The sequence below is a fragment of the Xanthomonas sp. Leaf148 genome (assembly GCF_001423585.1).
GTDB lineage: Bacteria > Pseudomonadota > Gammaproteobacteria > Xanthomonadales > Xanthomonadaceae > Xanthomonas.
Genome location: NZ_LMOP01000008.1, coordinates 1496275 through 1551423, shown reverse-complemented (window position 1 = coordinate 1551423; position 55149 = coordinate 1496275). Strand labels below are relative to the sequence as shown.

60 protein-coding genes, 1 other RNA gene and 1 pseudogene (2 of these 62 cut by a window edge) are annotated in these 55149 nt (G+C 64.8%); 48 read left to right on the top strand and 14 right to left on the bottom strand.

Annotation, left to right across the window (positions count from 1 at the left end):
• The 3 genes from ASF90_RS11070 to ASF90_RS11060 all read right to left on the bottom strand — a co-directional run.
• On the bottom strand, positions 1-359 hold the 5' portion of the coding sequence (locus ASF90_RS11070) for a YitT family protein (RefSeq protein WP_055849681.1). It extends 316 nt beyond the left edge of the window; only the first 359 of its 675 coding nucleotides appear in the window; its start codon is at positions 357-359; its stop codon lies off the left edge, out of view.
• A gap of 272 nt (positions 360-631) precedes the next feature.
• Positions 632-1762 (bottom strand): PilT/PilU family type 4a pilus ATPase, encoded by a 1131-nt coding sequence (locus ASF90_RS11065; RefSeq protein WP_055849678.1) that lies wholly within the window; start codon positions 1760-1762, stop codon positions 632-634.
• A gap of 127 nt (positions 1763-1889) precedes the next feature.
• Positions 1890-2927 carry a type IV pilus twitching motility protein PilT gene (locus ASF90_RS11060; RefSeq protein WP_003489919.1) on the bottom strand — a complete coding sequence of 346 codons (1038 nt, stop codon included), beginning with the start codon at positions 2925-2927 and terminating at the stop codon, positions 1890-1892.
• Between the two features lie 332 nt (positions 2928-3259).
• Here ASF90_RS11060 and ASF90_RS11055 point away from each other — a divergent pair, with 332 nt between their 5' ends.
• The 7 genes from ASF90_RS11055 (at position 3260) to ASF90_RS11025 (ending at position 8190) form a co-directional block, all read left to right on the top strand.
• Complete coding sequence (locus ASF90_RS11055; RefSeq protein ID WP_055849675.1) at positions 3260-3946, top strand: YggS family pyridoxal phosphate-dependent enzyme; 687 nt, start codon at positions 3260-3262, stop codon at positions 3944-3946.
• A 48-nt stretch (positions 3947-3994) separates the two neighbouring features.
• Positions 3995-4849 (top strand): pyrroline-5-carboxylate reductase, encoded by an 855-nt coding sequence (gene proC, locus ASF90_RS11050; protein ID WP_055849673.1) that lies wholly within the window; start codon positions 3995-3997, stop codon positions 4847-4849.
• Between the two features lie 540 nt (positions 4850-5389).
• Complete coding sequence (locus ASF90_RS11045; RefSeq protein WP_055849670.1) at positions 5390-5812, top strand: HU family DNA-binding protein; 423 nt, start codon at positions 5390-5392, stop codon at positions 5810-5812.
• Positions 5813-5963: 151 nt separating this feature from the next.
• On the top strand, positions 5964-6545 hold the full coding sequence (locus tag ASF90_RS11040; RefSeq protein WP_055849669.1) for a M23 family metallopeptidase: 582 nt from the start codon (positions 5964-5966) through the stop codon (positions 6543-6545).
• Positions 6546-6636: 91 nt separating this feature from the next.
• Entirely contained in the window at positions 6637-6939 is a 303-nt protein-coding gene (locus ASF90_RS11035; protein WP_055849666.1) for a DUF3861 family protein, read from the top strand.
• A 209-nt stretch (positions 6940-7148) separates the two neighbouring features.
• Positions 7149-7538, top strand: a complete 390-nt coding sequence (locus ASF90_RS11030) for a hypothetical protein (RefSeq protein WP_082473491.1) — start codon at positions 7149-7151, stop codon at positions 7536-7538.
• A gap of 55 nt (positions 7539-7593) precedes the next feature.
• On the top strand, positions 7594-8190 hold the full coding sequence (locus ASF90_RS11025) for a DUF1439 domain-containing protein (protein WP_055849660.1): 597 nt from the start codon (positions 7594-7596) through the stop codon (positions 8188-8190).
• A gap of 143 nt (positions 8191-8333) precedes the next feature.
• Here ASF90_RS11025 and ASF90_RS11020 read toward each other — a convergent pair whose 3' ends face one another.
• Entirely contained in the window at positions 8334-8876 is a 543-nt protein-coding gene (locus ASF90_RS11020) for a type 1 glutamine amidotransferase domain-containing protein (protein ID WP_055849659.1), read from the bottom strand.
• A gap of 104 nt (positions 8877-8980) precedes the next feature.
• A complete protein-coding gene (locus ASF90_RS11015) occupies positions 8981-9448 on the bottom strand; it encodes an SET domain-containing protein-lysine N-methyltransferase (protein ID WP_055849656.1) in 468 nt (155 codons plus the stop codon).
• Between the two features lie 173 nt (positions 9449-9621).
• Here ASF90_RS11015 and ASF90_RS11010 point away from each other — a divergent pair, with 173 nt between their 5' ends.
• From ASF90_RS11010 to ASF90_RS10940, 15 genes are all read left to right on the top strand, one after another.
• The gene (locus tag ASF90_RS11010; protein WP_055849653.1) at positions 9622-10080 is read left to right on the top strand and encodes an SUF system Fe-S cluster assembly regulator; all 459 of its coding nucleotides are present in this window, start codon (positions 9622-9624) and stop codon (positions 10078-10080) included.
• 15 nt (positions 10081-10095) lie between these two features.
• Positions 10096-11553 (top strand): Fe-S cluster assembly protein SufB, encoded by a 1458-nt coding sequence (sufB, locus tag ASF90_RS11005; protein ID WP_055849652.1) that lies wholly within the window; start codon positions 10096-10098, stop codon positions 11551-11553.
• A 268-nt stretch (positions 11554-11821) separates the two neighbouring features.
• Positions 11822-12586, top strand: coding sequence for a Fe-S cluster assembly ATPase SufC (gene sufC / locus ASF90_RS11000; RefSeq protein WP_055849649.1), 765 nt, complete (start codon positions 11822-11824; stop codon positions 12584-12586).
• Positions 12586-13848, top strand: a complete 1263-nt coding sequence (gene sufD / locus ASF90_RS10995; protein WP_055849647.1) for a Fe-S cluster assembly protein SufD — start codon at positions 12586-12588, stop codon at positions 13846-13848. Before sufC ends, sufD begins: the two co-directional genes overlap by 1 nt.
• Positions 13845-15089: a cysteine desulfurase gene (locus ASF90_RS10990; RefSeq protein WP_055849644.1), complete on the top strand. Its 1245-nt coding sequence runs from the start codon at positions 13845-13847 to the stop codon at positions 15087-15089. The genes sufD and ASF90_RS10990 overlap by 4 nt, the downstream gene beginning before the upstream one ends.
• Positions 15090-15250: 161 nt before the next feature.
• Positions 15251-15790, top strand: coding sequence for a GNAT family N-acetyltransferase (locus ASF90_RS10985; RefSeq protein ID WP_055849641.1), 540 nt, complete (start codon positions 15251-15253; stop codon positions 15788-15790).
• Complete coding sequence (locus tag ASF90_RS10980) at positions 15787-16116, top strand: non-heme iron oxygenase ferredoxin subunit (RefSeq protein WP_055849639.1); 330 nt, start codon at positions 15787-15789, stop codon at positions 16114-16116. Before ASF90_RS10985 ends, ASF90_RS10980 begins: the two co-directional genes overlap by 4 nt.
• Before the next feature lie 337 nt (positions 16117-16453).
• Complete coding sequence (locus ASF90_RS10975) at positions 16454-18772, top strand: TonB-dependent siderophore receptor (protein ID WP_055849636.1); 2319 nt, start codon at positions 16454-16456, stop codon at positions 18770-18772.
• A gap of 48 nt (positions 18773-18820) precedes the next feature.
• Entirely contained in the window at positions 18821-19507 is a 687-nt protein-coding gene (locus ASF90_RS10970; protein ID WP_055849635.1) for a Fe2+-dependent dioxygenase, read from the top strand.
• The gene (locus ASF90_RS10965; RefSeq protein ID WP_055849632.1) at positions 19500-20258 is read left to right on the top strand and encodes a tetratricopeptide repeat protein; all 759 of its coding nucleotides are present in this window, start codon (positions 19500-19502) and stop codon (positions 20256-20258) included. The genes ASF90_RS10970 and ASF90_RS10965 overlap by 8 nt, the downstream gene beginning before the upstream one ends.
• Before the next feature lie 6 nt (positions 20259-20264).
• Entirely contained in the window at positions 20265-20903 is a 639-nt protein-coding gene (locus tag ASF90_RS10960) for a PepSY-associated TM helix domain-containing protein (protein WP_055849629.1), read from the top strand.
• A gap of 21 nt (positions 20904-20924) precedes the next feature.
• The gene (locus ASF90_RS10955; RefSeq protein WP_055849625.1) at positions 20925-21440 is read left to right on the top strand and encodes a DUF2271 domain-containing protein; all 516 of its coding nucleotides are present in this window, start codon (positions 20925-20927) and stop codon (positions 21438-21440) included.
• Positions 21441-21597: 157 nt separating this feature from the next.
• Positions 21598-22401 (top strand): DUF4198 domain-containing protein, encoded by an 804-nt coding sequence (locus ASF90_RS10950; RefSeq protein ID WP_055849621.1) that lies wholly within the window; start codon positions 21598-21600, stop codon positions 22399-22401.
• A 229-nt stretch (positions 22402-22630) separates the two neighbouring features.
• Positions 22631-23605, top strand: coding sequence for an FAD:protein FMN transferase (locus ASF90_RS10945; protein ID WP_055850390.1), 975 nt, complete (start codon positions 22631-22633; stop codon positions 23603-23605).
• A complete protein-coding gene (locus tag ASF90_RS10940; protein ID WP_055849619.1) occupies positions 23602-25218 on the top strand; it encodes a flavodoxin domain-containing protein in 1617 nt (538 codons plus the stop codon). The genes ASF90_RS10945 and ASF90_RS10940 overlap by 4 nt, the downstream gene beginning before the upstream one ends.
• A 456-nt stretch (positions 25219-25674) precedes the next feature.
• Here the strand turns inward: ASF90_RS10940 and ASF90_RS10935 are convergent, their stop codons facing one another.
• Both ASF90_RS10935 and ASF90_RS10930 read right to left on the bottom strand, forming a co-directional pair.
• Positions 25675-26379, bottom strand: coding sequence for a HutD family protein (locus ASF90_RS10935; RefSeq protein ID WP_055849616.1), 705 nt, complete (start codon positions 26377-26379; stop codon positions 25675-25677).
• A 472-nt stretch (positions 26380-26851) separates the two neighbouring features.
• Positions 26852-27226: a helix-hairpin-helix domain-containing protein gene (locus tag ASF90_RS10930; protein ID WP_005993268.1), complete on the bottom strand. Its 375-nt coding sequence runs from the start codon at positions 27224-27226 to the stop codon at positions 26852-26854.
• A 157-nt stretch (positions 27227-27383) separates the two neighbouring features.
• Between ASF90_RS10930 and ASF90_RS10925 the strand changes: the two genes are divergently transcribed.
• From ASF90_RS10925 to murU, 4 genes are all read left to right on the top strand, one after another.
• On the top strand, positions 27384-28877 hold the full coding sequence (locus ASF90_RS10925) for a M20 family metallopeptidase (RefSeq protein ID WP_055849613.1): 1494 nt from the start codon (positions 27384-27386) through the stop codon (positions 28875-28877).
• Positions 28878-29201: 324 nt separating this feature from the next.
• A complete protein-coding gene (locus ASF90_RS10920) occupies positions 29202-29474 on the top strand; it encodes a GlsB/YeaQ/YmgE family stress response membrane protein (RefSeq protein ID WP_005993264.1) in 273 nt (90 codons plus the stop codon).
• A gap of 48 nt (positions 29475-29522) precedes the next feature.
• Positions 29523-30542: a phosphotransferase gene (locus ASF90_RS10915; RefSeq protein ID WP_055849610.1), complete on the top strand. Its 1020-nt coding sequence runs from the start codon at positions 29523-29525 to the stop codon at positions 30540-30542.
• Complete coding sequence (gene murU / locus ASF90_RS10910; RefSeq protein WP_055849608.1) at positions 30539-31249, top strand: N-acetylmuramate alpha-1-phosphate uridylyltransferase MurU; 711 nt, start codon at positions 30539-30541, stop codon at positions 31247-31249. The genes ASF90_RS10915 and murU overlap by 4 nt, the downstream gene beginning before the upstream one ends.
• Before the next feature lie 349 nt (positions 31250-31598).
• Here murU and ASF90_RS24505 read toward each other — a convergent pair.
• From ASF90_RS24505 to ASF90_RS10895, 4 genes and pseudogenes are all read right to left on the bottom strand, one after another.
• Positions 31599-31824: pseudogene (locus ASF90_RS24505) on the bottom strand (hypothetical protein); the annotation flags it as partial.
• Positions 31825-31938: 114 nt separating this feature from the next.
• A complete protein-coding gene (hda, locus tag ASF90_RS10905) occupies positions 31939-32640 on the bottom strand; it encodes a DnaA regulatory inactivator Hda (RefSeq protein WP_055849606.1) in 702 nt (233 codons plus the stop codon).
• A complete protein-coding gene (locus tag ASF90_RS10900; protein WP_055849604.1) occupies positions 32637-33806 on the bottom strand; it encodes an AI-2E family transporter in 1170 nt (389 codons plus the stop codon). Before ASF90_RS10900 ends, hda begins: the two co-directional genes overlap by 4 nt.
• A complete protein-coding gene (locus ASF90_RS10895; RefSeq protein ID WP_055849603.1) occupies positions 33803-34915 on the bottom strand; it encodes a DUF2066 domain-containing protein in 1113 nt (370 codons plus the stop codon). Before ASF90_RS10895 ends, ASF90_RS10900 begins: the two co-directional genes overlap by 4 nt.
• A gap of 22 nt (positions 34916-34937) precedes the next feature.
• Here ASF90_RS10895 and purM point away from each other — a divergent pair, with 22 nt between their 5' ends.
• From purM to ASF90_RS10865, 6 genes are all read left to right on the top strand, one after another.
• The gene (gene purM, locus ASF90_RS10890) at positions 34938-36071 is read left to right on the top strand and encodes a phosphoribosylformylglycinamidine cyclo-ligase (RefSeq protein ID WP_193552603.1); all 1134 of its coding nucleotides are present in this window, start codon (positions 34938-34940) and stop codon (positions 36069-36071) included.
• Positions 36072-36086: 15 nt separating this feature from the next.
• Positions 36087-36545, top strand: a complete 459-nt coding sequence (locus ASF90_RS10885; RefSeq protein ID WP_055849598.1) for a hypothetical protein — start codon at positions 36087-36089, stop codon at positions 36543-36545.
• A 22-nt stretch (positions 36546-36567) separates the two neighbouring features.
• Positions 36568-37185 (top strand): DUF2238 domain-containing protein, encoded by a 618-nt coding sequence (locus tag ASF90_RS10880; RefSeq protein ID WP_055850388.1) that lies wholly within the window; start codon positions 36568-36570, stop codon positions 37183-37185.
• Entirely contained in the window at positions 37172-37840 is a 669-nt protein-coding gene (gene purN, locus ASF90_RS10875) for a phosphoribosylglycinamide formyltransferase (protein ID WP_055849595.1), read from the top strand. Before ASF90_RS10880 ends, purN begins: the two co-directional genes overlap by 14 nt.
• 65 nt (positions 37841-37905) lie before the next feature.
• Positions 37906-38724: a DUF3108 domain-containing protein gene (locus ASF90_RS10870; RefSeq protein ID WP_055849592.1), complete on the top strand. Its 819-nt coding sequence runs from the start codon at positions 37906-37908 to the stop codon at positions 38722-38724.
• A 2-nt stretch (positions 38725-38726) separates the two neighbouring features.
• Positions 38727-39410: a DUF3108 domain-containing protein gene (locus ASF90_RS10865; protein WP_055849588.1), complete on the top strand. Its 684-nt coding sequence runs from the start codon at positions 38727-38729 to the stop codon at positions 39408-39410.
• Positions 39411-40277: 867 nt separating this feature from the next.
• On the opposite strand, the gene ASF90_RS10860 is transcribed toward ASF90_RS10865, so the two are convergent.
• The 3 genes from ASF90_RS10860 to ASF90_RS10850 form a co-directional block, all read right to left on the bottom strand.
• Entirely contained in the window at positions 40278-40601 is a 324-nt protein-coding gene (locus ASF90_RS10860) for a hypothetical protein (RefSeq protein ID WP_055849585.1), read from the bottom strand.
• Positions 40598-41872, bottom strand: coding sequence for a UDP-N-acetylglucosamine 1-carboxyvinyltransferase (gene murA, locus ASF90_RS10855; RefSeq protein ID WP_055849581.1), 1275 nt, complete (start codon positions 41870-41872; stop codon positions 40598-40600). The genes ASF90_RS10860 and murA overlap by 4 nt, the downstream gene beginning before the upstream one ends.
• Positions 41873-42003: 131 nt before the next feature.
• The gene (locus ASF90_RS10850; RefSeq protein WP_017157709.1) at positions 42004-42231 is read right to left on the bottom strand and encodes a BolA family protein; all 228 of its coding nucleotides are present in this window, start codon (positions 42229-42231) and stop codon (positions 42004-42006) included.
• 53 nt (positions 42232-42284) lie between these two features.
• Between ASF90_RS10850 and ASF90_RS10845 the strand changes: the two genes are divergently transcribed.
• The 16 genes from ASF90_RS10845 to ASF90_RS10775 form a co-directional block, all read left to right on the top strand.
• A complete protein-coding gene (locus tag ASF90_RS10845; protein WP_055849578.1) occupies positions 42285-43286 on the top strand; it encodes a KpsF/GutQ family sugar-phosphate isomerase in 1002 nt (333 codons plus the stop codon).
• Positions 43287-43334: 48 nt separating this feature from the next.
• Complete coding sequence (locus tag ASF90_RS10840; protein WP_055849574.1) at positions 43335-43883, top strand: HAD family hydrolase; 549 nt, start codon at positions 43335-43337, stop codon at positions 43881-43883.
• Positions 43880-44455 (top strand): LPS export ABC transporter periplasmic protein LptC, encoded by a 576-nt coding sequence (lptC, locus tag ASF90_RS10835; protein ID WP_055849571.1) that lies wholly within the window; start codon positions 43880-43882, stop codon positions 44453-44455. Before ASF90_RS10840 ends, lptC begins: the two co-directional genes overlap by 4 nt.
• Positions 44433-44987, top strand: a complete 555-nt coding sequence (gene lptA, locus ASF90_RS10830) for a lipopolysaccharide transport periplasmic protein LptA (RefSeq protein ID WP_115513511.1) — start codon at positions 44433-44435, stop codon at positions 44985-44987. Before lptC ends, lptA begins: the two co-directional genes overlap by 23 nt.
• Positions 44987-45706, top strand: coding sequence for an LPS export ABC transporter ATP-binding protein (gene lptB, locus ASF90_RS10825; protein WP_055849562.1), 720 nt, complete (start codon positions 44987-44989; stop codon positions 45704-45706). The genes lptA and lptB overlap by 1 nt, the downstream gene beginning before the upstream one ends.
• Before the next feature lie 40 nt (positions 45707-45746).
• The gene (locus tag ASF90_RS10820; RefSeq protein ID WP_055849558.1) at positions 45747-47186 is read left to right on the top strand and encodes an RNA polymerase factor sigma-54; all 1440 of its coding nucleotides are present in this window, start codon (positions 45747-45749) and stop codon (positions 47184-47186) included.
• An 87-nt stretch (positions 47187-47273) separates the two neighbouring features.
• Positions 47274-47591, top strand: coding sequence for a ribosome-associated translation inhibitor RaiA (gene raiA / locus ASF90_RS10815; RefSeq protein WP_011037930.1), 318 nt, complete (start codon positions 47274-47276; stop codon positions 47589-47591).
• A gap of 21 nt (positions 47592-47612) precedes the next feature.
• On the top strand, positions 47613-48071 hold the full coding sequence (locus ASF90_RS10810) for a PTS sugar transporter subunit IIA (protein ID WP_055849555.1): 459 nt from the start codon (positions 47613-47615) through the stop codon (positions 48069-48071).
• Positions 48068-49018, top strand: coding sequence for an HPr(Ser) kinase/phosphatase (gene hprK / locus ASF90_RS10805; RefSeq protein ID WP_055849551.1), 951 nt, complete (start codon positions 48068-48070; stop codon positions 49016-49018). Before ASF90_RS10810 ends, hprK begins: the two co-directional genes overlap by 4 nt.
• Positions 49015-49887, top strand: coding sequence for an RNase adapter RapZ (gene rapZ, locus ASF90_RS10800; protein WP_055849548.1), 873 nt, complete (start codon positions 49015-49017; stop codon positions 49885-49887). Before hprK ends, rapZ begins: the two co-directional genes overlap by 4 nt.
• Positions 49888-50380: 493 nt before the next feature.
• Positions 50381-50773, top strand: a complete 393-nt coding sequence (locus ASF90_RS10795) for a PTS fructose IIA subunit family protein (RefSeq protein WP_055849544.1) — start codon at positions 50381-50383, stop codon at positions 50771-50773.
• Positions 50766-51035, top strand: coding sequence for an HPr family phosphocarrier protein (locus ASF90_RS10790; protein WP_005913389.1), 270 nt, complete (start codon positions 50766-50768; stop codon positions 51033-51035). The genes ASF90_RS10795 and ASF90_RS10790 overlap by 8 nt, the downstream gene beginning before the upstream one ends.
• Before the next feature lie 58 nt (positions 51036-51093).
• On the top strand, positions 51094-52824 hold the full coding sequence (ptsP, locus tag ASF90_RS10785; protein WP_055849541.1) for a phosphoenolpyruvate--protein phosphotransferase: 1731 nt from the start codon (positions 51094-51096) through the stop codon (positions 52822-52824).
• Positions 52825-52901: 77 nt separating this feature from the next.
• Positions 52902-52976: non-coding RNA, sX9 sRNA (locus ASF90_RS22110), on the top strand.
• A gap of 270 nt (positions 52977-53246) precedes the next feature.
• Complete coding sequence (gene mgtE, locus ASF90_RS10780; RefSeq protein WP_055849537.1) at positions 53247-54608, top strand: magnesium transporter; 1362 nt, start codon at positions 53247-53249, stop codon at positions 54606-54608.
• A gap of 97 nt (positions 54609-54705) precedes the next feature.
• Positions 54706-55149, top strand: partial view of a prolyl oligopeptidase family serine peptidase gene (locus ASF90_RS10775; protein ID WP_193552604.1) — the 5' portion only. The gene runs 396 nt beyond the window's last position; the window shows 444 of its 840 coding nt (coding positions 1-444); the start codon lies at positions 54706-54708; the stop codon falls past the right edge of the window.

The window sequence follows — 55149 nt, the reverse complement described above, 5'->3', positions numbered from 1 at the left end:
AGCAGATCGGTCAAGGCGCCGCAAGCACCGACCGCAGCGAAGGTCTTCAATGTGAATTCCCAGCCCATGCGGCGCACGCTCAGCCAGTAAAACGGCAGATTGACCAGCACGAACACCAGGCCAAAATTCCAATGCAACGCGTAGTGCAGCAGGAAGGCGACACCGGCCATGCCGCCGATCATCAGCCCGCCCTTGGCGAAGATCGCCAGGCCGAGCGAGGCCACCAGCGTGGCCAGCACCATGCCCTGCACGTCCTCGGCCACCGAATGGTGGTACGCGTGGTCGTCGGCCGTGGTTCCCGCCGAATCCGGCGGTGGCGTCAACGGCCCGGAGGTGACCACGGTGCCGTCGTCGGGCAACGGTTCTTGCTCCGGACGGAGATCGGAATCGGGAAGGCTCACGGGTTTGGGCACTGCAGTGGGGTGCGATATTAGACACTATCGGCCACCCTGGTTACATCTGAAACAGCAGCGATGCCGCCTCTCCAGTGCGGGACGCGTGCATTACCACAGGGGAATCGCGTCTACAAAAAAGGCGCCCGATGCGGGGCGCCATTTTGATCCACCACTACAAACCACCGAGCCAGACGCTGGCCGCAGCCAGCGCAAGCTCTGCGGCAACAGACGACGCATTACCGAACTTCGGCAATCTCCACGCCATCCATCCCCTGCGACAGGGTCTTGGCATCGCCGCCCTGCGAGAGCTTGATGCGCAGGCGCACTTCGTTCTGCGAGTCGGCGTGGCGCAGCGCGTCTTCGTAGCTGATTTCGCCGGCCTGATACAGCTCGAACAGGCTCTGGTCGAAGGTGCGCATGCCCAGGTTGGTGGACTCCTTCATGATCTCCTTGAGCTTGTGGATCTCGCCGTCGCGGATGTAGTCCTGCACCAGTGGCGTGCCGAGCATGATCTCCATCGCCACACGGCGGCTGCGCCCATCCGGAGTCGGAATCAGTTGCTGCGCCACCACACCCTTGAGGTTTAGCGACAGATCCATCAGCAGCTGATTGCGGCGGTCTTCCGGGAAGAAGTTGATGATGCGGTCCATCGCCTGGTTGGCATTGTTGGCGTGCAGCGTGCACAGCACCAGGTGGCCGGTTTCGGCGAAGGCGATCGCGTGGTCCATGCCCTCGCGGGTACGCACCTCGCCAATCATGATCACGTCCGGCGCCTGGCGCAGGGTGTTTTTCAGCGCATTTTCCCAGCTATCGGTATCGATGCCGACTTCGCGCTGGGTGATGATGCAGCCTTCGTGCTTGTGCACGAATTCGATCGGGTCTTCGATGGTGATGATGTGCCCGGTGGAATTCTGGTTGCGGTAACCGATCATTGCCGCCAACGAAGTCGACTTACCGGTACCGGTGGCGCCCACGAAAATGATGATACCGCGCTTGGTCATCGCCAGCGTCTTGATCACCGGCGGCAGGCTCAGCTCTTCCACGGTGGGAATGCGCGTCTCGATCCGACGCAGCACCATGCCCACTTGATTGCGCTGATAGAAGCAGCTCACACGGAAGCGCCCGACCCCGGACACGCCGATGGCGAAGTTGCACTCGTGGGTCTTTTCGAACTCTTCGCGCTGCGACGGCGTCATTACGTTCAACACCAGATCGCGGCTCTGCTGCGCGGTCAACGGCGTCTGCGTGATCGGGCTGATCTTGCCGTGCACCTTGATCGCCGGCGGCATGCCGGAGGTGATGAACAGATCCGACGCCTTCTGATGCGCCATCAGCTTGAGGAAGGAGGTGAAGTCGATGGTGCTCATGGCGTGCTCCCTTGGAGCCGGGAATTGGGAATCGAGAATCGGGAATTGGAAAATCTGCAAGCCAGGAGCCGGAACCAGTCAGGGGCGCGCTCGTGCGATTCCCCCTTCCCGATTCCCGATTCCCGAATCACTCGAATATCCGCTTGTCCTTGGCGTATTCGCGGGCCTGGTTGCGCGTGATCAGGCTGCGCTTGACCAGGTCCTGCAGATGCTGATCCAGCGTCTGCATGCCGTACTGCTGGCCGGTCTGGATCGACGAATACATCTGCGCCACCTTGTCCTCGCGGATCAGGTTACGGATCGCCGGGGTGCCGACCATGATTTCCCAGGCTGCGGTACGCCCGCCGCCCACTTTCTTGAGCAATGCCTGCGAAATCACCGCGCGCAAGGATTCGGACAGCATCGAGCGCACCATGGGCTTTTCGCCGGCCGGGAACACGTCGATGATGCGGTCGATGGTCTTGGCCGCCGAGCTGGTGTGCAGGGTGCCGAACACCAAGTGGCCGGTTTCCGCAGCGGTGAGCGCCAGGCGAATGGTTTCCAGGTCGCGCAACTCGCCGACCAGGATGATGTCCGGGTCTTCGCGCAATGCCGAGCGCAACGCTTCGTTGAAGCCGTGCGTATCGCGGTGCACTTCGCGCTGATTGATCAGGCACTTCTGCGAGGTGTGCACGAATTCGATCGGATCCTCGACGGTGAGGATGTGGCCGTATTCGTTCTTGTTGATGTAGTCGATCATGCCGGCCAGCGTGGTCGACTTGCCCGAACCGGTCGGGCCGGTGACCAGGATCAGGCCCTGCGGCTGGTCGATCAGCTGGCGGAAGATCGGCGGGCAGCCCAGGTCTTCCAGCGTCAGCACTTCGGACGGAATGGTGCGGAACACCGCGCCGGCGCCACGATTCTGATTGAACGCGTTGACGCGGAAGCGCGCCAGCGAGGGAATCTCGAACGAGAAGTCGACCTCGAGGAATTCTTCGTAATCGCGCCGCTGCTTGTCCGACATGATGTCGTACACCAGCGCGTGCACCTGCTTATGGTCCAACGCCGGAATATTGATGCGACGGACATCGCCATCGACACGGATCATCGGCGGCAGCCCTGCAGACAGGTGCAGGTCCGATGCCTTGTTCTTGACAGAAAACGCCAATAGTTCAGCGATATCCATGCGCTGCTTTTCCCCTAGGCTGCGATTGGAAGGTACTCCCCGGCTGGCAGTATAGCGTTCTGGCTGCTGGCGGGAAGCGGCCTGGCGCCGGTTCAGGTCGGCAGTGTCGTATGCGGCTGAAGGCGTTGTTTTTCGGGCATGCCCAGGCACGGCGCTTGCCTGCGTCCGGCCCAACCAGGCGGGATTGTGCACCCAGCGGCTGCGCCCGCAGCCCGCAGCGACGCCGATGCCGGTGCGCGCTGCCGCCGTCAACCCAGCAAAAGCGCGCGGCGTGCTGGAAGGAAGCCAGCGGCGGCGGCACACTAGCGCTCCCGCTTGTTCTGGATTGCCACGTGCCGGCTTCGTCGCTGCAGCAGATTCTCGATGCCATCCATGCCGCAGCAGCCACGCATGCGCGTGCCGACGTTCGGTTGCTGGCGGTGTCCAAGACCAAACCGGCCGATGCCGTCGCCGTATTGGCCGCCCAGGGCCAGCGCGCATTCGGCGAAAACTACGTGCAGGAAGCGCAAGCCAAGATCGCCGCGCTGCGCGAGCTGGGGCTGGAATGGCATCTGATCGGCCACCTGCAGTCCAACAAGGCCGACGTCGCCAGCCAATGTTTCGACTGGGTGCAGACCGTGGACCGCGCTAAGTTGATTCCGCTGCTGGCGCGATACCGCCCGGACGACCGCATGCCGTTGAATGTGCTGATCCAGGTCAATATCGACGATGAGGACAGCAAATACGGATGCGCGCCGGACGCCATCGACGGCCTGGCCGACGCCATCGCACTACAACCGCGACTGCAACTGCGCGGCTTGATGGCGATCCCTGCGCCGTTCCCGGACCAGGCACGACGCGCTGCGGCGTTCGCGCGCATGCAGGACTTGTTCGCGCACCTGCAGCAGCGCCATCGGCAGGTGGACACCTTGTCGATGGGCATGAGCGCGGACTTCGCCGAAGCGATCGCGGCCGGTGCCACCATGGTCCGCGTGGGCACGGCGCTATTCGGCGCGCGCGCGCCCTCGCCCTCCGTCTGATCTGCCTCGCACATCGCGCCATCCATTCCTATTACTAGAGGTACCGCAATGACTCTGCCCACGCCGCCTGCGCCGTTATCCGTCACCGCCGGGCGCATCGCGTTTATCGGCGGCGGCAACATGGCGCGCAGCTTGATCGCCGGGCTGATCCGGCAAGGCGTGCCGGCTGCGAGCCTGCGCGTCGCCGAGCCGGTAGAAGAGTTGCGCACCGGGTTGTCGCGCGACTTTGGCGTACAGGCCGTCGCAGACGCGCGCGACGCGGCCGATGGCGCAGCCACCTGGGTGCTGGCGGTCAAACCGCAGGTCATGCCAAGCGTGTGCGCGCAATTGGCTACGCTTGCACAAGCGCAACAGCCGCTGTTGCTGTCGATTGCAGCCGGCATCACCGCAACGCAGTTGCAGCGTTGGTGCGGCGGCGATACGGCGGTGGTCCGCGCGATGCCCAACACCCCCGCGCTGCTCGGCGCCGGCGTGACCGGGCTGTATGCCACTGCACGCGTCTCCGATGCGCAGCGCATGCAGGCAACCCAATTGCTGGAAAGCGCCGGGGTGACGGTGTGGATCGACGACGAAGCGCAGATGGATGCGGTGACTGCCGTTTCCGGTAGCGGGCCGGCGTACGTGTTTTTACTGGCCGAAGCGATGGAAGCGGCAGCACAGGCGCAGGGACTGCCGGCCGATACCGCGCGCACGCTGGTCCTGCAAACCCTGCTGGGCGCATCGCGCATGCTTACCGAATCGGGCGAAGCACCGCAGGTCCTGCGCGGTCGCGTGACCTCGCCCAACGGCACCACGCAAGCGGCCATCGAAACATTCCAGGCTGGCGGATTCGAAGCGCTGACAGCGCGGGCAATCGCTGCTGCGACCGAACGCGGCCGCAGCTTGTCGGCTGCCAACGACTAACGCGCCGCGGTTCGCCCCAACGCGTTGCTGGCTGCATGGGGCAATCAGCGACGCGTCGCGGTGATCGCCCCCCCCCACGCAGCCTGCATCGCAACACGTCGCTACGCGATTTCCCAATACCCAGCGCCAGGCATCAAGCGACCTTCCCACGCAACGTCGCGCGCTTTGCAATCGATGCCAATACGCGCCAATCAGGCGATCGCACGCGACTTGTTCGACATCTCGCGGCGATGCATCCGTCGTTGGCAGCAGAGCGGATGGCGCAGTGCAGAGTCTTTTGGCATGCGCATTACCACCGCAGCCTTGCGCAACGACCTGCTGCTCTGCGTCAGATACGGCACATGCCTGCGCGCTGCACGCGTTCCGCACTGTTTTTTACGCGCATTTTGCGCCGCTGGTGAACGAATCCCCGTCGAAAGACGCTTTTTTGTGTTGTTTCATCGTTTGCCTATTGGCGGCGCGCAGCAGTTGCCCTACATTTCGCGTTGCCGACTGGGTCGGCAGACCCAACACCACCAACGAATACGGAACGAATACCTCATGGCAAAAACCGCCGCTAAGAAGGCTGCCCCCAAGAAGGCAGTGAAAAAGGTCGCCGCTACCAAGACCGCAAAGCCGGCCAAGGCCGCGACCAAGACCGCCGCACCGAAGCCGATCAAGGAAGCCCTGAGCAAGACCGGCCTGGTCGCGCACATCGCCGAATCCACCCAGCTGGCTCCGAAGGACGTCCGCGCCGTGCTGGCGTCGCTGGAAGCCACCGCACACTCCTCGCTCAACAAGAAGGGCGCTGGCTCGTTCACTCTTCCGGGCATGTTGAAGCTGACCGCTGTGCACGTGCCGGCCAAGCCGAAGCGTAAGGGGATCAACCCTTTCACCAAGGAAGAGCAGACCTTCCCCGCCAAGCCCGCCAGCCTCAAGGTCAAGGCACGCTTGCTGAAGAAGCTGAAGGACGCCGCGCTCTAATCGAGCACGCATCCGGTGTCATCGAGACGGCCTTCGGGCCGTCTTTTTTTTGCGCTTTTCCCGCGTCTTGTTGGCGATGCGTGTCGACACACCACATCGCGGTCATGGCAGCCCGCCTACCCTGTTGGTGAGTTCGCAACAGAGAGTGCCCATGACCGCGCCATCAACCCGCAGCCCCGCCCGACGTGTGCGTCGCCTGCTGGTTTCGATTGTCCTGCTGTGCGCGTTGGGCGTGGCCGCGCGCTGGGCCTGGCAGTCGCCGATGGGCGAACGTCTGCGCACCACCTGGGAGCTGTCACGAATGCCGCCGCCGCAGACCCTGCAGATTCCAGTGAAAAACGTCCGTGCCCGCCAGATCGCCGACACCTTCGGTGCACCACGCGGACGCGACCGCAGCCATGCCGGGGTAGATATTTTCGCGCCACGCGGTACGCCTGTGGTTGCCGCCACCCGCGGCGTGGTCAGTGCCATTCGCGACGCCGGGCTGGGTGGAAAACAGGTTTGGGTGCTCGGGCCGGCGATGGAGCGGCACTACTATGCGCACCTGGACGACTGGGCACCGGGACTGGCCGTTGGCGATGTCGTCGAGCCCGGTACCGCACTGGGCATGGTCGGTACCACCGGCAACGCGCGCGGCACGCCGCCACACCTGCACTATGGTGTCTATGGGCGCAACGGTGCGTACGATCCGCTGCCGCTGCTGCGTAAAACCACGCCACCGCCTGCCGACTGAGCATGCTGGAACACTGCGTCATGGCCTGCGCTATCGAGCGCGCGGCAGCCTACCCCTATGGTGGAGGTAGCCCAGGAGTGACGCGACCACCATGCCCCGAAAACGCTATCGCATTACGGTCACGCCCATCGAGAACGACGGGCGACCGTGCGACGACCGCTGCACCATCGAGTTCGAACAGCGCTCCCGCGCCGACTGGATGCGTCTGCTCGAAGAGTTGCACCTGCGCCGCGATCTGAGCAGCGACGAATGCGCCGCACTGACCGTCGGCTCGCAATTGCTGGAAGACCTGGCCGCCCGTCCACGCGCGCAACCCAGCGATGCGCTGGATGCATTGCGGCCCAAGCTGCAACTACTGCTCGATCGCCTGCAACGCGTCCAACCCGGCGCCTGAGCGCTGCTCCGCACCGCATACGCCCGCTACACTGCGCGCCTCGGGGATGGAGAGCCGCCATGCGTTGGATCGTCATTGCTTTATCAGTAGCCGCACTCGCAGGCTGCAGCTGTCATCGCAGTACAGATCAGCAAGCTGTTGCGACCACAAGCTCGCCTAAAGCCACTGCGGCGACAGACTCCGCTGCGGTGACTGCCCAAAGCGTACCCATGTCGCCGGCGTCCGAAGCCCCCGACGATGCGCAAACGCGCGCCGACCTGGCCGAAGCAAGCGCCACCGTGCAGCGTTATCTGGGTGCACTGCCCGGTGCCGCGCGGGCCGATGCCGATGCGCTGTGGACCGGCGGACGTCCATCGCCGGTGCCGGACGACGCGGCGCTGCGCGGTATCGGTGATATCCGCTCGATGCGCATCAACAACGAGCCGCCGGTGCCGCTGGATCAGGAACATCCGCCGCGACGCATCGAAGTGCCGGTGCGCATCGTCGTACGCACGGGTGCGGGCACGCAGCAGCTGGTCGGCGCCTATCGCTTGCAACCGCGCGCCGGCAGCGACAGCTGGGAAATCTACTCCGCCACGCTGCAACCGGTACTGCGCTAACCCGTGGTTCACCAGTGCTGACTAAGGTTGTGTCACCTATTGCCGGAGTCACCCGATGAAACTGCGTTCGCTTGCAGGATCCGTGCTTGCCCTCGCCTTGGCGCTCCCCGTTGGCAGCGCCTGGGCGGCGCCGCAGATCCAGGGACATCAGATCAGCGTGCAGGCCAGCGACCTGCAGCAGTATCTGGGCGGTCGCTTCCCGCAAACGCACGACACGCTCGGCGGCTTGATCGCAATGACGGTCAGCAACCCCGCGCTGTCGCTGCCGCCGGGCGACCGACTCAAGATGGCGTTCGATCTGGCCGTGGCCACTGCCGGCGGTGCGCCGGCTCCGGTGGGCAATGTAACCCTGACCAGCGCGCTGCGTTACGACGTCGCCAAACAAGGCTTCTATCTCGACCAGCCCAGCATCGACGATTTCCGCCCGGCCAATTCCGGCGCAAAGCTCGACCACAGCACCCGTCAGCTGCTCAACACCTGGCTGGCCGACTACGCGCGCAAGGAACCCATCTATCGCATCGACCCGTCGATTGCCGCAGTGATGGGCGCGGTGCAGGTGGAGTCGGTGGGCATCCAGAACGGTCGCGTGGCGGTCAACTTCAATCAGAACATCGAGCAGATGGTGCCGGCGGCGGCGCTGTCGGGGAAGTAAGTCCGCACCGTTATCTTCACCCAGGGCGAAAACAGTCCGCGCAAGGTGGGTACGACGCGCACAACGACCATCATGCAACGGCCCGACGCAACAGCGCCGGGCCGTGTTTACTGAAACAAGTGACAGATAACGGCTAACGCGCCTTACGCAGACAGGGCCTTGGCCACCGCAGCACTGAATGCCGGAATGTCGTCGGGCTTGCGGCTGGTGATCAACGCACCATCGACCACCACCTCGGCGTCCTGCCAGCGCGCGCCGGCGTTGGTCAGATCGGTTTTGACCGACGGCCACGAGGTGACGTTGCGGCCGCGCACCAGATCGCTCTCCAGCAACAACCACGGCCCATGGCAGATTGCCGCCACCGGCTTGTGCGCCGTGGCGAATGCACGAATGAAGGCAATCGCCTGCTGATCCGTGCGCAGCGTGTCGGGATTGAGCACGCCACCGGGCAGCACCAGCGCATCGTAGGTTTCAGGCGTTGCTTGCTCAAGATGCCGGTCGACCGCAACCGAATCGCCCCAATCGGTGTGATTCCAGGCGCGGATCGCTGCGCCATCGCCAGGCGCGACCACATCGACCGTGGCGCCCCACGATTCCAGCAAGCGCTTGGGTTCTGTCAGTTCGGATTGCTCGAAGCCATCGGTGGCCAGGACCGCAATGGTCTTGCCGGAGAGCGAATACGCCATGTGGGGCTCCTCGATAAAAGAAGCCCGCACCGTAGGCAGCGCACTGTTGCGCACCCGTGAACCGATGTGTGCGTCGCGTCAGCGCGCAGTGCGCTTCGCCAGGCTCAGCGCTTGGGCTGCAGCATCGTGCCCGTGCAGTTCTTGGAGCCGCAGCGGCATTCCCAGATCTTCTTCAGACGCGGCGTGTGGCGCTCGCTCAGGGTGATGCCGTAGTTGTAGGTGAGCTCGGCGCCGGCCTTGATGGCGCGCTTGGCCTCGATGAAGATCTTGTCCTTGCTGCGGTCGTCGCCTTCGGCTTCTTCGATCACCGCTTCGCAATTGGGATTGCAGCTGTGGTTGATCCAGCGCGCGACATTGCCTTCGTAATTGGCATCCAGCACGTAATCGTCGCTGAGCGTAAACAGGAAGGTGTGGCCGCTTTCCACGTCGCCGGTGTCATCGGCGTCTACCTCGGCGTGCGTGCGCAGGCGCCCCTTGTACTGAATGATGCGCTCGCCCTTGCGGAGCGGGGCGAGGGCGAACATGCCATTGCCGTGGATACGTGACTTGCGGGCGGCAACTTTGCGCGACATGTAAGGGTCCAGTGATGGGGCCGCTCATTGTGACCGCAGCGCGTCCGTGCGCCAAGCACAAGCGCTCCACCGCCTGCAACGCCCTGCGCTTGCCGGCGGCTGAACCGGGCGGTTGGCCCCGCCCTGCCGGAAAGAGTACAATTTCGGTCCGCTTTAAGGTTTTCTGCTCGCCCATGTTGCGCGTCACCAAACTCACCGATTACGCCACCGTCGTGCTGACCGTGCTTGCCGCGCGCAGCGGTGAAGTGCTCAGCGCCAGCGAACTGGCCGAACAGGCGGGCCTGGAAACGCCGACCGTGAGCAAGATCCTCAAGCCGTTGTCGCAAGCCGGGCTGGTGGAAGGCCTGCGCGGTGTGCACGGCGGTTACCGGCTTGCGCGCGACGCCAGCCAGATCACCCTGGTGGAGATCGTCGAGGCAATGGAAGGCCCGCTGGCGATCACCGAATGCAGCCAGGACCACAGCCAGTGCGGCATCGCGCAGACATGCGGCGTGCGCTCCAACTGGCGCCTGATCAACGACGTGGTCGGCGACGCATTGCGTCGGGTCACGCTTGCGCAGATGTTGCAGCCCCTCTCTCTCCCTGGCGACAGCCGTCGGCGTTCCATCGCCGCACGCGTCGCGACCACCTGACCTGTAGGCAGCCCGATGGCCACCGAACTTGCTCCTCCGCAGAATGCGCAGATCCTCGAACGGCTGGGCCGACGCTACGACGCCGGCTTCATCACCGAGATCGAATCCGATTCGCTCCCGCCCGGTCTGGACGAAGACACCATCCGTGCGTTGTCGGCCAAGAAAGACGAGCCGCAATGGATGACCGACTGGCGTCTTGAGGCCTACCGCCATTGGCTGAAAATGCCGATGCCCGAATGGGCCAAGCTCAAGATCGCGCCGATCGATTTCCAGGCATTGAGCTACTACTCCGCGCCCAAGGGCCCGAAGTACGCCTCGCTGGACGATGTGCCCAAGGAACTGCTGGACACCTACGACAAGCTCGGCGTGCCGTTGCACGAGCGCGCGCGGCTGGCCGGCGTTGCGGTGGATGCGGTGTTCGATTCGGTCTCGGTCGGCACCACCTTCCGCAAGGAACTGGCCGAAAAGGGCGTGATCTTCTGCTCGATGTCCGAGGCGATCAAAGAGCATCCGGAGATCGTCAAGCAATACCTGGGCAGCGTGGTGCCCGTGGGCGACAACTATTTCGCCGCGCTCAACTCGGCGGTGTTCTCCGATGGCAGCTTCGTGTTCATTCCCAAGGGCGTGCGTTGCCCGATGGAATTGAGCACCTATTTTCGCATCAATGCCGGTCATACCGGCCAGTTCGAGCGCACCTTGATCGTGTGCGAAGACAAGGCCTATGTGTCGTATCTGGAAGGCTGCACCGCGCCGATGCGCGATGAAAACCAGCTGCATGCCGCGGTGGTGGAACTGGTGACGCTGGAAGACGCCGAGATCAAGTACTCGACGGTGCAGAACTGGTACCCGGGCGATGAAAACGGCGTTGGCGGCATCTACAACTTCGTCACCAAGCGTGCCGAATGCCGTGGCGACCGCAGCAAGGTGACCTGGACCCAGGTCGAAACCGGCTCGGCGATCACCTGGAAGTATCCGTCGTGCGTGCTGCTCGGCGACGATTCAGTGGGTGAGTTTCACTCGGTGGCACTCACCCATCATCGTCAGCAGGCCGACACCGGCACCAAGATGATCCACATCGGCAAGCGCACCAAGAGCAAGATCGTCAGCAAGGGCATCAGTGCCGGGCGTGGGCAAAACACCTATCGCGGCCTGGTCAAGGTGGATCGCAATGCCGATGGCGCGCGCAATTACACCCAGTGCGATTCGCTATTGATCGGCAAGCAATGCGGCGCGCACACCTTCCCCTATATCGAGGTGAAGAATCCCGGCGCCACCGTCGAGCACGAGGCCACCACCTCCAAGATCAGCGACGACCAGCTGTTCTATTGCCGCGCGCGTGGCATCAGCCAGGAAGATGCGGTGTCGCTGATCGTCGACGGTTTCTGTAAGCAGGTGTTCCGCGAGCTGCCGATGGAGTTCGCCGTGGAAGCCAAGAAGCTGCTGGAAGTCTCGCTGGAAGGCAGCGTCGGCTGACACCCTTTCCCTTCTCCCTTAGGGAGAAGGTGGCGCGCAGCGCCGGATGATGGGCGCCAGGAGGATCTCGAAAAGATTGGCTATGACGAACGCGTCGCCACGCGCCAGTCAAGGTAAATACTCGAAGAGCTCCCGGATGCTCACTTCAATGGCGCGCGGCGACGCATTCATTAGTCGCTGACGCCTTCAAGTTGTTTGCGCCGACCCTCACCCCAACCCCTCTCCCGGCGGGAGAGGGGCTACATAAGAATTCTGACGGACCATCAGCATGCTCAACATTAAAAACCTCCACGCCAGCATCGCCGGCAAAGACATTCTCAAAGGCCTGTCGCTGGACATCCAGCCCGGCCAGGTGCACGCCCTCATGGGGCCCAATGGCGCGGGCAAGTCCACGCTGGGCAACGTGCTGGCCGGCCGCGATGGCTACGAAGTCAACGAAGGCAGCGTGCAGTTCGAAGGCAAGAACCTGCTCGACCTGCCGCCAGAAGAACGCGCCGCCGCCGGCCTGTTCCTGGCGTTCCAGTACCCGGTGGAAATCCCCGGCGTCAACAACACCTATTTCCTGCGCGCCGCGCTCAATGCCCAGCGTAAGGCGCGTGGCGAAGAGGAGCTGGATTCGATGCAGTTCCTCAAGCTGGTGCGGCAGAAGCTGGCCGTGCTGCATTTGAAGGACGAGCTGCTGCATCGCGGCGTCAACGAGGGTTTTTCCGGCGGCGAGAAGAAGCGCAACGAGATCTTCCAGCTGGCCGTGCTCGAACCCAAGCTCGCCATCCTGGATGAAACCGACTCCGGCCTGGATATCGATGCGCTCAAGAGCGTGGCCGACGGCGTCAACACGCTGCGTTCGCCGGAGCGTTCGTTCCTGGTGATCACCCACTACCAGCGCCTGCTCGACTACATCAAGCCGGACGTGGTGCATGTGCTGTCCGAAGGACGCATCGTGCAGAGCGGCGGCCCGGAACTGGCGCTGGAGCTGGAAAAACACGGTTACCACTTCCTGAAGGATCGTGTGGTGCCCGAGGTTGCTGCCTGATGAGCGCCCTGCTCGACTCCCTGGCCCGCGGCTTCAGTGGCGACGATGCGCGCCGCGCCGAGCTCGACGCAGCGCTGCAGACCGGCCTGCCCGGTCCGCGCGCCGAAGCGTGGAAATACACCTCGTTGCGTCAGCTGGAACGGCGCAGTTTTCAGCCGGCACCGCTGGTGCCGACGCTGCTCGATGCCGCCGTACTGGACGAGATCCCCGCGCCGCGGCTGGTGTTCGTCAACGGGCGCCCTTCCGCAGCGCTGAGCGATGTCTCGACGTTGCCGGACGGCGTGCAGCTGGACACCTTGTCGGCCGCACTGGCCGCAGGCGATGACGCAAAGCACTTGCTCGGCCGCCGTTTCGACGGCAGCGACGAGATCTTTGCCCGCCTTAATGCCGCGCTGGCCGACGAAGGCGTGCTGGTGCGCGTGCAAGACAGCGCGCAGATCGAGCTGCCACTGCATATCGTCTTCGTCAGCGTGGCCAGCGAGCACGATCTGTCCTGGCATTACCGGCATCTGATCGAAGTCCGTGCCGGCGCTGCGCTCAATGTGGTCGAGCATCATCTGCATGTCGGCGATGCGGCGCATCTGGACAACAGCGTGATGCATGTCCATCTGGCGCAGGACGCGGTGTTGTCGCATGCGCGCTTGCAGGCCGATAGCGCGCACGCCACCGCACTGCTGCGCACCGATGCCGTGTTGGCACGCAATGCGCGCTACCAGCGCGTGGATCTGGAACTGGGCGCCGGCTTGTCGCGGCACGAACTCAACGTGCGCCTGGAAGGCAGCAACGCCCAGCTCACTGCCAATGGCGTGCTGTTGGGCAATGGTCGCCGCCATGTCGATACGCGCCTGGGCATCGAACATATTGCCCGCGACACCGCCTGCGAGTTGGTCTGGCGCGGTGTGGGTGCCGACCGCAGCCGCGTGGTGTTCCATGGCGGCATCCATATCCGTCAGGGCGCTGATGGCACCGACGCGCGGTTGTCCAACAAGAATCTGCTGCTCTCTTCCAATGCCGAAATCGATACCCAGCCGGTGCTGGTGATCGATGCCGACGAAGTGCAGGCAGCGCATGGCGCCACTGTCGGTCAGCTCGATGACAACGCCTTGTTCTATCTGCGCTCGCGCGGCCTGCCGCAAGCGGAGGCGCAGCGTCTGTTGAGTGCGGCGTTCTGCCACGAGCCGTTGCGGGTCCTGCCGGCTGCGTTGAGTGCCGTGCTGGCCCTACAGCTGGACCGCGCGCTGAATTCGGCGGGCGTGGCATGAATGCACCTGCCGTCACTCAGGGCAACGCTCCGGATTGGGAACGCGTCCGTTCGGATTTCCCGCTGCTGATGCGGCAGGTGCATGGCAAGCCGCTGATCTATTTCGACAACGCCAACACCGGGCAGAAGCCGCTGCAGGTGATTGCCGCGACCGACGAGTTCTATCGGCGCCAGAACGCCAATGTCAGCCGCGCAGTGCATGCGCTGGGCAGCGAAGCCACGGATGCCTTCGAAGGCGCACGCAGCAAACTCGCGCGCTTTCTCAATGTGCGCGCCGACGAGTTGGTGCTGTGCAGCGGCACCACCTTTGCGATCAATCTGGTGGCGTATTCGTGGGCATTGCCGCGTCTGGGACCCGGCGATGTCATCCTGATCACGCGCATGGAGCACCACGCCAACATCGTGCCGTGGCAGCTGGTGGCCCAGCGCACCGGTGCCAGCATCCGCGTAGCCGAGATCACCCCCGAGGGCGCGCTGGATCTGGATGCCTTGCGCAAGGCGATGACGCCGGACGTCAAACTGCTGGCGATCACCCATGTGTCCAACGTGCTGGGCACGGTCAACCCGGTGCGCGAGATCTGCCGCGACGCGCGCAGGCGCGGCATCGTCACCATGGTGGACGGCTCGCAGGCCGCACCGCATCGGCGCATCGACGTGGCCGCGATCGGCTGCGATTTCTACGCCATCACCGGCCACAAGATGTGCGGCCCCACCGGCACCGGCGCGCTGTGGGCGCGTCGCGAGCATCTGCAGTCCATGCCGCCGTTTCTGGGCGGTGGCGAAATGATCAAGGAAGTCAGCTTCGAAGGCACTGTTTACAACGATGCCCCGCACAAGTTCGAAGCCGGCACGCCCAACATCGCCGGCTTCATTGGCCTGGGCGCGGCGGTGGATTATCTGGAGTCGATCGGCCTGGAGCACGTGGAAGCGCGCGAAGCCGAGCTGCTGGCGCACTTCACCGAAGAGCTGCAGCAGATCGATGGCCTGCGCATTTTCGGCACCACGCCCGACAAAGCCGCGGTGGTGTCGTTCCTGATCGACGGTGCGCATTCGCACGATCTTGCCACCCTGCTCGATCTGGAAGGCGTGGCGGTGCGCTCCGGCCAGCACTGCGCGCACCCGCTGCTGCAGTTCTACGGCGTTGCCGCAACCTGTCGTGCATCGCTGGCGTTCTACAACACGCATGACGAGATCGAGCGTTTTGTTGCCGCGTTGGTGAAGGTGCGTCGCCTACTGGGCTGATTGGAATCGGGAATCGGGAATCGGGAATCGGGAATCGCAAAAGCATGTCACCGAGGGGTGCCGGACTTCCATCGCCCTAATATTCACGCGGGAATTCAAAAGCGCCAAACTTCGCTACGCTGTTACGAATCCCCAATCCCCACTCCCAAATCCCCGCCCTCATGCAGACCACCACGTTCCGCACTGCCACCGTCGATGACATCGACGCCCTTGTCCAGTTGGTGACCTCGGCTTATCGCGGTGACAGCAGTCGCGTGGGGTGGACGACCGAGGCCGACATTCTCGACGGTGCCCGCATCGACCCGGCCGTGCTGCGTCAGGACATCCTGCGCGAGCGCAGCCTGGTGTTGCTGGTCGAACAGGATGGGCGCCTGCTGGCGTGCGCGCATATCGCCGACGACGACGGCGCAGGGTATTTCGGTATGTTTGCGGTGGACCCATTGCTGCAAGGCAGCGGCATCGGCAAGACGCTGCTGGCCGAAGCCGAACGCATCGTGGACGCCGAATGGAAGCTGCCGGTGATGCGCATGACCGTGATCGATGTGCGCAACGAACTCATCGCCTTCTACGAACGGCGCGGCTATCGCCGCACTGGCCTCCTCAAGCCGTTCCCGTATGGCGACGAACGCTTCGGCGTGCCACTGCGGCAGGATCTACGCTTCGAAGTACTGGAAAAATCGCTGGACGGCGCCGCGCCATGAGTGAGACCTGGACCTTCGTCTGCGCAAGCGAGGCGCTGCTGCCCGGCGAACTGCAGACAGCGTGGGATGCCGTCACCGACGCGCCGATCGTGGTGTTCAATCTCGACGGCGAGTTGTACGCGTTGGAAGACCGTTGCAGCCACGAAGATTACGAGCTGTCGCCCGGCAGCTTCGACCCGGTCGCCGGCACCATCGAATGCCTGTTGCACAGCGCCCGCTTCGATATCCGCGATGGCCGCCCGTTATGCGCGCCCGCCTACACCGCCGTGCCCAAGTTCCCGGTCAAGCGCGAGCTCGACGGCATCTGGACCCGCGACGACCGCTAGCGCGGCAGCTACCAACGCATATTTTTCACGCTAGAAGCCGCCGCGTGTTTGCAGACGTGCGCCTCCGGTCGGCAAAGATTGCAAAGAAGAATGATTTGCATTTAAGATCGCAACCCTTCAGGTCTTCTTAACATCTGACCTGCCCTGCGATCCCATGCGCCCTGCACTGTCCGACACCTTCGATTTGCGTCCTGCTCGCCTGCGCTTTCCAGCGCGGCGCGACGGCACGTGCGGTGGACGCCAGCCGGGCGCCACGGGCTAGCGACGCACGCACACCCTTCCGCATCCGCCGAGCCATCGCCAGGCCGGAGCACCGCTTTCCTTTTCGAGACGTCTCATGACTCCCAGGATTTCCCCGCTCACTTCGGCCGTGCTGTTGACCCTGTCCGCTCCTGCGTTCGCCCAGCCTGGCGATGCGCCGGCGCCTCCGGGTGCGGTGGATCTGGATGCCATCCGGGTGCAGCAGGAACGTGCGCAAAAGCCGTCCTCGCCCAAGTACACCGAAGCGCTGCGCGACACTCCGCAGACCATCACGGTTGTCACCAAGCAGACCATGGACCAGCAGAATCTGCTGTCGCTGCGCGATGTGCTGAGCACGCTGCCCGGCATCACCTTCGGCGCGGGCGAAGGCGGCGGTGGGTATGGCGACAGCATCAATCTGCGTGGTTTCACCGCCAGCAGCGACATCACCACCGATGGCGTGCGCGACAGCGCGCAGTACAGCCGCAGCGATACCTTCAACCTTGAGTCCGTGGAGCTGATCAACGGCGCCAACTCGGCGATGTCCGGTGCCGGTTCGGTCGGCGGCAACATCAACCTGGTGACCAAGACCGCCGGGCAAGGCGACTTCACCAACGTGCTGATCGGCGGCGGCAGCGACCGTTATGGCCGCCTCACGGTCGACAGCAACTACGACTTCGAAAACGGCACCGCCGTGCGCTTGAACGCGATGGGTCACACCCAGGACGTGCCGGGCCGCGATGAAGAATTCCGCCATCGCTGGGGCTTTGCGCCGTCGATCGCCTTCGGCCTGGGCTCGGATACGCGCTTCACGCTGAGCTACCTGCACCAGCACGACAACAACCTGCCGCAGTACGGCGTGCCGTTCGCGCTCAGCCCGTTCAACGATGGCCCGCTGCCGGGCGTGGACCGCGAAACCTATTACGGCTATCGCAATGTGTCGCGTCAGGAGATCGACGTGGACATGCTGACCGGCGTGCTGGAAATGGACTTCGACGACAACGTCAAGCTGCGCAGCCTGGCGCGTCTGCAGCGCGTGGATCAGACCACCTCGGCCACCGCGCCGGAAGGCACCTGGTGCCTGCCCAACAACACCAACGCCTACACCGGTCGCGCCTGCGTCGGCCAGCCGCCGTCCACCTGGAACCCCAACAGCGGCCCGCGCGGGCTGGTGCGCGACACCGAAAACTTCATCGCGCATAGCCAGACCGACCTGACCGCCACCCTGCACACCGGCGCCATCGAGCATCGCGTGGTCGCCGGCGTGGCCTTCAGCAAGGAAGACTTCGAACTCGACAGCGGCAGCATCTTCCGCAATGCCGACGGCTCCACCACCGGCATCACCTACCCGCTGCAGACCTTCGACAACCCGTACAACATCTGGACAGGCCCGCAGAATTATTTCCGCACCGGCCGCAGCAAGGGCAGCCTGACCAATCAGGCGGTGTACCTGTTCGACACGCTGCAGTTCAACGAGCAATGGATGCTCAACCTGGGCGGCCGTTACGAGCACAACGAAGGCGACACCACCACCTACACCGTCAATGCCATCGGCGGCGTCACCGGCGTGACCCCGGGCTTCCCGGCGGGCAGCAAGGACGATTTGTTCTCCTACCGCGCCGGTCTGGTATTCAAGCCGGTCGACAACGCCAGCCTGTATCTGTCCTACGCCAACAGCAAGACCCCGTCCAAGGCGTCGGTCAACGGCTCGTGCACGCCGATCGCCACCGCCACCGCCGGCGCCAACTGCAATGTTGAGCCAGAAAGTGCGGTCAACATCGAGCTGGGCGGCAAGTGGGACGTGTTGAACGAGCGCCTGGCGCTGACCGCTGCGGTCTTCCGCAACGAGCGCGAAAACTACAAGGTCAACAGCGGCGACCCGCTGATTCCCGAGCAGGTGCTCGACGGCAAGGCGCGCGTGGACGGTATCGCACTGGGCGTGGCCGGCTACCTGACCGAGCGCTGGTCGGTCTTCGCCAACTACACCTTCCTGGACAGCGAAGTGCTGCAGAGCGTGTCCAACCGCACCGCCAGCCTCACCGGCGACCCGATTGCCGGGCGCGAACTGGTGCAGACCCCGCGTAATGCCGGCAATCTCTGGACCACTTACGCGCTCAACCAGTGGATCTTCGGCTACGGCGTCAATTACCAGGGCAGCTTCTACCCGAACAACACCTCGACCGCGGTCTACCGCAAGACCGACGCGTACTGGGTGCACCGTGCGATGGTCGGCCTGCGCGTCAACGACTGGCTCAGCCTGCAGTTGAACGTCAACAACCTGTTCGACAAGGAGTACTACACCAGCATCCGCAACAACCTCACCGTCAACGCCGCGGGCACTGTCACCGCCGGCAGTGGCTGGGCGTTGCCGGGAGATGGCCGCTCGGCGGTGTTGAACGCTACCTTCAGTTTCTAACCTTCCGGCACGCCGCCCGCACCCTGCGGACGGCGTGGAGAGCGCCGCATGCTGCTGCCCATTCCCGATGTCTTGACGCCCGTGAAGCTCAGCGAGTTGCGCGCGCGGCTGGACGCGGCCGACTGGGCAGACGGCCGCATTACCGCTGGCCATCAATCGGCGCAGGCCAAGGACAACGCGCAGTTGCCCGAGGACAGCGCCGCAGCGCGCGAGGCCAGCGCACTGGTGCTGGAGGCGCTCTCCCGCAGCAGCACGTTCTTTTCGGCGGTGCTGCCGCGTCGGATCTATCCACCGTTGTTCAATCGCTACAGCGGCGGGCAGTCGTTCGGGTATCACGTCGACAACGCGGTGCGTTACGACCGCAGCCGCGGCGGTGCCGAGCCGGTTCGCACCGATGTGTCGGGCACGCTGTTTCTCAGCGACCCGGACAGTTACGACGGTGGCGAACTGGTGATCGAAGATACGTTTGGCACGCAGTCGGTGAAGCTGCCGGCCGGGCACCTGGTGATCTACCCCGGCACCAGCCTGCATAAAGTGATGCCGGTAACGCGCGGCACGCGTGTCGCCTCGTTCTTCTGGATCCAAAGCATGCTGCGTGACGATGCACAGCGCCGCCTGTTGTTCGAATTGGATGTGTCGATCCGTCGTTTGACCCAGGACACGCCCGGGCATCCGTCGTTGATCCAGCTCACCGGCGTGTATCACAACCTGCTGCGGCAGTGGGCCGATGTCTGAGCCTGCGATTGACCCAGCCCTGCTGATGGCACTGCTGCAGACCCAGCCTGCCCAGGCAGTCGCGTTGCTGCGCAAGGCCGCCGCCGGTCAGGATGTGACTGCACAACTGCTGCTCGCACAGCTGTATGCCGAAGGCCGCGGCATTGCTGCCGATCCGGCCATGGCGATGCTGTGGTACGAAGTGGCCGCCAATGCCGGGCATCCGGAAGCGATGAACCAACTGGGCCGCTGCCACGAACTGGGCTTTGGCAACGCCATCAACGAGGTGCTGGCGGCGTTATGGTATCGCCGCGCCGCCGAGCATGGCCTGGAATGGGGCATGTACAACCTGGCGCATCTGTACGCCTCCGGGCGCGGCGTGGCGCAGGACCAGGCACACGCCTTGACGCTGTATCGCACCGCGGCCGAACGTGGTCACGCCAAGTCGATGAATTTTGTGGCGCGCTATCTCGACCAGGGCCTGGCCTGCGCGGCGGATCCGCTTGCTGCACGCGAGTGGTATCGCCGCGCCGCAGAGGCAGGCGATTTTCGCGGCCAGGCCAGCTATGCAACGCTGCTTGCCGATGAAGGCGCGCTCGATCAGGCCGAACACTGGATGCGACGCGCGATCGGCGGCGGGCACGCCGGGTTCCTGCGTCAGCTCACGCCCGTGCTGGCCAACGCACCGCAGCCACGCCTGCGCGCCTTGCTCAGCGATGTGGCCTCGCGGCAATCGCAACTGCAGCCGCCCGTTCCCGCAGACGTGGCATAAACCGGCATGCCCGCTTCCAACGACACCATCGCCACTGCACAGCAACGCCGCGGATTCTGGCTGCGCATGCTGCATCAATGGCATTGGATCAGTTCGGCGCTGTGTCTGATCGGCATGCTGCTGTTTACGGTTACCGGGCTCACCCTCAATCACGCCGCGCGCATCGAAGCCAGCCCGTCCACCGAGCAACGCACGCTCACCTTGCCGCCAGCGCTGTTGAAGACCTTGGGCACGCGCCAGGACGGCGATGCACCGCTGCCGCCGCGCGTGGCGCAGTGGCTGGGTCGCGAACTGGAAATCAGCATCGGCAACCGCAACGCAGAGTGGTCGCCCGACGAGCTGTATGTCGCCTTGCCCCGCCCCGGTGGCGATGCCTGGCTGAGCCTGGACCGCAGCAGCGGCGCGATCGAATACGAACACACCACGCGTGGCTGGATCGCCTATCTCAACGACCTGCACAAAGGCCGCAACGCCGGGCCGGCCTGGGGCTGGTTCATCGACGTGTTCGCCATCGCCTGCCTGGTGTTCTGCATCACCGGCCTGTTCCTGCTGCACCTGCATGCGCGTCAGCGCAGCATGACCTGGCCGCTGGTCGGCCTGGGCCTGCTGATTCCGCTGCTGCTTGCCTTGCTGTTGATCCACTGACCTTACTCACCGGAGACGATCATGCGCGCCACCCTGACCATCGCTCTGAGCGGCCTGCTCGCCATGCCGGCGTATGCGGCCACGCTCGACATCAACATCGAAATCCCCAAGCTCAATGTCGCCGAATACCACCGCCCGTACGTGGCGATCTGGCTGGAAGGCGCAGACCAGAAGGTCGCCGCCAATCTGGCGGTCTGGTACCAATCCAAGGACACCGCCGAAGGGCACGGCACCAAGTGGCTGCCGGATCTGCGTCAGTGGTGGCGCAAGAGCGGCCGCACGCTGGAGGTGCCGGTCGATGGCGTGACCGGCCCCACCCGGCCTGCCGGCGCGCATGCGCTGTCGTTCACCGACACCAAGGGCGCGCTGAAGTCGCTGCCGGCCGGCCAGTACACCCTGGTGGTGGAAGCTGCGCGCGAAGTCGGTGGCCGCGAGTTGGTCAAGGTGCCTTTCACCTGGCCGGCCACCTCGGCGCAGTCTGCCAAGGCCAGCGGCAGCAGCGAACTCGGCGCGGTGAGCCTGACCGCCAAGCCCTGATGCAGATGGGCGGGGATGCGGTGCATCCGTGCCCATGACGCGCGCGCTACGTGGCGCAGACGCGTATCGACCTTCGTTACCCACGCATCCACGCAGCGCCGCAGTGCGCTGATCAGACACGTGACCCACCCGCCTTATCGCTCTTCAAGGAGTTGTCATGAAACGTTCGCATGTCCTGATCGCCCTGCTGGCCGCACTTCCCGTCAGCGCGTTCGCCCACAAGGCCTGGCTGCTGCCATCGCAAACCGTCCTGGCCGGCGAAGCGCCGTGGATCACCGTCGATGCGGCGGTGTCCAACGACTTGTTCTACTTCAATCACGTGCCGCTGCGCCTGGATAATCTGAGCATCACCGCTCCCGATGGCAGCGCGCTCAAGCCGGAAAACCCGGCCACCGGCAAGTACCGCAGCGTGTTCGACCTGCAGCTCACCCAGCCTGGCACCTACAAGCTCAGCATCGTCAACGCCGGCCTGTTCGCCAGCTGGAAGGAAGACGGCAAGCCCAAGCGCTGGCGCGGCAACGAGGCAAGCTTTGCCACCGAAGTGCCGAAAGACGCGAAGGAGCTGCAGGTGTCGCAATCGCTCAATCGCGTGGAAACCTTCGTGACCCGCGGCGCGCCGACCACCACCGCGTTCAAGCCCAGCGGCAAGGGCATCGAGCTGGTGCCGGTGACCCACCCCAACGACCTGGTCGCCGGTGAAGCGGCGCAGTTCACCCTGCAGCTGGATGGCAAGCCGGCAGCCGGGCTAGAAATCGAGATCGTGCGTGGCGGCACGCGCTATCGCGATGCGCAGAACGAGATCAAGCTCAAGACCGACGCCAAGGGCGGCTTCAGCGTGACCTGGCCGGAAGCGGGCATGTACTGGCTGGAAACCACCAGCGAAGACAGCAAGACCTCATTGCCGCAGGCCAAACAACGTCGCCTGGGCTACGTGGTAACGCTGGAAGTGTTGCCGCAGTAATCGCCGCATGCCCGCCACTGTGTTGACCGAATAGCCAATGCAGTGGCGCTAGTGCAGTGGCGCTGCTGAGGCACATGCTATCGGCGTGTGCAGTCTGCCGAACGCGCAGCGCACGCGGTATCAACACGCGCATCCTCGGTTGTTTCAAACATCACACCGCGTGATGCAAACCACACGCTCGCGCGTCACCACGGCTGCCTCAGGCAGCACCTGCTCGACCGGTCCACGCATGCACCCAGTTTCTTCCGCAGATGACGCCGTTGCCTCCCTGGGCGGGCGCAGCATGGGCACCACCTGGAGCGTCAAGCTGGTGGCGCCGCGTGCGCGCGACCTGCATCCCCTGCATGCGCGTATCCAGGCAGCGCTCGATCGCGTGGTCGCGCAAATGAGCACCTGGGAAGCGGACTCAGATATCAGCCGCTACAACCGTGCCACGGCCGGTCAGTGGCAGACATTGCCCGATGACTTTTTCACCGTGCTGCGCACCGCGCTGCAGATCGCGCAGGCCAGCGACGGCGCGTTCGACCCCACGGTCGGGCCGATGGTCGAACTGTGGGGCTTTGGCGCCTCCGGCGGCCGACGCCGTGTGCCCTCGCCCGAACAGATCGCGCTGGCCAGCCTGCGCTGTGGCTGGCAACGCCTGGCTCTGGATGGCCAGCGGGTGCTACAACCCGGCGCCGTCGCACTGGATCTATCCGGCATCGCAAAAGGCTTCGGTGTGGACTGCGTGCAGCACGCATTGCGACAGGCCGACATCGCCAGCGCCTTGATCGACGTAGGCGGCGAACTGTTCGGCTATGGATGCAAACCCGATGGCAGCGCGTGGCGTGTGCTGGTCGAATCCGCGCCCGACGAAGACGCCGGCGCCACATTGCCGGCACGTGTGCTCACCCTGGATGGCTTGGCAGTCGCCACATCGGGCGATCGCTGGCACCGCTTCGATGCCGACGGCATGCGCTACGCGCACACCTTCGATCCACGCACTGGAGCGCCGATTCCGCATGCGCCTGCCGCCGTCACCGTGCTCGCGCGCGATGCCATGCAGGCCGATGCCTGGGCCACCGCAATGACCGTGCTCGGGATCGATGCAGGCCTTGCTTATGCCGCCAAGACCGACCTGGCAGTGCGCTTTCTGACGCGCCACGATGGCAGTTTGCACGAAGCGATGAGCCCGGCCTTCGAGCAACATCTGGCGGCGTCATGAGCGCCGCAAGCCCACGCGTGTGGATGGGTAACGGGGCGCTGCTGCTCGCCCTGGCGACGCTTGTCGGATGGCTTGCCAGCCTGCATGACGGTGCGTGGTGGAGCGCACCAACACCGCATCGCTTGCAATGGGCGGCCGTCGGGATGGCCGCGTACGCCATGCTGTGCGCGGCGGTCTTGCTGCGCCGCCGGGCACGCGCCAACACGTCGCACGGCGACAGCAGTGGCATGCTGATCGTGTGGGCAAGCCAGACCGGATTCGCACGCGAACTGGCCGAGCGCAGCGCTGCTGCCTTGCAAGCGGCAGGGATCGGTGCCTGCGCACTCCCGCTGGAGGCGGTGGTTGCCGAGCAGCTCGCGCGCGTGCCGCGTTTGCTATGCATCGTCAGCACCACCGGCGAAGGCGATGCACCGGATCACGCACAGGCTGCGGGGCGTCACTGGCTCGCCGACGGCGGACAGGATCTGGCCGCCGTGCAGTACGCGGTACTGGCACTCGGTGATCGTCGTTACACGCAATTCTGCGCGTTCGGTCGCCATCTCGATGACCGCCTGCACGCGCGCGGCGGCACCCGCCTGTTCGAGCGCATCGAGGTCGACAATGCCGATACGCGCGCGTTGCAGCAATGGCAGCAGCGGCTGTCGGCACTGGCACCTGCGCTTGCCGAGCAACCCGACTGGAGCGTGCCGACCTACACGGCCTGGCAGCTGCGCGAGCGCGTCCACGTCAATCCAGGCAGTGCCGGCGCACCGATCCATCGACTCCGCCTCACGCCCATCGATGGCCCGCTGCCGCCATGGCGTGCTGGCGACATCGCCGAGGTCGCGCCGCAGAACGCACCGGAGAGTGTCGAGGCCTGGTTGCAGCGTCATCGACGCGATGGCTCGGACATCATCGACGGTCGTACGCTGCGCGACTGGCTTGGCCGCTCGCAACTGCCCACCGATGCAGAGATAGGCGCCACGGCGTCAGCGGATGCGACCGCCTTGGCGCATAGCCTGATCACACTGCCGCATCGCGAGTACTCGCTCGCATCGATCAGCGAAGAAGGCCACGCCGAACTGCTAATCCGCGAACATCGGCATGTCGATGGGCAGCTCGGGATCGGCAGCGGCTGGCTGTGCGTGCATGCTCCCATCGGCGCGCAAATTGCCTTGCGCCTGCGCAGCAATCCTGGGTTCCACCCACCCGCACCCGCTCAGCCCATGCTGCTGATCGGAAATGGCACCGGCATCGCCGGCTTGCGCGCCCATCTCCGCGCACGCATCGCGGCCGGCGCGCGCGACAACTGGCTGATCTTTGGCGAACGCAATGCCGCGCAAGACGCGCTGTATGCCGACGAACTGCAGCAGTGGCAACACGATGGCTGGATCACGCGTCTGGACCTGGTGTACTCGCGCGACCACAACCCCTCGGTACGCTACGTACAACATGCATTGGCCGCTGCCAGCGATCGCCTGCGGCAATGGATCGACCGCGGCGCCTGCATCTATCTCTGCGGCAGCCTGCGCGGCATGGCACCCGAAGTGGACCGCACCCTCGACACTCTGCTGGGCACTGATGTCAGGCAAGAACTGCTACGCAGCGGCCGCTACCGTCGCGACGTGTATTGAACAGCAAGCGTGCAGGCCGACGATCGCAGCTTGTCAGCGGGGAGCGCTGCCATCACGTGGCGATCGTGGGCAGGCAGACATGGCATCCGAATCCTGTACGCAGCAACGCTCGTTTGCCGGCAACCGCGCTCTGCATTGGCACGCTTCGGCACGTTGCTGCAGTTCTGCGAGTTCGCTAAAAGCAGCTTACAAAACGACTGTGCAGCTGCCAGACGGCCGCAGCCGTTGCTCGGCATCGGTGTGTGCACTCACACTCTAGTCCCTGCGCGCCGTTCACACCCACCAGATGAGTGCTAGCTGCTTGTTGTCAGCCTCTTTAGTTTCTCGACGCAGACAGTGCACGTGACACGTATCAATACGAATTGCTAACTACCCGGTTCACTGGCTGCGCTTTTACTTGCACTTGCATCTCGGCCGTTTAATGCAAGCAAGAACACTCTCAACTGCCCGGACCTGCTAATCGGAGGCGCCAGCAAGCGGACTCACCCGGATCGCCAGCAGCTCGCCGCCGCCATCGAGCACGTAACGGGTTCGCGTCGATGCACTCAGCCATGCGGTGTCGCCCGCAGCCAGGGGCGGTAGCCCACTGTCGCGCCCAAAGCTGGCCTGGCCCGCCAGCAGGTGGATGACCCAGGCGCTGCCCGGATCCGCGAAGAACAGCATGGTGCCGACCAAGGGGCGATGCAGCAGCTCGGTGTGCAGCAGATCGCGGCGCCACATCAGATTGAAGTCCTGCGTCGGCCCATCGAGCAAGCTCGCACCGACCGTCTCTTCGCCAGCGAATCGGACACGCTGGTAGGGCGGCAGCAATTCGACGACACCAGCGGCGCCAGCGACGCGTGCGCCAGCATCACCGTCATCAGTATGTGTACCTGTGATCAGGCCATCAGCACGCGCAGCACCATCGCCGGAATCAAGTTCACCGTCGCCAAACTGCAGGCGCATGCCGTTTCCATGCAGCAGCACCAATTCGCGGTCGATCCCCGGAAATGCGGAAAACGCGGCGTCCTGTTCGATCTCGGCAATCGACAGCCGCAATGCCCAAGCCTCGGATTCCCCGAGCCGCAGGATCTCGCGTGTCCAACCCAATTGATTGCGCCACCGCTCGCGGCGGTACTCGGTGGCCGGAATCACCCGGCTGCTCAGGTCTGTCAGCTGCATCGACGCATTGTGCCCGAAGCCCGCCGCCCAAGCCCTCATGCGACCGTGCGGTATCCGCAGACGTACGCAAACCAGGCATCTCGAGCCGCCCTCGCGTTTCGAGCCCCCGGCACACCGAGCACTCAGACAATAACGGTCTGCATCGACCTCGCTGCATCACGAGACGCTCAACGGGATGTCGGGATGTCGGGATCTCAGGATCTCAGGACATTGCGATGTCAACGCGTCAACGTGCGGAAGCATATGGGTGCGGGCCGTTGTCAGCGCAAAGCCTGGCGTTGCCCATCAGCAACAGCGCTGCGATGAGATCGAATCAACACGTCCTGAAACGAAAAACGCCCGGCTGCACATCCAAGTGCAACACCGGGCGATTCCACGTCCTTGTCGGCTTCCAGCCATCCCCCGGACATCCTGTCCAGTTAGGTTGCGGCCACGCATCCTCGCGTCGAACCGTATCTCGGATCCCTTCCCCTTAACGCCGTCCCACCGGTTTCACCGCCGCCCCCTTGGCAGCCTTCTTGGCGGGAGCCATCGTGGCTCCTACTTCGATCAGGTCACGATTCCGTTCGACCGTCTTGAGTCCGATGCCCTTGACCAGTGCCAGTTCCTCGGCACTTTTGAAGGGACCGTTTGCCTGACGGTGCTCAACGATTGCCTCGGCTTTTGATCGCCCGACATTCGTCAGCACCTTGTCCAATTCCTCAGCAGACGCGGTGTTGATATCGACCTTCTCAAGCGCGTACGCATTCGAGGACAACAACAACGCCAGTAGCAGGGACTTCAGGACTACGGTAAATGACTTCATTGCAACGCTCCTTGTGGCTTGGGTGATGGTCCTAGCCAGCATTCCTGCCGGCGGAGCCAGTGTCCCGCGCCACATGCAGCAATCCTATCGCCAACGAACTTTTCACACAGCAGGTGAACTGCGCGCCGCCTTGTAGGGAAATACCTACCCCTCGCCCCGGGCGTAGAATGTGTCATTACGTCACGCATTCGGAGCCTTCATGGACAGCGCCAAGATCGACCAATTCATCAGCGAAACCTGGGACCGCGAGATCGTCCCGCAGCTGGTCGATTACATCCGTATTCCCAACAAGTCGCCGATGTTCGACGCCGATTGGGTGGCCCACGGCTATATGGAGCAGGCTGTCACGTTGATGGAAACCTGGGCGCGCGCCCAAGCCATCGATGGCATGCAGGTCGAGGTGGTGCGCCTGGACGGCCGCACGCCGCTGATCTTCATCGAGATCCCGGCCACCGGCCCGGAGTCCGGCGACGACACCGTGTTGTTGTACGGCCATCTGGACAAGCAGCCGGAGATGACCGGTTGGGATGCCGACCTGGGCCCCTGGGAGCCGGTGCTGCGCGACGATAAGTTGTATGGCCGGGGCGGCGCCGACGACGGTTACGCGATCTTCGGCTCGCTGGCGGCGATTCTGGCGCTGCGCACCCAGGGCTTGTCGCATGCGCGGTGCGTGGTGCTGATCGAAGCCTGTGAGGAGTCCGGCAGCTACGATCTGCCCGCTTACGTGGACCATCTGGCCGAGCGTATCGGCAAGCCCTCGCTGGTGGTATGCCTGGATTCGGGCTGCGGCAATTACGAGCAGTTGTGGTGCACCACTTCGCTGCGCGGCCTGACCGGTGGCAACCTCAGCGTGAAGGTGCTGGAAGAAGGTGTGCATTCCGGCGATGCGTCCGGCGTGGTGCCGTCCAGCTTCCGGCTGCTGCGGCAGTTGCTGTCGCGCATCGAAGACGAAACCACGGGCCGCATCCTGCTGGAGGGTTTGCATGTGGAGGTGCCGGCCGAGCGCCTGACCCAGGCCAAGGCTGCAGCGGCGACGCTGGATACCGCCATCTTCGACAAATTCCCGATGGTCGATGGCCTGGTGCCGATGCATGACGACCTCACCGAGCTGGTCTTGAACCGGACCTGGCGCCCGGCGCTGTCGATCACCGGCGTGGATGGCATGCCGCCGCTGGCCTCGGCCGGCAATGTCTTGCGTCCGCAAACGGCGGTGAAGCTGTCGCTGCGTCTGCCGCCAACCGCAGACGGCAAAGCCTGCGGCGAGCTGCTCAAGCAGGCGTTACTGCGCGACCCGCCCAATGGCGCGCAGGTCACGCTGGAGCTGGAAAAGGCATCGTCCGGTTGGAATGCCCCGGCCATGGCGCCGTGGCTGGAGAAGGCCATCGACGATGCCAGCCAGGCCTTCTTCGACAAGCCGGCGATGTACATGGGCGAAGGCGGCTCGATCCCGTTCATGGGCATGCTGGGCGAAAAGTTCCCCGGCGCGCAGTTCATGATCACCGGCGTGCTGGGGCCGCATTCCAATGCGCATGGCCCGAACGAGTTTTTGCACATCCCGATGGGCAAGCGCGTCACCGCCTGCGTGTCGAAGGTGATCGCCGAGCATCACGCGGCCTGCCTGCGCGGCGAAACCAGCGGCTCGCCGGTGGCTGCCGATAGCGGCACCCGTCATGGTGGACACGGTTGCTGTTGAGTCGACGAGAGACGACTGCCGGCTGAGGGCGTGTCCTGACGTGAAGCATTGCGTTGCATTTGGCGCAAATGACGCGGCATCGGCAACTTGGTCAGCGTCTTCTCACCCAGCTCCTCTCCCGCAGGGACAGGAGCTGGGTGTTCGATCATGCGATTGAAGGCGGCGGCTGTCTGGGCAGTCACTCCATTACAGGATTCTGTGGCAATGCCCAACGCAACGACTTGCTGAAGGCACCCCATCAGCACCACTCGCACTGCGTGTGCAGCGCGGGTGGCCGACATCCGAAATGCTAGTCTGCCGATCCCGTTCGCTTTCGGTGCTGCAATGAACACTTTGTTTGGTAGCGACAGCTGGCTCTACATTCTGCTGGTGGGATTTGTGGTCGGGCTGTTGGCGCGTTTCATCACGCCCGGCACGCAGCGCCTGGGTTGCCTGCTGACCATCGTGCTGGGCATCGCCGGGGCGGTGGTAGCCAGCTGGTTTGGCCGCTACATGGGCTGGTACCACGCAGGCGAGCCTGCCGGTTTCCTCGGCGCGTTGCTCGGTGCCATCGCCATCCTTGCACTGCTGCGCTTGTTCAGCGGCAGCAAACGCTGACCGCTGCATTGCACGCTTCGTCCTCACTTCACTACGCAACCACGACACATGACGGTATCGCCTTCTGACCCTGCGCGCGACGTGCTGCGCCTGCAATGGGTGCGACACGCACTGGATGACCCATCTGCAGTATTGCAACGCGCGTCGGTCGACGCCGGGTTTCGCAGTTACTGGCGCACGCAGGGACGCGGCACCGATCGCATCCTGATGGATGCGCCACCGCAGCTTGAAAACGTGGCGCCGTGGTTGCGCATGCATGCCGTGCTGGGTGCGCATGGAGTGCGCCTGCCGCAGGTGCTGGCACAGGACCTGGAGATCGGCTTCCTGCTGCTGGAAGATCTGGGCGTACCGACGCTGGCGCAGGTCCTGACCGACGCCAATGCCGACAACCTGCTGGACGGCGCCATCGCGCAATTGCTGTTGCTGCAACAGATCCCGCCACCTGCCGACAGCGGCGTGTTTGGTGAGGCGCTGCTGCAACGCGATGCCGGCTTGTTCGAGGAGTGGTTTCTGGGTCGCCATCTTGGCGTGCAGCTGGACTGCGGCCAGGCCGAGCAGTTGCAACTGGTGCAACGGCGGTTGATGGACAACGCGCTGGCGCAGCCACGCGTTTTCACCCATCGCGACTTCATGCCGCGCAATCTGATGCCGGTGCCCGATGGTCCGGCAGTATTGGACTTTCAGGATTGTGTGATCGGGCCGATCGCCTACGACCCGATCAGTCTGTTCAAGGACACCTCGGTGAGTTGGCCGATTGCACGCGTCGACGGCTGGCTGGCGCGTTATCACGCACGTGCGCAGGCCGCCGGATTGCCGGTGCCGCCACTGCAGCAGTTTCTGCGCGATGCGGACTGGATGGGCGTGCAGCGGCATCTGAAAAACCTGGGCATTTTTTCGCGTCTGAGCCATCGCGATGGCAAGCATTGGTATCTGGACAACGTGCCGCGCTTCATCGCCTATCTCGACGAAGTACTGCCGCGCTACGCCGAGCTGGCGCCACTGGTCGCGCTGCTGGACGAGGTGGTCAAACCCGCATTGGCAACACGCGCACTGCAGGCGGACGCATGAAGGCGCTGATCTTTGCAGCAGGCTTTGGCGAGCGGATGCGGCCGTTGACCGAGCACACGCCCAAACCCTTGCTGTCGGTCGGCGGCACGCCGTTGATCGTCTGGCATCTACGCAAACTGGCGGCGTTGGGCGTGGACGAGGTAGTGATCAATACCTCGTGGCTGGCCGAGCAGTTTCCGCAAACGCTGGGAGACGGCGGTGCGTTCGGGCTGCGTCTGACGTATTCCTATGAAGGCGCAACGCCGCTGGAAACCGGCGGCGGCATGCTGCACGCACTGCCGCTGTTGGGCGATGCACCGTTCCTGCTGGTCAATGGCGATATCTGGACCGATTTCGACTTTGCCCGGCTGTCGCATGCACCGGAAGGACTGGCGCAGCTGGTGCTGGTGGATCGCCCCGCTTATGCAGAGCGCGCTGATTTCGCGCTGGATGCGGATGGCAAGGTGCACGCAGATCTGCCCGCAACGCTTACCTATTCCGGCATCGGCATGTATCGACCGTCGCTGCTGCACGATTGGCAATCGGTGATTGGTCCGTTGCCAGAGCAGACTAGCGCGGCGCCGCGGTTTGCGTTGGCGCCGATCCTGCGCGCGCAGATGGCGGCAGGCCTGATCGACGGCATCCACCATGCCGGGCGCTGGACCGATGTCGGCACGCCGCAGCGTCTGGCAGAGCTGGATGCACAGTTATTGCGCAACGGCGGCTGATCGCAACTCATTGCTGCAACGCTCGTCATCAAGCGCATCAACAGACCTTCGAACGCTGGCTCGCTGGTTGCAACGTGTCAGCCGCATGCGTCTTCGCCGACGGTTGAGGCGATGTCCGGACTGGCAATGGCATCGCTCGGACGAAAGGAGCTGATCAGACCGCACGTTAGCGGCCGCCGGCACCGCGTGCACCGCTCGCAACCACGCACCGACCACCTCGGCTAGCCCTTTCCCACCCACCGTTGCCGGACCTTACGCGGCATGGATGCCGCGTAAGATCTTAGATGGACGTACTTGCAGCATGTCCCGCGATGGTGGGCGGGCAACGGCCCTGTAGCAAACTCGCAGCATCGAGCACGCGGCGCCCTCGCCACTTGCGGGACACACCGTAAACCCGTCCCTGGGGGCTCGATGGCGGCATCCATGCCGCCAACGGTCCCGCAAGCGGCGAGGACACCGCACCAGACAGTTGGCTGCTTTTTTGAAGAACGAGGACACCGCGCTAGAGCGTTGCTGGTTGCTTGCTGAAAACTCGACGCACCGACTATCTCGGCTAGTCCTTGCCCGCCCACCGTTGCCAGGCCTTACGCGACATGGATGCCGCGTAGGAACTTAGATGGGCGTACTTGCAGCGTGTCCCGCGATGGTGGGCGGGCAAGGCCCTGCGAGACAGCCGCAGACCCGCTGCGTTACGCCCCGCGATACTCAAGCACGCGACGCAGGAATGGCACCGTGATGCGGCGTTTGGCCGCCAACGACTCGCGATCCAGCCGATCCAGCAAGGCTACCAAGGTGGCAAGTTCGCGTTCGCTGTGCGTCAGCAGCCAGTCGATCGCCGCGTCATCCAGCCCCAGCCCACGCCGCTGCGCACGATCACGCAGCACTGCGGCGCGCGCCGCATCGTCGGGCACCGGCAATCCGATCCGGATGCATTGCGACAGCCGCGAACGCAGATCCGGCAGCACCAACGCCAGGCCATCGGGCATCTGCCGTGCGGTGTAGAGCAGGCTGATGCCGGCAGCGCGCGCACGATTGTGGAAATCGAATAGCGCCACTTCGTCGTCGCGCTGCCCGGCAATGCTGTCAACGCCGTCCAGTGCAACCAGGCTGCGTCCCTCCAATGCTTCGAGCGCATCGCGCAGTCGGCCGGCTGCTGCGTGCAGCGGCAGATACGCGGTTGCCCGCCCGGCCTGCTCGGCCGCTGCGCATACCGCCAGTGCCAGATGCGTCTTGCCGGTGCCAGCGGGACCGGCAAGATAAAGCCAATCGCCCACCTGCCCGACCGCCAGGGCCTGCAACTGCGCAAGCAGACCCTCGGGCGCGGCAATGTAACTATCGAAACGCTGATCGGATGGCGCGCGCAACGCCAATGGCAACTGCGGCACGCTCACGACCGATCTGCGTCCTTGGTCGGGTCGATGATGACGCTGCGCTCGGCCGTGGTGGACTGCAGCACGATGCCCGCACGCTCGCCGGCGTACAGGTCGCTGCGGGTGTACTGCTCATGTGCATACCGCAGCAGCACGTTGGCCACCGCTGCCACCGGCAACGCCAGCAGCATGCCGAGAAAGCCGAACAACTGGCCGCCCGCCATCACCGCAAAGATCACCGCCACCGGATGCAGGCCGATCTTGTCGCCGACGATGCGCGGAGTGAGCAAATAACTTTCCAGCAGCTGCCCGACCGTGAACACCACGCCCACGCCGATCAGCAGTTTCAGATCCAGCCCCTGCGCCTGCACGATGGCCGCCAGCAGCGCGAGCACGATGCCGGTGGTCGCGCCCAGATACGGAATGAAGCTGATGAAGCCGGCAATGATGCCGATCAACAATCCCAGGTTGAGCCCGATGATGGACAGCCCGGTGGCGTAGATCGCGCCCAGCGCCAGCATCACCAGGAACTGGCCGCGGATGAAGCCACCCAGCACGTCGTTGGATTCCAGCGCCAGCCGGCTCGCGGTGCCGATGTAGGCACGCGGGATGACCGCCGCCACACGCTCGACCAAGCGGTCCCAGTCGCGCAGAAAGTAGAACGCCAGGATCGGCAGCAACGCCAGGTTGATCACCCAGGTCACCATCGCAAAGCCCGAGCGCGACACGTAACCGAAGAAGGTCTTGGCGGCACCGCCGGCCTGCTCCCAGTGGCTGCGGATCCAGTCGATCAAACGCTCCGGATCCAGCCAGCCCATCAGCTCCACGCCGGTCTTGGCTTCCAGCCACGGAATGGCCGTACTGATTGCCCAGGTGCGCATCTGCGGCAAGGCATCGATCAGGGTCATGATCTGGCGTTCGATCATCGGCACCAGAATCATCAGCGCCAGTACGAACAGCAGCAGCGCCAAGACGAATACCAACGCCACCGCCATGTTGCGCGAACGGCCGGCACGTTCGATGCGGTCTACCAATGGGTCGCCCAGCCAGGCCAGCAGCAATGCCAGCACGAACGGCGTCAGGATCGGGGACAGCAGCGAGACCACCCACAGCACGCCGACAATGACCGCCACCCATTTGAGGCGACGCAGGAATAAAGCGATTTCGGCTTCGGGAGTTAACGTCATTTGAGGCGGTACTCGGCGTGCTCGTTGTCGAGAATGATCGGGCCTTCAGTCGGTACCGAGACCGACACAAGGGGGCTGTTGTCGCCGAGCATACGGTTGAGCCCAGAAATACCCGTGAGCAGTTCCAGATCTACCTCCATGCGATCGCCGTTGGCGCTGACCGGGCGAATGCTGCGTACCACCGACACGCTCTGCAGTGCGGCGGCGACCCGCAGGTAATCGTCGGCGCTGTGGATGCCGGTGATCACTGCGCGGTACACGCCCGGCACCCCCGAATCAACGCGCTTGGCGTAGCGCTTGACCAAGGCATCGGCGGCGCCATCGGCACCGGCCGCCATCGCGCGGCGCGCATCGCCGTCGCTGCTGCTCCAGCTGGACAACACGTTGCCGTTGTCCACGAACACCCAGTCGGCGGTCCAGCCGGCATCATTGCGGTAGAGCTTGCCGATCAGCTGCATCGGCGGGCTGTATTTGGCCGACGCGCGCGACACCGCGGCGGTGTCCTTGCGCCAGATCGCACCGGCCAGCGCCTGCTCGGCGGCCGCTCCGCCCGGCAGGCCAAGCCGGTAGCCGCGCTCGATCGCACGGTCCAGCACGCTGCGTGCGGCATTGGCCTGGGAAACGCCGACCAGACGCGGGCCGCTGCCGTCATCGATGGCCAGCCACAGCACCGGCTTGGGACGTGGCAGCGGCCAGACCGGCAGGCCGAGCGCGGCGATCAAGCTATCCACATCGGACTGGCGAAAACGCGCGACCAGGGTGGTGCGGAAGGTCGGCGCACCCGTGCGCGAGGTGCCCTGATCCTGGCGGTAGTCGTAGTGTTCGACGTAGTTGGGCGCATTGCGCAGCGCCTGCGGGACGCCGGGTCGGCTCATCACCGAGCGATCGCCGGAGACCTTGCCAAGCACGGCGCCCAGCGCGCGCGCCAGGGCACCGGGGCGATCGGATTCGCCCTGGCTGTTGACCGGCACTTCGGCGTCGTAGGCACTTTGCGCCTTGGCGACGTCGCCTTCGGTGCGCAGATCGGCCTGCGCAAAGGCCGGAACCACAGGCATGGCGACCACGAGGGCAAGAAAGAAAGCGAGACTGCGGCGCATCGACGGTTCCATGGTGTAAGCGTATCCGAGTGAATTGTTGCCCGAATGGGGCGCTAGCGCCAACGTGGCTGTTAAAATCGCCGCCTTTACTGCCGAGCCACCCACGCCCGTGACCAGCCCAACGCCTTCCACTCCCTCGCCCATGACCTACCGCGACGCGGGTGTCGACATCGATGCCGGCAATGCCCTGGTCGAACGCATCAAGCCACTGGTCAAGCGCAGCTTCCGGCCGGAGGTGATGGGTGGCCTGGGCGGCTTTGGCGCGCTGTTCGACCTGTCGGGCAAGTACAAGGAGCCGGTGCTGGTCTCCGGCACCGACGGCGTGGGCACCAAGCTCAAGCTGGCGCAGCAACTGGGCCGCCACGACACCATCGGCATCGACCTGGTCGGCATGTGCGTCAACGACGTGCTGGTGCAGGGCGCCGAGCCGCTGTTCTTCCTGGACTACTTCGCCACCGGCAAGCTCGACGTGGACACCGCCGCAGCGGTGGTCGGTGGCATCGCGCGCGGCTGCGAGCTATCAGGTTGCGCCTTGATCGGTGGCGAAACCGCCGAAATGCCCGACATGTACCCGCCCGGCGAATACGACCTGGCCGGCTTCACCGTGGGTGCGGTGGAAAAGTCGCAGCTGCTGGACGGCGCGCAGGTGCGCGAGGGCGATGTGCTGATCGGCATCGCGTCTTCCGGCCCGCATTCCAACGGGTATTCGCTGATCCGCAAGATCTACGAACGTGCTGGCGCGCCGGCAGAGCACGTACTGGACGACGGCACCAAACTGATCGACGCACTGATGGCGCCGACCGCACTGTACGTCAAGCCGGTACTGGCGTTGCTCAAGTCACACGGCGAAACGATCCATGCCATGGCGCACATCACCGGCGGCGGGCTCACCGAAAACATCATCCGCGTGATTCCCGACGGCCTGGGCCTGGACATCGATGCCAAGGCATGGACCTTGCCGCCGGTGTTCGCCTGGCTGCAGCGCGAAGGTGCGGTGGCCGATGCCGAAATGTGGCGCACCTTCAACTGCGGCATCGGCTTTGTGCTGATCGCCTCGCCCGAGCAGGCCGCCACGCTGGAACAGGGGCTGGACGCGCAATCGCTGGCGCATTGGCGCATTGGCCACGTGGTCGCTGCGCACGGCGACGAACGCGTGCGGATTGGCTGAGCCAAGGAGACCTGCATGGACGCTTTCACACCTGCACTGCCGACGCCGGCCAGCGCCGATGACCTGCAGCACCTCAAGCTGCTGTCGATCTTTCATTACTTGCTGGCCGGCATCACCGCGCTGTTTTCGCTGTTTCCGCTGATCCATCTGTTCATGGGGCTGGCCATCGTCACCGGGCACTTGCCGATGAACGGCAACAACGGCGAAACGGCACCGGACGAGATGCGGATGTTCGGCTGGATCTTCGTGGTGTTTGCGGCCGCGATCATCATCTGCGGCCTGACCCTGGCCGGCTTCATGGCCTATGCCGGCCGTTGTATCGCCCAGCGCCGGCGGCATCTGCTGTGTCTGGTCGTGGCCGGCATTTCGTGCTCCTTCATGCCGTTCGGCACCGTGCTTGGCGTCTTTACGCTGGTCACCTTGTTGCGCCCTCAGGTCAAGGCACTGTTCGGCCCTGCCGCAACCGCCGCCTGAGAGCCACGTGATCACCCGGGCCCTGCGCCGTGCCAAACCGGCTGCGTTGACCGTCACCATCGCGGTGTTCCTGGCGAGCTGGATCGCACCGCTATGGCCGGTCGAACAGGCCTTGCATAGTTCGCTGACCGTGATCGGGTTGATCGCACTGGTGTGGGCCGACCGTCGCTGGCCGCTGGAGAACGCCGCCTTCGTGGCGATCTGCGTGTTTATCGGATTGCACTGCATCGGCGCGCGCTGGCTGTATTCCAACGTGCCCTACGAGCAATGGAGCATGCAGTTAGTGCACTGGTCGCCCAGCGCCACGTTCGGCTGGACGCGCAATCATTTCGACCGCTTGATCCACCTGCTGTTCGGGCTGTGCTTCACGCCGGCCATTGCGCAACTGGCGTTGCGGCTGTGGTCCCGCCTGACGCTGCGGCAGGCCTTCGCGCTGACGGTGATGAGCATCATGTGCGTCAGCCTGGTCTACGAGTGGTTCGAGTGGGGCATTGCGCTGCTGCTGTCGCCACAGGCCGCCGAGGCCTACAACGGCCAGCAAGGCGACCCCTGGGACGCGCACACCGACATGCTGCTGGCAACCCTCGGCAGCCTGGCGGCCTACCCCGCGGTGAGGACACTGTTCAATGCTCGCAACTGATCCCCGCCTGCGCCTGGCCGTGCTGGCCTCCGGCCGCGGCAGCAATCTGCAGGCCATCCTTGACGCGATCGCCAGCGGGCGCTTGCACGCAGAAGTGGTCGGGGTGTTTTCCGACCGTCCGCAGGCGCCGGCGCTTCAAAAAATGGACGCAGCGCGCCGTTGGAGCGCCAGCCCGCGCGACTTCGCCGACCGCGACACCTTCGACGCTGCGCTGGGCGATGCCATCGCCGCCGTACAACCGGACTGGGTCATCTGCGCCGGCTACATGCGCATTCTGGGTGAGCCATTGGTGCGGCGCTTTGCCGGGCGCATGCTCAATATCCACCCGTCCCTGCTGCCCAAGTACCGTGGCTTGCACACCCATACCCGCGCGCTGGAGGCCGGCGATACCGAGCACGGCGCCAGCGTGCATCTGGTGGTACCCGAACTGGATGCAGGCAGCGTGATAGCACAGGCCCACGTGCCGGTGCTCCCCGGCGACAGCGCCGAGCAATTGGCCGCACGCGTTCTGGCCCGCGAGCACCCACTGCTGCTCGCCACACTGGACCTGCTGGCCAGCGGACGCCTGCAGGTGGACGGCGATGCGGTGCATGTCGACGGTCAGTGCCTGTTTACGCCACTACGACTAGAGTCCGCTGACGCCGCGCTCGCCTGAATGCGGATACGCCCCCCTCATCCCGTCTCGGACATCCTTGTGGCCCCGTGCCTCAGCTCCCGCGCATGAAAGCCATCCCGATCGCCGCCGCGCTGTTGACCACGGCCCTGCTTTGCCAGGCCGGCGCAGGCCGTGCGCAACAGGCAGCGGCCCCGCCGGCAGCTGCCGCGCAAACACCTGCCACGTCTGCTCCGCCGGTTGCCCCCGCGCTGCCGGCAAGCACCTGGACGCCGCCGCCGCTGGAGCCTTTCGTGGCGACCTACCAGGCGTTCTACCGCGGCAAGGAGGCCGGCGATGCCACCATGCAGGTCAGCCACGGCGAAGGCAGCCAGTGGCGCATCGACATGTCGGTCCGCGGCCGCAAGGGCTTCGCCAGCATCCTGGGCTTGAACCTGGAACAGAGCACGGTGTTTCGCGTCGATGGCGACACCTATGTGCCGTTGAGCCAGAGCACCGTGCGCAAGGCGATGTTCTTCGGCAAAAAAGTCACCGGCGTCTACAACTGGCAAGCCGGCACAGCGCAGTGGGACGGCGACCTGAAGAAAGAGCGTCAGCAACCCATTCCACTGCAGCACGGCGATCAAAGCGCACTGTCGTTGAATTTGTCGCTGATGCGCGATGCGCAGCCCGGCCGCAGCCTGAGCTACCGCTATGTCGATGTGGGCCGGGTGCGCAAATACGATTACCGCGCCGCCGACACCACCGAGGTGGTGCAGGTCGGCGACCTGAGCTACGACGCGTTGCGCGTGTACCGCGTCAACAGCGGCGACAACGAAACCATCCTCTGGATCGCCAACGGGGTTCCGACTCCGGTGCGCATCCTGCAACGTGACAAAGGTGAGGATCAGGTCGATCTCCGCCTGGTCGAATACCAAGGAGTGTGACCATGAAAACCTTCTCTCGCACCAGCGCCTTGATCGCTGCCGCCGCACTGGCCGTGGCCAGCCTGCCGGCATTCGCGATGCAGCCATTCCAGGCCGATTACTCCGCCAATTACATGGGCATGCAGGCCAACGGCACGATGACGCTGGCCGCGGCCGGCGCCAACCAGTGGCGCTACACGCTGACCATCCAGAACCAGCTGGCCAATCTGACCCAGAGCACAGTGTTCGAAGAAACCAGTGGCCAGCTGCGCCCGGTCAGCAGCAACGACACCTCGTCGATGATGGTCAAGCGTCGCAACGTCACCGCCAATTACGACTGGAAAACCAGCCAGGCGACCTGGGGCGGCGATATCAAGCCGGACCGCCGCGGTCCGGTCAAACTGCAGCCGGGCGACATGGACGCGTTGTTGATCAACCTGGCGATCACCCGCGATGTGGCCGCCGGCAAGCCGCTCAACTACCGCATGGTGGACGAAGGCCGCATCAAACCGATGAGCTACAAGGTGATCGGCAAGGAAACCATCACCGTCAACGGCAAGCAGGAACAGGCCACCAAGGTTTCGCGCGTGGATGGCGACAAGGAATTGATCGCCTGGGTGGTCAAGGACCTGCCGGTGCCGGCGCGTCTGTTGCAGAAGGAAAAGGGTCAGGACGCGCTGGACCTGACCATCAAGTCGCTGCGTTAAGCGCGTCAAACCGTCGACCAAAGGACTGATTGCCACCATCGTCCCGGTCGTAAAGTCATTTAGTGCAGTCGTAAAGTCGTTTTAGTGCAGTCAAACGCTTACTGAGTCGAGGGCGCGATGCCCTCACCGCTCGCGGGACACGCCGTGAATCCTTCCTTGGAGGCTCGGTGGCGGCATCCATGCCGCCACACGGTCCCGCAAGCGGTGAGGACACCGCGCCAGAGAGTTAGTCGGTTGTTTTGTTGAAAACATGCACACCGATCATCTCGACGGGTCATTGTCCGCTCACCGCCGAGGCACCTTACGCGGCATCAATGCAATGCCGCATAAGAGCTTGCAAGGACGTGCTTGCAGCGTGTCCTGCGATGGTGAGCGGGTAAGGGCTCTGCAGCAAACTCGCGGCGTCGAGGGCGCGATGCCCTCACCGCTCGCGGGACACGCCGTGAACCCGTCCCTGGGGGCTCGGTGGCGGCATCCATGCCGCCACACGGTCCCGCAAGCGGCGAGGACACCGCACCAGGAAGTTGGTCGGTAGCCAAGTAAAAGGTTGCCATCTCGCGGGTTGCATTGGCTTGCGAGTACGGCCGCAACTACATGAGATTCAGCGCATCAGAAGCACCTCATGCACTGCTTGCACCATGCACACCGACCATCATGACTGGTTCTTGCCCGCCCACCGTCGCGGGACCTTACGCGGCATGGATGCCGCGTAAGAGCTTACACGGACGTACTTGCGGCGTGTCTCGCGATGGTGGGCGGGCAAGGACCCTGCAACGAAGCCGCAGATCAGCCGCTTCACAAGTGATATGTCCGCGCTGACCTATCACTTGCTCCAGTGGTGATCCATCCGCACGCAGCTATCACTTCTCAGGGCTTGGCAGCAGCCTTGTCATCGCCGGTACTGAACACCGTGCGGCAATCCACGCGAATCTGCGCGTCGTTCTTGCGCCAATAGAACAGATCGCAATGGCGCTTGCCTTCGACGGTCTTTTTTACCGCCACCGCGTAGAACGATTGCGCGATCTCGTTGCGGCTGGCGTTGCCGTCGCCGTTCCAGTCCATGTCCTTGAACTCGACGCCCTGGGTGATGGCCATGCCCACGCTCCAGGCGTAGGCCAGCCACGCCAGGATCAGCACGATCACGCCAAGCAGAATCTTGCGTCGGGTGGTGAAGCGCCCGCGCAGGATCATGCGATGCGCTGGATGGTCGCACCCAGCGCCCCCAGCTTCTCCTCGATGTTTTCGTACCCACGGTCCAGGTGGTAGATGCGATCGATGGTGGTGTCGCCATCGGCCACCAGCCCGGCCAGGATCAACGAGGCTGACGCGCGCAGATCGGTCGCCATCACTGGCGCGCCGCTGAGGCGTTCGGCGCCGCGCACGATCGCGGTATGGCCTTCGACCTGGATATCCGCGCCCAGGCGCAGCAGTTCGTTGACGTGCATGAAGCGGTTTTCGAAGATCGTTTCGTTGATCACGCCCACGCCGTCGGCCACGCAGTTGAGCGCCATGAATTGCGCCTGCATGTCGGTGGGAAACGCCGGGTACGGCGCGGTGGTCAGATTGACCGCGCGCGGGCGCTTGCCGTGCATGTCCAGGGTGACGCTGTCGGCGGTGGTGGTGATGGTGGCGCCGGCTTCGGTGAGCTTGTCCAGCACCGCATCCAGGGTGTCCGGACGCGCGCGACGCACTGTGACGCTGCCACCGGTCATCGCCGCAGCGACCAGGAAGGTGCCGGTTTCGATGCGATCCGGCAGCACCGCGTGGTGCCCGCCCCCCAGACGCTCGACGCCGTGCACCACGATGCGCGGCGTACCGGCACCTTCGATCTGCGCACCGAGCGCGATCAGGCAGTCGGCAAGGTCGGTGACCTCCGGCTCCATCGCCGCGTTTTCCAGCACCGTGGTGCCTTCAGCCAGCACGGCGGCCATCAGCACGTTTTCGGTGCCGGTGACGCTGACCATGTCGAACACGTACCGGCCGCCCTTCAGACGCCCATTGCTAGTGGCCTTGATGTAGCCGTTCTCTACGCTGATCTCCGCACCCAGCGCCTGCAGGCCTTTGATGTGCTGGTCCACCGGGCGCGAACCGATCGCGCAACCGCCGGGCAGCGACACTTCGGCGGTGCCGTAGCGCGCCAGCAGCGGGCCCAGCACCAGGATCGAGGCGCGCATGGTCTTGACCAGCTCGTACGGGGCAACCTGATGGGTCACCGAGCGCGGGTCGACCAGGATCGAGCGGCCCTTGGCCAGCGTGCCTTCGTCGATGGTGACCTCGGCGCCCAGCTCGCTGAGCAGCTTTACCGTGGTGATCACATCGTGCAGGTGCGGCACGTTACTGATTTCCACCGGCGCATCGGCCAGCAGGGTGGCGCACAGGATCGGCAGCACTGCGTTCTTGGCGCCGGAAATATTGACTTCGCCATGCAGCGCTTGGCCGCCGGTCACTACGATTTTTGCCATGGGAGCTTGGGAGATCCGAAAGAGATGTCGGGGGAATGAGATATCGCGGAATTAAGAACTGAGACAACGGCGTGCCGGACGACGCGACCCGGCGGCACTGCGGCCGGGGCCTGCCTGCCCGACGGCGCCGCTCAGCCTTCGTCGGGGGTCAGCGTCTTGAGCTGCAGCGCGTGGATCGCGCCACCCATCAAATCGCCCAGGGTCGCGTAGACCATGCGGTGGCGCGCCAACGGAGCCTTGCCGGCAAATGCCGGGCTGACCACGGTCGCCTCGAAGTGCACACCGTCGTCGCCGTGCACGTCGACGCGGGCTTCGGGCAAGCCGGATTCGATGAGTTTACGGATGGTTTCGGCGTCCACAGGGCGTTTCCTCATAAAATGAGCGCACATTCTACTCTTCACCCGAGTCCCGCATGGCCGTCTCGCACCTGCCCACCGCCACCGTCAGCGACGCCAGCCTGGTCGCCAGCGGCCAGCGCGTGCTGGAGATCGAGCGTGAAGCCCTCGCCAGCGTGGGCGCGCGCATCGGCAGCGCGTTCGCCGCGGCCTGCCGGCTGGTGCTGGCGTCGCGCGGGCGGGTGGTGGCCACCGGCATGGGCAAATCCGGCCATATCGCGCGCAAGATCGCCGCCACCCTGGCCTCCACCGGCACCCCGGCGTTCTTCGTGCATCCCGGCGAAGCCGGGCATGGCGACCTGGGCATGATCACCGAGGCCGATATCGTGCTGGCGCTGTCGTATTCGGGCGAATCGGACGAAGTGCGCATGCTGCTGCCGGTGCTCAAGCGCCAGGGCAACCCGATCATCGCCATGACCGGCCGCCCCGGCTCCAGTCTGGCCCTGGCCGCCGACGTGCACCTGGATGTCAGCGTCTCCGCCGAGGCCTGCCCGCTGCACCTGGCACCGACCTCCAGCACCACTGCCTCGCTGGCGATGGGCGATGCGCTGGCGGTGGCGCTGCTGGATGCGCGCGGTTTCACCGCCGACGACTTTGCGCGCTCGCATCCGGCCGGCAGCCTGGGCCGGCGCCTGCTGCTGCACATCACCGACGTCATGCACGGCGGCGATGACCTGCCCAGCGTGCGCGAAGATGCCAGCCTGAGCCAGGCGCTGATGGAAATGAGCCGCAAGCGCCTGGGCATGACGGCGGTGGTCGACAACGACGGTCGCCTGATCGGGCTATTTACCGACGGCGACCTGCGCCGCGCGCTGGATAGCGACATCGACGTGCGCAGCGCCGGCATTGCCGAGGTGATGACGCGCAACCCACGCACCATCGGCGCCGACCAGCTGGCCGCCGAGGCCGCGCGGCTGATGGAGGACTACAAGATCAATGGCCTGATCGTGGTGGACGCGCAGCAGCGCGCCGTCGGCGCATTGAACATTCACGACCTGTTGCGCGCCAAGGTGGTTTAACAGGTTCAGTTTTCAATCGCGGAACCCCGTTCTCACTCATTCGTGCCGATGCCCTACTCTCCTTTGCAGCACCTCCCCGCCGAGCTGATCGAACGCGCCGCGCGTATCCGCCTGGCCTGTTTCGACGTCGACGGCACCCTGACCGACGGGCGCCTGTACTACGACCACGCCGGCAATGAGAGCAAGTCATTCAATGTGCTCGACGGCCAGGGCCTCAAACAGCTGGACCATGCCGGCATCCACGTGGCGCTGATCACCGCGCGCGCCAGCCTGTCGGCGGAAAAGCGCGGCCAGGATCTGGGCCTGCACGTGCAGATCGGGGTCAAGAACAAGCGCCTGGCGGTGCTGGCGCTGTGCCAGGAACACGGCCTGTCGCTGGACCAGGTGTTGTTCATGGGCGACGACCTGCCCGACCTGCCGGCGTTACTGGCAGTAGGCCTGCCGGTGGCACCGGCCAATGCGCACCCCTGGATCGCCGAGCGCGTGCAGTGGCACACCCAGGCCCGTGGCGGCGAAGGCGCCGCCCGTGAGGTCTGCGATGTGGTGCTCGCCGCGCAAGGCCAGGTCGAGGGCATCATCGAAAGGTTTTCCGCATGAACTTGAACTGGCGCACCACGCTAGGCGTCGTATTGTTTGCTGCGGCCGCCATCTCCGGCTGGTCGGCATGGCAGCAGCGCGCGCGCCCGGTTGCGGCAGCGGTGGACGAGTCGAAGGTCGACTACGTGCTGCGCGACTTCGAACTGATCGCCCTGGACAAGCAGAGCGGCAAGGAATCGATGACGCTGCGCGCGCCGGAAATGCACCGCAACCGCGCCGATCAGACCTCCGACATCACCACGCCGGTGTTTCTGCTGCCCGACAACGCCAACCAGCCGTGGACGCTACGCGCCAAAACCGGCTGGGTCAGCCCCAAGGGCGACGAGCTGCGCTTGCGCGGCGATGTCCAAGGCGACAGCCCGACCGCCGGCGCGACGCCGCCCACCACCTTCCGCACCGAGAGTCTGGACGTGTTTCCGCAGCAAAACCTCGCCAAGACCGCTGCTCCGGTGACCATGCGCCGGCCGGGTATCATGCAAAGCGGGGTCGGCTTCGAGGCCGATCTCAAATCACGCCAGTACAAGCTCCTTTCTCAGGTCAAGACCCGCTATGAACCGAATGCTGCCCGCTAAACTGGCGTTTGCCGCGCTGCTGTTGCCTGCCATGGCGATGGCCAAGACCAGCGATCGCAATCAGCCGATGGCGATCGACTCCAATGCCAACGATTGCAACATGCTCGACGACAGCGGCAAGTGCCGCTTCAGCGGCAATGTGGTGATCACCCAGGGCACGCTGGAAATCCACGCCGATACCGCCGACATCTTCCAGAAGAACGGCCAGACCGACCGTGTGGTGCTCAACGGCAAGCAGGCCACGCTCAAGCAGCAAATGGACGACGGCGCGATGATGAACGGCCAGGCCGACAACATCGAATACAAGGTCGCCGACGAGATCATCATTCTGACCGGCAACTACAAGGTCGACTCGCCCAAGGGCACCAACGCCGGCCAGCGCATGGTCTACAACACCAAGACCGGCAATATGCAGAGCGGCGGCGATGGCAGCCGCGTGCGCACCATCATTCAGCCCAAAAATGCAGCCCCCGCCGCGGCAACGCCGGCACCGGCCGCCAAGCCTGCTGCCAAGCCGCAGGGGAAGAAGTAATGCTGGTCGCCACCGGTCTGCGCAAGAAGTACAAGCAACGCGAAGTGGTCAAGGAGTTCGGCCTCACGCTCGAGGCCGGCGAAGTGGTCGGCCTGCTCGGCCCCAACGGCGCCGGCAAGACCACCTGCTTCTACATGATCGTGGGCCTGGTCGAAGCCGACGCCGGGCGCATCGAACTGGATGGACGCGACCTTACCGCCGAGCCGATGTACGCACGCGCCAAGCTCGGCGTGGGGTACCTGCCGCAGGAACCGTCGATCTTCCGCAAGCTCACCGTGGCCGACAACATCCGGCTGGTGCTGGAGCTGCGCGAGGAACTGGACACCGCCGGCCGCGAGAAGGAACTGGTTTCGCTGCTGGAAGAATTGCAGATCACCCACGTGGCCGATCAGCTCGGCGCCAGCCTCTCCGGTGGCGAGCGCCGCCGCTGCGAGATTGCCCGCGCGCTGGCCGCAAAGCCGCGCATGATGTTGCTGGACGAACCGTTTGCCGGCGTGGACCCGATTTCAGTCGGCGAGATCCAGCGCATCATCATTCACCTCAAGGAACGCGGCATCGGCGTGCTGATCACCGATCACAACGTGCGCGAGACCTTGGGAATCTGCGACCGCGCGTATATCCTCGCCGAGGGGGGCGTGCTGGCGCAGGGGGCACCGGACGCGCTGCTAGCCAATCCCGACGTCCGTCGCGTGTATTTGGGGGAAACTTTCCGCCTTTGAGCGCGTCGCCGCGCCATCGATTCTTCCAGTCAGTGCCCGCATGAAAGCCCGGCTTCAGACATCGCTAGGACAGCAGCTGGTCATGACGCCGCAATTGCGTCAGGCGATCAAGCTATTGCAGATGTCCACCACCGAGCTGGAACTGGAAATCGCCGAAGCGGTGGAAACCAACCCGCTGCTGGAATGGGCCGACGAAGCCGCGCATGCGGCCGGCGATACACCGGTGGAGTCCTCGCCGTCCTCGTCCAGCGAGGAACCCCAGCGCGAAGAACCGGCGCCGGCCGAACGCGACGACGATTGGTCGCAGGACGAACTGCAGTGGACCGGCTCGGGCAGCGGTGGCAGTTTCGACGATGACGAGTCCGGCGATGCCGCCGAGCGCGTGGCCGAATCGGAAACCCTGGCCGACCATCTGCTGTGGCAGCTGCACCTGTCACCGTTGTCGCCACGCGACCGCCAGATTGGCGCGATGCTGATCGATGCGCTGGACGAAGACGGTTATCTGCGCGAACCGCTGTCGGCCATTCTCGAAACACTGGCGCTGGGCGCTGCGGTGGACGAGGCGGAAGTGCTGACCGTGCTGCATCAGATCCAGCGTTTCGACCCGGTCGGGGTGGGTGCGCGCACGCTGGGCGAGTGTCTGGCGCTGCAGCTGGCGGTGCTCGACCCGGCCATCCCGGGGCGCGACCTGGCGCTGCAGATCGTCGCCGGCCCGCTGGAACGGCTGCCGCGTGCCGGTGTGCCCGGCCTGGCGCACGAACTCAAACGCTCCGCCGCCGATGTCGAACAGGCTGTGCAGTTGGTGCGCTCGCTGGACCCGCGCCCCGGCAAGCAGATCGGCGACCTGTCGCAGGACACCTACGTGGTGCCCGACTGCGTGATCTGGCGCCAGCGCGGCGTCTGGCGCGCGTCGCTGGCCGGCCGCTCGCAGCCCAAGGTCACCATCCATCGCGGCTACGAGAACCTGATCCGCAGCTGCGGCGAATCCGACGCCGGCTATCTGCGCGGGCAATTGCAGGAGGCCCGCTGGCTGCTCAAGAGCCTGGAAGCTCGTGGCGAAACCCTGCTGCGGGTGGTGCGCTGCCTGTTGCAGCACCAGGCCGGGTTTCTGGAATTCGGCGCGCAGGCGCTGCGCCCGCTGACCCTGCGCGAGATCGCCGGCGAGCTCGGCCTGCATGAGTCCACCATTTCCCGCGCCATTGCCCGCAAATACGTGCGCACCCCGCGCGGCACCATCGCGCTGCGCTCGTTCTTTGCCTCCGGCATCGACACCGACAGCGGCGGCGAAGCGTCCAGCACCGCCATCCAGGCCATGATCCGGCGCCTGATCGACGCAGAAAACCCGCGCAAACCCTTGTCGGACGCCAAGTTGGCAGATCTGTTGAAAACTTCCGGCGTACCAGTGGCGCGGCGCACCGTTGCGAAGTATCGTGAGGCCATGAACATTTCCGCCTCCCACGAACGCGTACGCATCGCCTGACGTTGCAACCACCGCAACGCCGGCCTGCGCCGGGTTAGTCGGATCACCGGAACGGTTCATTGGCCCACCGACCAATGGAGGTATCCGATGCGCATCGAGACGTATGGCCACCAGCTTGAAGTGACCCCCGCCCTGCGGGACTACGTGGCAAGCAAGCTGCAGCGACTGCAGCGCCATTTCGACCAGCACTGCGAAGTTCGAACGCAGCTGGCGGTTCGCAAGCCAGACCACCACGTGGTCGCCACCGTCAACCTTCCCGGTCGCACCCTGCACGCGGATGCCAGCGGCTCCACCATGTATGCGGCCATCGACCTGCTGGTCGACAAGCTCGACCGCCTGGTGCTCAAGCACAAAGAAAAGAAATGTAACCACCACGCACGCGAGGTGCGCGACAATCCCGCATGACGCTTCCCGCTTGATGCCCTCATGCCTTTAACCGATCTGATGGCGGCCGTGCGCACCGTGGTGTCGCCGGCCGCCGATCGCGACACCGTCCTGCACACCGCCGCCGAGTTGCTGTCCTGCCGACAGGCCGGCGCCGACGAGCTCTACGTCAACCTGTGCGAGCGCGAGGCCCTGGGCAGTACCGCCATCGGCCATGGCATCGCCATTCCGCATGGACGCTGCCCCAATCTGACCGAACCCCGCGGCGCGCTGCTGCGGCTGGACGCCCCGGTCGCGTTCGGCGGCGACGAACCGGTGGATCTGGTGTTCGCCATGGCGGTGCCTGCGCACTACACCCATCAACACCTGATGCTGTTGTCGGAACTGGCCGAGCGCTTCTCCGACCCGCAGTTCCGTCAGCAACTGCGCGCCGCGCCCGATGCCGACGCGCTGATGGCCCTGCTCACCGATGCGCCTCCACCACAGGCCAGCGCGGCATGAATACCAGCATCACCGCACGCGAATTGTTCGACCAGCAGCGCGACAAGCTGGCGCTGCGCTGGGTCGCCGGGCAGAAAGGCGAGCACCGCGAGATCGAGGCCGGCAGCAACAATGCCCGCCGCCCGTCGCTGGCCGGCTATCTCAATGTGATCTATCCCAACAAGGTGCAGATCCTGGGCACCGAAGAGCTGGCCTGGCTGGATTCGCTGGACGCGCGGCAGCGCTGGGAAACCATCGAAAAAATCATCCAGGTGCAGCCGCTGGCACTGGCGATCAGCAAGAACCAGTCGTGCCCGGAAGATCTGCGCGCGGCCGCCGATGAGTCCAACACTCCGCTGTGGATCTCGCCCAAGCGCGGCCATGAGCTGCTCAATCACCTCTCCTACCACCTGGCGCGCACGCTGGCGCCGCGGGTCACGCTGCATGGCGTGTTCATGGAGATCTATTCGATCGGCGTGCTGATCACCGGCGAAGCCGGCTCGGGCAAGAGCGAGCTGGCGCTGGAACTGCTCAGCCGCGGCCACCGCCTGGTGGCCGACGATGCGCCGGAATTCACCCAGATCGCTCCCGACGTACTCGATGGCACCTGCCCCGAATTGCTGCAGGACCTGCTGGAAGTGCGCGGCCTGGGCGTGTTGAACGTGCGCGACATGTTCGGCGACACCGCGGTGAAGAAGAACAAGTATCTGCGCCTGATCGTGCACCTGACCCGGCCGATGACCGAACCCATGCCGTCCGGCTACGAGCGTCTGACCGGCGATTCCGGCAGCCGCCACGTGCTGGATCTGGATGTGCCGCTGATCACCCTACCGGTGATGCCGGGCCGCAACCTGGCCGTGCTGACCGAGGCCGCCACCCGGCTGCATATCCTGCGCACCAAGGGCATCGACCCGGCGGCGATGTTCATCGCCCGCCACAGCAACCTGCTGGAGCGACGCACGCCATGAGCATCACGCCCTCCACGCTGATGATCGTGAGCGGGCTGTCCGGCTCGGGCAAATCGGTCGCGCTGAAAACTTTCGAAGACCTGGATTACTACTGCTCGGACAATCTGCCGGTTGAGCTGCTGCCAGACTTCGTCAAGAGCCGCCTGCGCGGCAACCCGATCGGCGACCAGCGCCTGGCGGTCGGTATCGACGTGCGTAGTCGCAGCGACCTCACCCAGTTGGCGCAATGGCGCCAAGCCGCGCAGGAATACGGCATCGAGGCACGCCTGCTGTTTTTCGAAGCCAGCGATGAAGCGCTGATCAAACGCTATGCCGACACCCGTCGCCGTCATCCACTGAGCCATCTCGGCCTGGCGTTGCCGGAGGCGATCACCCGCGAGCGGCAGTTGACCGAGCCGCTACGCGCGCAGGCCGACGCCATCATCGATACCAGCACGCTCAACGTGCATCAATTGCGTCGCCGTGTGGTCACCGAGTTTGCGCTCGGCTCCAACGACCGTCTGTCGCTGCTGTTCGAATCGTTCGCCTACAAGCGCGGCGTGCCGGCCGAAGCCGACTTCGTGTTCGATGCGCGCGTGCTGCCCAATCCGCACTGGGACCCGGAACTGCGACCGCTCACCGGCCGCGATGCCGGCGTGCGCAACTATCTGGATAACGAGGCGGATGTGCAGCGCTACAGCGCGCAGATTGTGGACCTGCTCGATACCTGGCTGCCGCGGCTGCGCAACGACACCCGCAGCTACGTGACCATCGCCTTCGGCTGCACCGGCGGCAAGCATCGCTCGGTGTACATGGCCGAACGCATGGCGCGGCATGCGCGCGAACAGGGCTGGCCGGAAGTAGCCACGTTTCATCGCGAGCAGGACTGATTGGGGCCGGGATTTGGAATTCGGGATTGGGGATTGGTCAAAGCGATCAAGCGATGTCCTGCGTGCTGTGACGAATTTGACTGAGCTGGCTTGGAAGGTTTTTTCTGCGGGTTGACGCGTTGCCTACGCGTCGTTGGCGTGGATCGCGGGACTGGATGTAGCTGACGTGCCTTGTTGCGGCTTGCTCAGTCTTTACGCAACATCACGGATTGCAGGTGCTTGGACATGCGCGTGCGCTTTTCAGAACCTGTAGGCCTCATCCTTTATCTGGACGTGCACTGCTCAGCAAAGTGCGAATTGCAGCGCTCGCTTGCTGTGCGTTCGGCAGCGACCTGATGCGCGTCATGGATCATTCGTCACAGCCGCTGCAACGCGCTTGTTGCGCGCCGCGCACGCGCTCTGTTGCTGCGGTCCTAAACGGCTATTCAGTTCGCAACGCATCGGTGCGGGTAAACGCTATCGCGCGGTCACGCTGACCTGTTAACGTTTCGGCATGGCCTGTGGCATTCTCCTCATTACTCATCCCGGCATCGGCGCAGCGTTGTTGAACGTGGCGACGGGGCTGTTGCGGCATTTGCCGCTGAAGACCGAAGCATTCGATGTGCCGTTCGATGCAGACCTGGACGCATTGTTGCCCCAGGCCTCGACGGCGATGCGTCGGGTCGACAGCGGCGACGGCGTGCTGGTCATGACCGACCTGTATGGCGCAAGCCCCAGCAACCTCGCCAGCCGGTTGGCCAAGCTGGGCACGCCGGTTCGCCGGGTGTCCGCGCTGAGCCTGCCGATGCTGCTGCGGGTGATGAATTACCCCGAACAAGGTTTGCAGGAGCTGCCCGCCACCGCGGCGGCCGGTACCCGCAACGGAGCGATCATCGACGATGCTTGAACGCGAACTCATTGTGTCCAACCGACTCGGACTGCACGCGCGGGCAACCGCCAAGCTGGTGCAGACGCTGTCGTCCTATCGCAGCAACGCCACGCTGGCGGCCAAGGGCCGCGAGGTGAACGCCAAGAGCATCATGGGCGTGATGTTGCTGGCCGCCGGCCAAGGCACCAGCGTGGTGGTGCGCCTGGATGGCGAAGACGAAGCCGAGGCCTTGCAGGCCCTGGTGGACTTGTTCGAGCGTCGTTTCGACGAGGACAGCTGAGCATGCGCGGCGTCGGCGCCGTTGCGACCGACACGGCGCCGCTGCGCCAGGCACACGCATGAGTCTGCGCCTGCGCGGACATGGCGCCTCACGCGGCAATGCGCTCGGGCGTGCGCGCGTACGCCAGAGCCACACGCTGGAAGTGGCCGAACAACGCGTGCCCGCCAACCAGGTGGAAACGCAGTTGCAGCGCCTGCACACCGCCATCGAGGCAGCACGCGTCGAAATGCAGGAGCTGCGCGATCGCCTGCATGGCGCGCTGGCGCGCGAAGTCGGCGAATTTCTCGAACTGCATGCGCTGCTGCTGGACGACCCGGAATTGCTGCAGGGGCTGGATGAGCTGATCCGCACCCACCGCTACAGTGCCGACTACGCGCTGCGCGTGCAGCGCGACCGGCTGGCGGCAGTGTTCGATGGCATGGAAGACGCGTATCTCAAGAGCCGCATGGACGATCTGGATCACGTGATCGGCCGCATTCATGCGTTCTTGCACAAGCGTGCGCCCGACCTCAAGGGCGTGGCCGGCGAGATCCTGGTCTGCGACAACGTGGCGCCGTCCGAACTGGCGCAGCTGCAGGCGCAAGGCGTGGTCGGCATCGTCACCACCGCCGGCAGCGCGCTGTCGCATAGCGCGATCCTGGCGCGCAGCCTGCATCTGCCGCTGGTGGTGGGCGTGGCCGATGCGGTGCAGCGGATCGACGATGGCGATGTCCTGATCGTCGATGCCGGCTCCGGCCAGGTGATCGTCGACCCCACGCCCGACCATCTGCGCGACTACCGCGAGCGTTTACGCACGCTGGCCAAGGAGCAGCGCGAACTCGGCCGGCTGCGTTCCAAGCCCACGCGCACCCGCGACAACGTCGATATCACCCTGCTGGCCAACGCCGAGTCGCTGGAAGACGTCGCGCGCGCGCATGCCCTGGGCGCCAGCGGTCTGGGCCTGTACCGCACCGAATTCCTGTTCCTGCAGCGCAACGAGCTGCCGGACGAAGACGAGCAGTTCCACACCTATCGCGACACCGTACTGGGCATGAGCGGCCGCCCGGTGACCATTCGCACGCTGGATCTGGGCGCCGACAAGGCCGACCGCACCGGCCTGACCTTGAGCGACGAAGACAACCCGGCCCTGGGCCTGCGTGGCGTGCGCCTGTCGCTAGCCCGCCCTGCGGTGGCGCAGGCGCAGTTGCGCGCGATCCTGCGCGCCTCCGGCTACGGCCCGGTGCGCATCCTGGTGCCGATGGTCAGCGGCCGCGAAGAAATCCAGTTGGTGCGCAAACAGCTGAAAAAGCTCACCGCGCAGCTGCGCGACGAAGGCCACGAGATTGCCGAGCACATTCCGCTCGGCGCGATGATCGAGGTGCCTGCCGCGGCGCTGGCGCTGGATTGCTTTATCGACGACATCGACTTCCTGTCGATCGGCACCAACGATCTGGTGCAGTACCTGCTGGCGGTGGATCGCAACAACGAGGCGCTGGGCGAGTTGTATTCGCCACTGCATCCGGCGGTGTTGCGGCTGATTGCGCAGGTGATCGCCACCGGGCGGGCGTACGGCAAGCCGGTGGCGGTGTGCGGCGAGATTGCCGGCGACCCGCGGTTCGTGCCGATGTTGCTGGCGTTGGGGCTCACCGAATTCAGCCTGCACCCGGCCACCTTGCTGGAAGTGCGCCGCGCGGTACGCGACATCCACCTGGGCGAGCTGCGCGTGCATGGCGACAAACTATTGCGCGCACGCGACCGCAAGGGCATCGAGAAGTGGCTGGCCTGCAATGCGCAGGGCGTGTTGCGGTAGCGCGACGGGCGACTGAGAGCAGCCAACAAAACGACTGTGTTCACCGCCATGCGTGCGCAGCCGGTGCTCGGTGCGGCATGTACCACACGGACATCTGGTTCCTCCGCGCAGCCCGCACCCAGCTGACGACTGCTCGCTACGTGTTGTTAGGCGATCTGATCGCCTCTGCCCTGCGCGCACCGCGACACGCAGAGTCGGCCATTTCATCGCCACTTGCGCACGCCGCACGTCGTTGGCCCGATGCGGCAAGAATCTGCGCAACGCGTTCACCGCTGCAGGGCACCTGCTGCATCGCTTCGGCAATCTGCATGCGGATCGCCACGCCGCTGTATGTTTCGTCACCATGCGCAAGCGATAATGCCGTGCTGATCCAGCACCGCGTCTCCTACTGACGGCGCGTCCACTCTTCCGGGGAGCCGCGCATGGCCGAAGCCGTCCGCCACGACAAGACTGCGCGCCAGCTACGATTGCTGTCCGACGCGCTGGATAGCGGACGCCTGGGACCGGTACGCCGGCTGGTCAACACGCTGGCGCCGGCGGAGATCGGCAACCTGCTCGAATCGCTGCCGCCCGGCAAGCGCGAAGTGGTGTGGGGTCTGGTCGACCCGGAAGATGATGGCGAAGTGCTGTTGCATGTCGGCGATGAAGTGCGCGAAAGCCTGCTGGCCGACATGGACACCGACGAAATCGTCGCCGCGGTCGAAGACCTGGACATCGACGATCTGGCCAATCTGGTCGAAGACCTGCCCGACACCGTCATCGACGAAGTGCTCAAGTCGATGGACCGCGAGAACCGCGAGCGGCTGGAGCAGGTGCTGTCGTATCCGGAAGACACCGCCGGCCGCCTGATGAACCCGGACGTGGTGACGGTGCGCGCCGACGTCAATGTCGATGTGGTGCTGCGCTATCTGCGCCTGCGCGGCGAACTGCCCGATCACACCGATCACCTGTATGTGGTGAGCCGACGTCATCAGTATCTGGGGCGTGTGTCGCTGGCCGCGCTGGTTACGCATGAGGACAGCACGCCGGTCAACCGCTTGATCGACGACGAACAACCGGCGATCGATGTGGGCGATGGATCGGACGAGGTGGCGCGGCGCTTCTCCGATCACGACTGGATCTCCGCCCCGGTGGTGGACGACAACAACATCCTGCTCGGCCGCATCACCATCGATGACGTGGTGGACATCATCCGCGAGCAGGCCGAGCACCAGGCCATGAGCGCGGCCGGCTTGGACGAAGACGAGGACATGTTCAGCCCGGCGCGGCGTGCATTCCGTCGCCGGCTGATCTGGCTGGGCATCAATCTATGCACCGCTTTTCTCGCCTCCAGCGTTGTCAGCCGCTTCGAAGGCACCATCGAAAAACTGGTGGCGCTTGCGGCATTGATGCCGATCGTGGCCGGCATGGGCGGTAACGCCGGCACCCAGGTGCTGGCGCTGATGGTGCGCGGCCTGGCGCTGGGGCAGATCGGCTCGTCCAACGTGATGACCCTGCTCAAGAAGGAACTCACGGTCGCGCTGATCAACGGCCTGTTCCTGGGCGTGGGGCTTGGCCTGATCGTGTTGGCCTGGTTCCGTCAGCCGATGCTGTCGCTGGTGATCGGCACCGCGCTGACCTTGAACATGCTCACCGCTGCCTTCGGTGGCGTGCTGGTGCCGGTGACGCTCAAACGGTTGGGCTTCGATCCGGCGCTGGCAGGCGGCGTGATCCTGACCACGCTGACCGACGTGATGGGCTTTTTGAGCTTCCTGGGCCTGGCCACGTTGATCCTGATGCCGTGAGCGCGTGCGCCTGATCGTGTGTGTGCGCAGCCAAGAGTGAAGGACCGCATGACGCGTCCATGCAGATCGCCGCAGCGCGACGTGCCAGCGCAGCTGCATGCGGCGATACTGCAGTTCTGTGATCGATGGGGAGTGCTGCGTGATCGTTCGTTGCGTCTTATTTGCAATTCTTGCGCTGGTACTCGCCGGTTGCTCCAGCATGGCTGAGCGCCAGCACGACGGGCGGCGCGGCCACTTCGTCGCCCGCACCCTGCAGCTGGAGGGCCGGCTATATCGCTATCAGGTGTTCGTGCCGGCCGCCAAGGCGCCGCAGCCACGGCCGATCGTGTTGTTTCTGCATGGCTCGGGCGAGCGCGGCGACAACGGTCGCGATCAGGCCGAAGTCGGTGTCGGCCCTTACTTGAGCGAACACACCGCCGAATTCCCTGCGCTGGTGGTATTGCCGCAGGTGCCCGACGACGAGGAATGGCTGGGCATCAATGCGCGCATGGCGATCGCTGCGCTGGATGCGGCCAGCGCCGAGTTCGCTGCCGACCCACAA

Coding starts and splice junctions, on each gene's coding strand:
- ASF90_RS11010 (WP_055849653.1), top strand. CDS start 9,622: ATGTTGCGCGTCACCAAACTCACCGATTACGCCACCGTCGTGCTGACC.
- ASF90_RS10930 (WP_005993268.1), bottom strand. CDS start 27,226: ATGCTGGCTAGGACCATCACCCAAGCCACAAGGAGCGTTGCAATGAAG.
- ASF90_RS11065 (WP_055849678.1), bottom strand. CDS start 1,762: ATGAGCACCATCGACTTCACCTCCTTCCTCAAGCTGATGGCGCATCAG.
- ASF90_RS10970 (WP_055849635.1), top strand. CDS start 18,821: ATGCTGCTGCCCATTCCCGATGTCTTGACGCCCGTGAAGCTCAGCGAG.
- ASF90_RS10945 (WP_055850390.1), top strand. CDS start 22,631: ATGCACCCAGTTTCTTCCGCAGATGACGCCGTTGCCTCCCTGGGCGGG.
- ASF90_RS10790 (WP_005913389.1), top strand. CDS start 50,766: ATGCTTGAACGCGAACTCATTGTGTCCAACCGACTCGGACTGCACGCG.
- ASF90_RS10860 (WP_055849585.1), bottom strand. CDS start 40,601: ATGATCCTGCGCGGGCGCTTCACCACCCGACGCAAGATTCTGCTTGGC.
- ASF90_RS10965 (WP_055849632.1), top strand. CDS start 19,500: ATGTCTGAGCCTGCGATTGACCCAGCCCTGCTGATGGCACTGCTGCAG.
- sufB (WP_055849652.1), top strand. CDS start 10,096: ATGGCCACCGAACTTGCTCCTCCGCAGAATGCGCAGATCCTCGAACGG.
- ASF90_RS11030 (WP_082473491.1), top strand. CDS start 7,149: ATGTCGCCGGCGTCCGAAGCCCCCGACGATGCGCAAACGCGCGCCGAC.
- ASF90_RS11015 (WP_055849656.1), bottom strand. CDS start 9,448: ATGTCGCGCAAAGTTGCCGCCCGCAAGTCACGTATCCACGGCAATGGC.
- ASF90_RS11060 (WP_003489919.1), bottom strand. CDS start 2,927: ATGGATATCGCTGAACTATTGGCGTTTTCTGTCAAGAACAAGGCATCG.
- ASF90_RS10885 (WP_055849598.1), top strand. CDS start 36,087: ATGGACGCTTTCACACCTGCACTGCCGACGCCGGCCAGCGCCGATGAC.
- ASF90_RS10865 (WP_055849588.1), top strand. CDS start 38,727: ATGAAAACCTTCTCTCGCACCAGCGCCTTGATCGCTGCCGCCGCACTG.
- ASF90_RS10795 (WP_055849544.1), top strand. CDS start 50,381: ATGGCCTGTGGCATTCTCCTCATTACTCATCCCGGCATCGGCGCAGCG.
- ASF90_RS10925 (WP_055849613.1), top strand. CDS start 27,384: ATGGACAGCGCCAAGATCGACCAATTCATCAGCGAAACCTGGGACCGC.
- ASF90_RS10845 (WP_055849578.1), top strand. CDS start 42,285: ATGGCCGTCTCGCACCTGCCCACCGCCACCGTCAGCGACGCCAGCCTG.
- ASF90_RS10985 (WP_055849641.1), top strand. CDS start 15,251: ATGCAGACCACCACGTTCCGCACTGCCACCGTCGATGACATCGACGCC.
- ASF90_RS10820 (WP_055849558.1), top strand. CDS start 45,747: ATGAAAGCCCGGCTTCAGACATCGCTAGGACAGCAGCTGGTCATGACG.
- ASF90_RS10915 (WP_055849610.1), top strand. CDS start 29,523: ATGACGGTATCGCCTTCTGACCCTGCGCGCGACGTGCTGCGCCTGCAA.
- proC (WP_055849673.1), top strand. CDS start 3,995: ATGACTCTGCCCACGCCGCCTGCGCCGTTATCCGTCACCGCCGGGCGC.
- mgtE (WP_055849537.1), top strand. CDS start 53,247: ATGGCCGAAGCCGTCCGCCACGACAAGACTGCGCGCCAGCTACGATTG.
- ASF90_RS10920 (WP_005993264.1), top strand. CDS start 29,202: ATGAACACTTTGTTTGGTAGCGACAGCTGGCTCTACATTCTGCTGGTG.
- ASF90_RS11045 (WP_055849670.1), top strand. CDS start 5,390: ATGGCAAAAACCGCCGCTAAGAAGGCTGCCCCCAAGAAGGCAGTGAAA.
- ASF90_RS10900 (WP_055849604.1), bottom strand. CDS start 33,806: ATGACGTTAACTCCCGAAGCCGAAATCGCTTTATTCCTGCGTCGCCTC.
- ASF90_RS10990 (WP_055849644.1), top strand. CDS start 13,845: ATGAATGCACCTGCCGTCACTCAGGGCAACGCTCCGGATTGGGAACGC.
- ASF90_RS11020 (WP_055849659.1), bottom strand. CDS start 8,876: ATGGCGTATTCGCTCTCCGGCAAGACCATTGCGGTCCTGGCCACCGAT.
- ASF90_RS10935 (WP_055849616.1), bottom strand. CDS start 26,379: ATGCAGCTGACAGACCTGAGCAGCCGGGTGATTCCGGCCACCGAGTAC.
- lptB (WP_055849562.1), top strand. CDS start 44,987: ATGCTGGTCGCCACCGGTCTGCGCAAGAAGTACAAGCAACGCGAAGTG.
- ASF90_RS10975 (WP_055849636.1), top strand. CDS start 16,454: ATGACTCCCAGGATTTCCCCGCTCACTTCGGCCGTGCTGTTGACCCTG.
- ASF90_RS10810 (WP_055849555.1), top strand. CDS start 47,613: ATGCCTTTAACCGATCTGATGGCGGCCGTGCGCACCGTGGTGTCGCCG.
- hprK (WP_055849551.1), top strand. CDS start 48,068: ATGAATACCAGCATCACCGCACGCGAATTGTTCGACCAGCAGCGCGAC.
- ASF90_RS10950 (WP_055849621.1), top strand. CDS start 21,598: ATGAAACGTTCGCATGTCCTGATCGCCCTGCTGGCCGCACTTCCCGTC.
- ASF90_RS11035 (WP_055849666.1), top strand. CDS start 6,637: ATGCCCCGAAAACGCTATCGCATTACGGTCACGCCCATCGAGAACGAC.
- rapZ (WP_055849548.1), top strand. CDS start 49,015: ATGAGCATCACGCCCTCCACGCTGATGATCGTGAGCGGGCTGTCCGGC.
- ASF90_RS10895 (WP_055849603.1), bottom strand. CDS start 34,915: ATGGAACCGTCGATGCGCCGCAGTCTCGCTTTCTTTCTTGCCCTCGTG.
- lptC (WP_055849571.1), top strand. CDS start 43,880: ATGAACTTGAACTGGCGCACCACGCTAGGCGTCGTATTGTTTGCTGCG.
- ASF90_RS10840 (WP_055849574.1), top strand. CDS start 43,335: ATGCCCTACTCTCCTTTGCAGCACCTCCCCGCCGAGCTGATCGAACGC.
- raiA (WP_011037930.1), top strand. CDS start 47,274: ATGCGCATCGAGACGTATGGCCACCAGCTTGAAGTGACCCCCGCCCTG.
- lptA (WP_115513511.1), top strand. CDS start 44,433: ATGAACCGAATGCTGCCCGCTAAACTGGCGTTTGCCGCGCTGCTGTTG.
- murU (WP_055849608.1), top strand. CDS start 30,539: ATGAAGGCGCTGATCTTTGCAGCAGGCTTTGGCGAGCGGATGCGGCCG.
- ASF90_RS10960 (WP_055849629.1), top strand. CDS start 20,265: ATGCCCGCTTCCAACGACACCATCGCCACTGCACAGCAACGCCGCGGA.
- sufC (WP_055849649.1), top strand. CDS start 11,822: ATGCTCAACATTAAAAACCTCCACGCCAGCATCGCCGGCAAAGACATT.
- ASF90_RS10940 (WP_055849619.1), top strand. CDS start 23,602: ATGAGCGCCGCAAGCCCACGCGTGTGGATGGGTAACGGGGCGCTGCTG.
- ASF90_RS10870 (WP_055849592.1), top strand. CDS start 37,906: ATGAAAGCCATCCCGATCGCCGCCGCGCTGTTGACCACGGCCCTGCTT.
- ASF90_RS10955 (WP_055849625.1), top strand. CDS start 20,925: ATGCGCGCCACCCTGACCATCGCTCTGAGCGGCCTGCTCGCCATGCCG.
- murA (WP_055849581.1), bottom strand. CDS start 41,872: ATGGCAAAAATCGTAGTGACCGGCGGCCAAGCGCTGCATGGCGAAGTC.
- ASF90_RS10980 (WP_055849639.1), top strand. CDS start 15,787: ATGAGTGAGACCTGGACCTTCGTCTGCGCAAGCGAGGCGCTGCTGCCC.
- ASF90_RS11025 (WP_055849660.1), top strand. CDS start 7,594: ATGAAACTGCGTTCGCTTGCAGGATCCGTGCTTGCCCTCGCCTTGGCG.
- ptsP (WP_055849541.1), top strand. CDS start 51,094: ATGAGTCTGCGCCTGCGCGGACATGGCGCCTCACGCGGCAATGCGCTC.
- sufD (WP_055849647.1), top strand. CDS start 12,586: ATGAGCGCCCTGCTCGACTCCCTGGCCCGCGGCTTCAGTGGCGACGAT.
- purN (WP_055849595.1), top strand. CDS start 37,172: ATGCTCGCAACTGATCCCCGCCTGCGCCTGGCCGTGCTGGCCTCCGGC.
- ASF90_RS11040 (WP_055849669.1), top strand. CDS start 5,964: ATGACCGCGCCATCAACCCGCAGCCCCGCCCGACGTGTGCGTCGCCTG.